This window comes from Bacteroides sp. MSK.20.82, assembly GCF_019052485.1.
In the GTDB taxonomy this organism is placed as follows: Bacteria; Bacteroidota; Bacteroidia; order Bacteroidales; family Bacteroidaceae; genus Bacteroides; species Bacteroides thetaiotaomicron.
The window spans coordinates 1-57,671 of the sequence record NZ_JAHQUN010000016.1; the positions used below are offsets into that span (position 1 = coordinate 1).

The 57,671-nt window shown below is 40.4% G+C and carries 39 protein-coding genes (1 of these 39 running past the window's edge); 13 read left to right on the forward strand and 26 right to left on the reverse strand.

Annotated elements, in window-relative coordinates; translation table 11 throughout:
* Positions 1-123: 123 nt before the first annotated feature.
* The 13 genes from KTR07_RS14610 to KTR07_RS14670 all read right to left on the reverse strand — a co-directional run bounded on the left by KTR07_RS14610 (position 124) and on the right by KTR07_RS14670 (position 24,628).
* Positions 124-876 carry a hypothetical protein gene (locus KTR07_RS14610; protein WP_008766176.1) on the reverse strand — a complete coding sequence of 251 codons (753 nt, stop codon included), beginning with the start codon at positions 874-876 and terminating at the stop codon, positions 124-126.
* A 146-nt stretch (positions 877-1,022) separates the two neighbouring features.
* A complete protein-coding gene (locus KTR07_RS14615) occupies positions 1,023-2,795 on the reverse strand; it encodes an alkaline phosphatase family protein (RefSeq protein ID WP_008766177.1) in 1,773 nt (590 codons plus the stop codon).
* An 11-nt stretch (positions 2,796-2,806) separates the two neighbouring features.
* Positions 2,807-4,924, reverse strand: a complete 2,118-nt coding sequence (locus KTR07_RS14620) for a M60 family peptidase N-terminal accessory domain-containing protein (RefSeq protein ID WP_008766178.1) — start codon at positions 4,922-4,924, stop codon at positions 2,807-2,809.
* 13 nt (positions 4,925-4,937) lie between these two features.
* On the reverse strand, positions 4,938-6,767 hold the full coding sequence (locus KTR07_RS14625; RefSeq protein WP_224200329.1) for a LamG-like jellyroll fold domain-containing protein: 1,830 nt from the start codon (positions 6,765-6,767) through the stop codon (positions 4,938-4,940).
* A 16-nt stretch (positions 6,768-6,783) separates the two neighbouring features.
* Positions 6,784-8,469 carry a DUF5124 domain-containing protein gene (locus tag KTR07_RS14630; protein ID WP_008766180.1) on the reverse strand — a complete coding sequence of 562 codons (1,686 nt, stop codon included), beginning with the start codon at positions 8,467-8,469 and terminating at the stop codon, positions 6,784-6,786.
* Between the two features lie 20 nt (positions 8,470-8,489).
* Positions 8,490-9,212, reverse strand: coding sequence for a fasciclin domain-containing protein (locus KTR07_RS14635; RefSeq protein WP_008766181.1), 723 nt, complete (start codon positions 9,210-9,212; stop codon positions 8,490-8,492).
* A 26-nt stretch (positions 9,213-9,238) separates the two neighbouring features.
* Positions 9,239-10,750, reverse strand: coding sequence for a RagB/SusD family nutrient uptake outer membrane protein (locus tag KTR07_RS14640; RefSeq protein WP_008766182.1), 1,512 nt, complete (start codon positions 10,748-10,750; stop codon positions 9,239-9,241).
* Positions 10,751-10,774: 24 nt separating this feature from the next.
* A complete protein-coding gene (locus tag KTR07_RS14645) occupies positions 10,775-13,945 on the reverse strand; it encodes a TonB-dependent receptor (protein WP_117981211.1) in 3,171 nt (1,056 codons plus the stop codon).
* A gap of 23 nt (positions 13,946-13,968) precedes the next feature.
* Complete coding sequence (locus KTR07_RS14650; protein ID WP_008766184.1) at positions 13,969-15,003, reverse strand: DUF5007 domain-containing protein; 1,035 nt, start codon at positions 15,001-15,003, stop codon at positions 13,969-13,971.
* Positions 14,987-15,781, reverse strand: a complete 795-nt coding sequence (locus KTR07_RS14655; RefSeq protein WP_008766185.1) for a hypothetical protein — start codon at positions 15,779-15,781, stop codon at positions 14,987-14,989. The genes KTR07_RS14650 and KTR07_RS14655 overlap by 17 nt, the downstream gene beginning before the upstream one ends.
* Before the next feature lie 13 nt (positions 15,782-15,794).
* On the reverse strand, positions 15,795-17,333 hold the full coding sequence (locus KTR07_RS14660) for a RagB/SusD family nutrient uptake outer membrane protein (protein ID WP_055217552.1): 1,539 nt from the start codon (positions 17,331-17,333) through the stop codon (positions 15,795-15,797).
* A gap of 33 nt (positions 17,334-17,366) precedes the next feature.
* A complete protein-coding gene (locus KTR07_RS14665; protein WP_117981212.1) occupies positions 17,367-20,300 on the reverse strand; it encodes a SusC/RagA family TonB-linked outer membrane protein in 2,934 nt (977 codons plus the stop codon).
* Between the two features lie 275 nt (positions 20,301-20,575).
* Positions 20,576-24,628 (reverse strand): hybrid sensor histidine kinase/response regulator transcription factor, encoded by a 4,053-nt coding sequence (locus KTR07_RS14670; protein ID WP_181981927.1) that lies wholly within the window; start codon positions 24,626-24,628, stop codon positions 20,576-20,578.
* 348 nt (positions 24,629-24,976) lie between these two features.
* Between KTR07_RS14670 and KTR07_RS14675 the strand changes: the two genes are divergently transcribed.
* The 3 genes from KTR07_RS14675 to KTR07_RS14685 are packed head-to-tail and all read left to right on the forward strand — an operon-like array spanning position 24,977 to position 29,721.
* A complete protein-coding gene (locus tag KTR07_RS14675; RefSeq protein ID WP_008766189.1) occupies positions 24,977-26,437 on the forward strand; it encodes a hypothetical protein in 1,461 nt (486 codons plus the stop codon).
* A gap of 12 nt (positions 26,438-26,449) precedes the next feature.
* A complete protein-coding gene (locus KTR07_RS14680) occupies positions 26,450-27,931 on the forward strand; it encodes a family 43 glycosylhydrolase (RefSeq protein WP_217315451.1) in 1,482 nt (493 codons plus the stop codon).
* Positions 27,932-27,972: 41 nt separating this feature from the next.
* A complete protein-coding gene (locus tag KTR07_RS14685) occupies positions 27,973-29,721 on the forward strand; it encodes a family 43 glycosylhydrolase (protein ID WP_008766191.1) in 1,749 nt (582 codons plus the stop codon).
* Positions 29,722-29,846: 125 nt separating this feature from the next.
* Here the strand turns inward: KTR07_RS14685 and KTR07_RS14690 are convergent, their stop codons facing one another.
* Positions 29,847-31,931: a hypothetical protein gene (locus KTR07_RS14690; RefSeq protein WP_055217361.1), complete on the reverse strand. Its 2,085-nt coding sequence runs from the start codon at positions 31,929-31,931 to the stop codon at positions 29,847-29,849.
* Between the two features lie 417 nt (positions 31,932-32,348).
* Here KTR07_RS14690 and KTR07_RS14695 point away from each other — a divergent pair, with 417 nt between their 5' ends.
* From KTR07_RS14695 to KTR07_RS14730, 8 genes are all read left to right on the forward strand, one after another.
* On the forward strand, positions 32,349-32,618 hold the full coding sequence (locus KTR07_RS14695) for a hypothetical protein (RefSeq protein ID WP_008766192.1): 270 nt from the start codon (positions 32,349-32,351) through the stop codon (positions 32,616-32,618).
* An 8-nt stretch (positions 32,619-32,626) separates the two neighbouring features.
* Complete coding sequence (locus KTR07_RS14700) at positions 32,627-33,181, forward strand: 1-acyl-sn-glycerol-3-phosphate acyltransferase (protein ID WP_008766193.1); 555 nt, start codon at positions 32,627-32,629, stop codon at positions 33,179-33,181.
* 129 nt (positions 33,182-33,310) lie between these two features.
* On the forward strand, positions 33,311-34,096 hold the full coding sequence (locus tag KTR07_RS14705; RefSeq protein WP_113748581.1) for an amidohydrolase: 786 nt from the start codon (positions 33,311-33,313) through the stop codon (positions 34,094-34,096).
* A 139-nt stretch (positions 34,097-34,235) separates the two neighbouring features.
* Positions 34,236-36,227: a glucosamine-6-phosphate deaminase gene (locus KTR07_RS14710; protein ID WP_055217359.1), complete on the forward strand. Its 1,992-nt coding sequence runs from the start codon at positions 34,236-34,238 to the stop codon at positions 36,225-36,227.
* A gap of 228 nt (positions 36,228-36,455) precedes the next feature.
* A complete protein-coding gene (locus KTR07_RS14715; protein ID WP_117981214.1) occupies positions 36,456-39,368 on the forward strand; it encodes a xanthan lyase in 2,913 nt (970 codons plus the stop codon).
* A 124-nt stretch (positions 39,369-39,492) separates the two neighbouring features.
* The gene (locus tag KTR07_RS14720; protein ID WP_008760554.1) at positions 39,493-39,810 is read left to right on the forward strand and encodes a hypothetical protein; all 318 of its coding nucleotides are present in this window, start codon (positions 39,493-39,495) and stop codon (positions 39,808-39,810) included.
* Entirely contained in the window at positions 39,810-40,034 is a 225-nt protein-coding gene (locus tag KTR07_RS14725) for a sulfurtransferase TusA family protein (protein ID WP_008760553.1), read from the forward strand. Before KTR07_RS14720 ends, KTR07_RS14725 begins: the two co-directional genes overlap by 1 nt.
* An 84-nt stretch (positions 40,035-40,118) precedes the next feature.
* The gene (locus KTR07_RS14730) at positions 40,119-41,981 is read left to right on the forward strand and encodes a YgiQ family radical SAM protein (protein WP_117981215.1); all 1,863 of its coding nucleotides are present in this window, start codon (positions 40,119-40,121) and stop codon (positions 41,979-41,981) included.
* A 441-nt stretch (positions 41,982-42,422) separates the two neighbouring features.
* Here KTR07_RS14730 and KTR07_RS14735 read toward each other — a convergent pair whose 3' ends face one another.
* Positions 42,423-43,268: a hypothetical protein gene (locus KTR07_RS14735; RefSeq protein ID WP_016267943.1), complete on the reverse strand. Its 846-nt coding sequence runs from the start codon at positions 43,266-43,268 to the stop codon at positions 42,423-42,425.
* Between the two features lie 113 nt (positions 43,269-43,381).
* Entirely contained in the window at positions 43,382-46,765 is a 3,384-nt protein-coding gene (gene mfd, locus KTR07_RS14740; protein WP_117981216.1) for a transcription-repair coupling factor, read from the reverse strand.
* A gap of 398 nt (positions 46,766-47,163) precedes the next feature.
* Here mfd and KTR07_RS14745 point away from each other — a divergent pair, with 398 nt between their 5' ends.
* The gene (locus KTR07_RS14745) at positions 47,164-48,393 is read left to right on the forward strand and encodes a site-specific integrase (RefSeq protein ID WP_004311878.1); all 1,230 of its coding nucleotides are present in this window, start codon (positions 47,164-47,166) and stop codon (positions 48,391-48,393) included.
* A 65-nt stretch (positions 48,394-48,458) separates the two neighbouring features.
* Here the strand turns inward: KTR07_RS14745 and KTR07_RS14750 are convergent, their stop codons facing one another.
* Entirely contained in the window at positions 48,459-48,770 is a 312-nt protein-coding gene (locus KTR07_RS14750; RefSeq protein ID WP_004311879.1) for a helix-turn-helix domain-containing protein, read from the reverse strand.
* Positions 48,771-48,775: 5 nt separating this feature from the next.
* A complete protein-coding gene (locus KTR07_RS14755) occupies positions 48,776-48,943 on the reverse strand; it encodes a helix-turn-helix domain-containing protein (RefSeq protein ID WP_008771129.1) in 168 nt (55 codons plus the stop codon).
* A gap of 658 nt (positions 48,944-49,601) precedes the next feature.
* Here KTR07_RS14755 and KTR07_RS14760 point away from each other — a divergent pair.
* Entirely contained in the window at positions 49,602-50,009 is a 408-nt protein-coding gene (locus KTR07_RS14760) for a deaminase (RefSeq protein ID WP_004311882.1), read from the forward strand.
* Positions 50,010-50,043: 34 nt separating this feature from the next.
* Here KTR07_RS14760 and KTR07_RS14765 read toward each other — a convergent pair whose 3' ends face one another.
* From KTR07_RS14765 to KTR07_RS14800, 8 genes are all read right to left on the reverse strand, one after another.
* Positions 50,044-50,262: a hypothetical protein gene (locus tag KTR07_RS14765; RefSeq protein WP_004318621.1), complete on the reverse strand. Its 219-nt coding sequence runs from the start codon at positions 50,260-50,262 to the stop codon at positions 50,044-50,046.
* Positions 50,263-50,273: 11 nt separating this feature from the next.
* Positions 50,274-52,166: a type IA DNA topoisomerase gene (locus KTR07_RS14770; protein WP_087306295.1), complete on the reverse strand. Its 1,893-nt coding sequence runs from the start codon at positions 52,164-52,166 to the stop codon at positions 50,274-50,276.
* A gap of 209 nt (positions 52,167-52,375) precedes the next feature.
* Positions 52,376-53,248: a hypothetical protein gene (locus tag KTR07_RS14775; protein WP_004318625.1), complete on the reverse strand. Its 873-nt coding sequence runs from the start codon at positions 53,246-53,248 to the stop codon at positions 52,376-52,378.
* Positions 53,248-54,450, reverse strand: coding sequence for a DUF6047 family protein (locus tag KTR07_RS14780; RefSeq protein WP_087306296.1), 1,203 nt, complete (start codon positions 54,448-54,450; stop codon positions 53,248-53,250). The genes KTR07_RS14775 and KTR07_RS14780 overlap by 1 nt, the downstream gene beginning before the upstream one ends.
* A gap of 11 nt (positions 54,451-54,461) precedes the next feature.
* Positions 54,462-56,228, reverse strand: coding sequence for a DUF6047 family protein (locus KTR07_RS14785; protein ID WP_087306298.1), 1,767 nt, complete (start codon positions 56,226-56,228; stop codon positions 54,462-54,464).
* Positions 56,229-56,248: 20 nt separating this feature from the next.
* Positions 56,249-57,319, reverse strand: coding sequence for a DUF6047 family protein (locus KTR07_RS14790; protein ID WP_004311888.1), 1,071 nt, complete (start codon positions 57,317-57,319; stop codon positions 56,249-56,251).
* A 29-nt stretch (positions 57,320-57,348) separates the two neighbouring features.
* A complete protein-coding gene (locus KTR07_RS14795; RefSeq protein ID WP_087306300.1) occupies positions 57,349-57,660 on the reverse strand; it encodes a transcription-repair coupling factor in 312 nt (103 codons plus the stop codon).
* A 6-nt stretch (positions 57,661-57,666) separates the two neighbouring features.
* Positions 57,667-57,671: the 3' portion of a DUF6047 family protein gene (locus KTR07_RS14800; protein WP_087306302.1), read on the reverse strand. The gene runs 1,444 nt beyond the window's last position; only the last 5 of its 1,449 coding nucleotides appear in the window; the start codon falls outside the window, past its right edge — the gene reads right to left on this strand; the stop codon is at positions 57,667-57,669.

Here is a 57,671-nt window from a genome sequence, read left to right on the forward strand (position 1 = left end):
TTCTATCCATAATACAAAGATAATTGTTTGGGGACAGAGTTCAGATTACGCCCTCCCCATTTGATAAGGGATGTAGAGAGAAGGTGAAGGGCTGATAAATTATACAGAACTATTCCGTATTAACTATGGTTTCAAATAATTTTCCAAAGGTTCCATAGACAATTCATCTTGATTTGCTCCCCAACAATAATAAGGCTTTTTATCCTTAAAGAAACATATATGAGGATAAGTATTTTCTCGAGTTAAAATAAAAAATGTCCCATCATCAGAATGCTCTCTAGCATATTCAAACTTCTTTGTTTCATTTTTCTGCGGTGTAAACGACATAATTTCCCATCTTTCCGCTTCTGTCCTCTTTATACTACTTTCTACCATCTTGTCCGCAGCTTCCTTCCCAAACACTTCAACATATCCTTGATAATAACTTTTCGGATTCGTGTCTTTCATAAAGTTTTCAGCATGATATATAGCATAAAAATATATTGTTTCCCCATTATCATTCTGCCCATAAAAACAAGCAAACTTTTCTGGAATTCTAAATACCTTTTCTGAATCGTTCACTAAATATAATCTTGAAGGCGAATCAATAACCGGTACAAACTTTATAGTGGACTTCATCAAAGTTAAGGACAAGGATGAATCATTCCATCTCCCTGCAATATTCATGTTTAATCGTTCAAGTATGGTATCCTGAACATTTTTATTAATCTCCTCTACAAGCAGTTTGTTTTGGGGTGTAAGTTGACTGATAGCTTGAGTAATCATCTTATCTCTTTTTATAACTTGCTTGGAAGTGCCATCGACATACACTTGTTCGCTACATGAAAGTAATAGTATCTGGACAAGAAATAGGATTGATAATTTAATTGTTTTCATAATATTTCTTACAGATATCTTTTATGATTGATTTAAAATATTAATTACAACTTTATTAATTGAGTGAGAAGAGTACCGACATAAATATTTAATCGATACTCCTCCATTAATTCCAGCATCAAACAAAGTTTTCTTTTTTCGTCAAATTATTCCGTATCCACCTCTTCGCGCCATTCTTCTGAAAGCGCATAGTTATTGATAAACACGTATCCATCTAATGTGGATGGCACCGAGATGCCTAACCAATAGAGAATTTGCGGTACTATCAGCGTATTCTCAACACAGATTCTTTCAGCATTGACATTGGTAGGCAATGTATTTGCAAACATGGCAGAAGCTTTCTGTTCGATATCCGGAGAACTGCTTGTTTTATCTTTAATATAATACATATTGAGTCCACCTTGTATCTGATTTTTAATTACTAATGTATCCTCCTCTAATTTCTCAAGTTGCTCTGTTGGCTTGAATTTCCAATAGCCGAGCATATCACCAGAAGGTTCAATATCAATTTCTCCCGATAGTTGCAAAAATTCTCTTTCAGCAAGATCCTTTTTCCATAGACGTACTTCCGATATATAATAGGAAGTTGGTACAGAATAACCACCTATCGCCAAAAGACTTGAATCCGGAGCCAATCCTTGGGTATCCGTAGTTCCAGATCCCTGCAACTTACCATCTAAAGTAATGAGCCAATTTCTCCTTCCGGAGGCAGCGGAACTTATGCTAACACCATAGTGATGCCATTTAGAATCATTGTATCCGGTAATAGCTTGCTCAAGAGCAGGACCTTCCTTAGGATTTGTTCTCATGGATACAGTTCCTCTCTGCCTATATAGTCCCCAGCCGGCTTTTCCAAGTATGCGATCCCAATTGTTACCATTATATGTACCGTCCTGCCTAGGAACCATACGCATTATGATCTCCATTGAAAATGCATCCATACCTAAAGAATAATATTTACCTATACTATCAAAAACGACAGCCTTGTATTCATTCTGAGAATCAAAATATGCACCGTATAGTCTATTACCATTCAATTGTTTTTCCGTATAATGATTGTAGTAAAACAGACCAAACGTGTTACGCTCCACTTCCGAAGTGCCACCATAACGACCGTCAGCCGATCCACCGTGATTGGAAGTTACAACAATAAGCCAGTCTTCGTAAAATGCATTCTCACGGGCATCAATCGCCGACAAAAATTCACCAATGTATCCGTCTATAGTTTTAAGTGCACTGACATAAGCGGCGTTGTCCGCTTTGAATCCCCCACTCTTCCCAGCCTCCAACATTCCTGAAAAATCGGCCAGAATGAATGTGTAATCTTCATTCGCAATATGATTGAGAACCACATCCCGAGTTTGAACGTCATTTTCTGAAGTAATGGTAGTCTTAGCATTGTTAAGCATATTTTTGTTCAGTTTCGCCCAAGGTGTCACACACAATGAAAGCATATTCACGTCATTATTCGAAATATAGCTAATAATGTTTTGATAGTGAATTACCTTTTCATTCGGATTGTTCGGATTGTACTCCACATTAGCAGTATAAGATTCATCGGTTATACTGTGCTTTTCGGGTATGACCCCAGTGAGCATGGTTGCCCACGTTACAGGGTCTTCGTTCCTCTCGACAGACAGGGTTCGATTGTCACTAACTCCTGTCCACGAATATTTACTATTTTTCAACATCTTAGCAATGGCACCATCGGCAGGAAGGGAGTTCTTCACCACTTCACCAACCGCACCATCTATATTTATCCATAATACTTTACGATGGATTTTGGTAGATATGCCGGTATCTATAGTTCCATCGTCTGCTATTTCAGCAGGTGTATCGTATTCCGTGCAAGCATAGTTAAATGCCAGGACACAAACAACAAGCAAGCTGTATGTGAGAATATTTAATAGTTTATTCATCTGATATAAATTTACGGTTTATAATAAAATGTACCAAACTCGGTAAACGACTGTACTCTGAACCTAAAACGAGACATATCTGTTTCATTCCAGTTATCATTACGATTAGGTTCAGGAAGTTTTATACGCAGATATCTCACTTGTTCTTTTGACGGAAAATCATAGAAACCCTCACTTTTAATATTGGGCAACTCGGGATGTGCAATGGAATCAATCTGCACAATTTCCCTCCAAACTATATTTTCGTCAAGCGGATCATTAATAATATCCTGATTGACAGGAGTCTCGATAATCAGCTTAGTTGCCGCAAAGTCTGAGTTGTTGCCAGCCAGAAATACACCATTAACATCTGTCGTCTCTTTCATATCAATAAACAAATAATACGGAAGTGGCGGAGTACTTGTATCGTTGTTGTAATATGAAGTCCATCCTGTTGATTTGTCGCTGTCCAACAATCGGTCCGGCGACTGCCCTGAATTAAAGTTATCGCTTCCATTTGCATCCAGTGCATAAATCTCCCAGTCAGCTCGATTATGACGGTAGTGATACCCGTTACTTGGGAAATCAACCACACCACTTGATGGATTTTCTGCCAGAGGCGAGTATTTCCATATGGCTTTATCCATCAGCGGATATTTCGATGCATAACTACGGGCTTCGTCTGTCAGCGAATAGCCCCAATGCTCAAAGAATGGTGAAAAATCTTCCTTAAAATAGTCACATAAAGCCTTAAAGAAATAGGTAGAAGTAGAATGATCTATGGAAATTTTATCTTTAATCATACGGTTCAACTCTATATAAAAAGCCCAATCGTCATCTTTGTAGTTAGCTAATTGAACGAGGCTTGCCAATGCGTATGTCGGCCGTACTTCCGACTTTATATCAGATACAAACCAGCGGCTACTATCGGTATCTGCATATGCCAATGCTTTGGGGAATTGCTCCGCAATGCTACTGCCTTCTTCCGGGAAAATCGGTCCCATCGGATACCCATCCTCTCTTAATCCTTTCTCAGCCATGCGATATAGGGGAATTGCTTTTACCGCATCAGATACTTCGCTCCACCAGGGTGATTTTATATCTCTGAAAGAGTAATTTCTATATAACGCATTAAAAATAGCAACAGAATTACCGGATTTCAACGTTTGATAGCTAGCCAGCTCATTCAACAGATAATTTGTATTCAATGCCACTACACCATAATCGGCATTACGAATATACAGATTGTCCAACAACTCCACATCCAGCACCACACGCTCAGGAAAATCGGGAGCACGCATTGAAAAATCCTGTGCCCCAACCTGCAAACTGTAATAGTTATAATAATAGGTCTCGACAGCATTGTCCCATGCTTCCAGTGTGTTCGGCATCTTTTCAGCAATGATAGGATCATCATTTATCATATCCAATAATCGCTCACGCTGAACGGAAAAAGCGACATGCCGGCCACGCAACTCGAGCCACGGTACAGTCGTTGTACGCAACTGCTCAACCCACGCTGTTACATCAGTAGAACCGACAATAAAATCAGGCGAACGATAAGCCCCGTTAATCTCCATAACAAAATCCGCACTACCATTCACATCCTTGCTTTTTTCGATCCATATCATGCCTCCCAAAGGATTACGAATGGTGTTTTTTCCCGGGAACAGTTGCTTCGAAGTAGTAACTACCGGCAAACGCAAGTAGGGAGAAATATCCGTCAAATCATCTAAATGAGAACCGATGATAACCGTCAACCCCATAGTGTTGTCATTAATGGTTATAGTAATCAATTCACCTGCTCCGGCATAAAGCCCGGTGCTGTATATCGGACGAGGAACTTGTTGCACGTCAAGATCGTATGCAGGAATGTATCTCTTGCTTAAATCAAGCGCAAGCAGTGTATTGACAGTATTATCGACTAAAGTATCTACCAAACCCGGAAAAACACGGGCACTTTCATACATACTGACATCGATTCCTTCACCTGTTACTATGGTTACATTGGTAGAATCGGCGGTATCATCCTCTGTCCCGCTTTCGATATCATATTGATAAGCAATGTTGCAGCTTCCCATAAAAAACATACAGGAAATGAATGACAGCAAAACTGCATAGTCGGCTTTTAGTTTATTAAAGCATTTCATATTGCATTCTAATTTAATTATTTAAAGAAACGTAATCTAATGCCCAGCCTTCACCATCGAAATTCCAGGAAGAATCAACCGGCTCTCCAAACCATTGAAAAATCTGATAGGATAAATCGACTGTATTAAGAACCGTTTTATAGTAGGAATCGTCTATAAGTGGGCATACCTTATCCGTTACAATACTCTCCTGCCTGCGCGTTACGTAATCATCGGTAGGCGCAAACGTACCAACCGGCTTATTGAAGTATAATCTTTTATCTTTTGATGTATATTTCGAATAATCTTCCAAATAAGATAATCCGATATCATCTTCGCGATCGTTGGGGTAATAACCCACCAGATTATTCCAATACGGATATAATTCACCCAAAAGGTCCAGTTTTGTAGTACAATGATACTCCGCAATAATATCAGCAGGTAGAGCAACGTTGTAAAACTGGAGATCGTTTATATATAGATTTGCCTGATTAGGTCTGTCCGGAGAAAACGTATGTCCGATGGCAAGAGGCGCATCTGTCCACATATCTTTACTGCCGTCTATCTTACATCCCATCTGATACTTACCGTCAAGATAAAATAAGATGGAGTCACCTTTCTGGGTATCATCAACCTCTTTTATAACTAGCGTATAAGAATGCCATGATCCGTCACGTCTCGTAGATGGTAAGCGGAATACCGAAGAACCCTCTTTAAAATTTGCAGCAAATTCGACTTGAGTATTATTAGAAAACATTAGCTGCCAGCCTGTACCTGCTTTTTGATATCTTTTCGATATTATATTTCTATTACCCCAGGGGTCGCCGTGCTTATCAAACATTTTAAACTGAATGGTATATCCACTTTTATCCACCTCTTCATCCGGATTGGAACTCCATCGTTTACCCATATTAAAAAACTCGGTATTTCCAGTCATAACGGCATTTGTTGTCGCTTTTTGTCCGGGACCGACGAAATAAGGACTATAGAATTTGTATTGTAGTTCATCCGAGCCCGGCCTTTGCAACAATTTGGATGCAAACCGACTGTTATAGAGCATCATGAAAGAATTGAGACGCGGATCATCATACAACGATGCCGGAGTTACATTACCTTCATAAACACCACCATAAGAAGATGTAATAACTACAAGCCAGTTTTCCTGAACGTAACGCGAACGCGCTTCAAGTGCTTTCATTATTTTACCGATGAAAGCATCTACATTGTAAATCGCATCAATAACCTCACTGGTAGGAGTTGTCTCATTGCTCCAGAATCCATATTGCTCACCAGTCTGTTGAACACCGCCGAACTGTGCAACTACGATATCCGAGATTGTTTCACCATTGATTTCAGCAATAAGAGCATCAGCGGTTTCACTGTCGGCCGAAGTCTTTCTTTTAGTATTGGCAACACTCCCGAAAGCTCCGAAAAACTCCGTATCGGAAGAATAAAAGCTGACTTTTAGATTTTCATCCGCCTCTTTCAATCGTTGAAGAAAAGAAGGCGTTTCGAGTTCGTCAATTCCTTGATTGACATCAAGCCCGTTCTTTGTTGTTCCGGTCAGCAAATTTGCCCATCCACGTTCTTTACTTACCCCTTCTTCATTGTCGGCAAGTCCGTAAAAAGTAAACAAAGATTTATCCGTCATGGAGCGGATAACTGGAGCCTTTCGTGTATTATACGCCTCATTAACGGCTATTCCGGATGCACCATCGATAACCACCATCAATACGTGTCCCGTAGTATATTCAGTACCCGACTCCGGATAATCATCAGTCAAAAGCCTTTCCATCTCCTCATTGCACGAGAATGCAAATACAGCAAACAGGCAAAGCATTATATTTTTTATCAACTTTTCCATTGTATTTCATAATAAGTTATTCATAATCAACTTCTATCATTATCGCATTGCGAACCATATTACCATCAAAACGACTAAAATCACCAAGCAGCAGCAATCCGTTTGAATTGGTCGAAGTACGAGTTTCAATTACTTTGTAGAGTTCACCCTGGAAGATGCCCGGTACATTAAATTGTTGCAGCGCCTTTCCATCACGACCCAATATAAGGAAACCACGGCGAGTTACACCATCGTATTTCGTAAACGCACCTGAAACAACAATATTATCATTATCAAGCAGACAGGCAAAATTGGCCAATCCTCCTTCCATTTTTCCGATCTTGAAAATTTCATCACGTGTGCCATCATCATTCAACATAACTACACTCTGTGCAGGAATACCGTTGAACTCAGAAAACTCCCCAGTTATAAGGATTTTCTTTTTGTTTTTATTGTACCGGATTTTAGTAATACTTCCATTTGCGCCCGTACCGATGTTTTTCATAAAAGTTTCATCAAGGGTACCTTCGGCATTCAACTTCACAATATTCTTCACAGACTGTCCATCGAAACTGCTGAATGTCCCTACTATGACAATACCGTCACTTTCGACCATACAAGCATCTAAAATCTGCCCGATAACTCCTTCTGCATCCCTGCGATAGCTATCATCAAGTTCTCCAGTCCTTGACATACGCAATACACTTGCAACCTTCGAATAATCCAAAACCATACTCTCAGCATAGGATTTTTCAGTATTAATACGACAGTAGTTTGTAATATTTCCTACTGCTACCACCTTCTCATTGGAAGTTATAAATGTACGGACAGGCGCTTCAAGAGTTCCCCCGTTGAATACCGGTATCTTACAATTTATGCTTGTATTATTCTTTTTCGAAGGCAGCGCTACAGTTTTATAATACGAGGCTACTTCATTAGTAGCTATCGTGATGTTATTGACCGGCAACTTATCCCAGCCGTATTCTGAAAATTTACCCGAGAGAAGAACCCTGTGGTCACTAGGAAAATAAGTAAATGAATTAAGGTAACATTCAATATCTGTCACTCCCGGATTGGCCAGATCAATGCCGGCTCCCTGACCAGGATCAAGTTTGAAGTCAGTTACCCATTTTCCCGATACAGAGCCGTCTGTCAAAACCATAGATATACAAGAAAAACTCTGCGAGCTATTTTCATTGTAGTAGGCCTGCATATAGTCGCCAACTGGATAATATACCCGTGCTTTTGAATAATGTTCCGCACAATCGTAAATAGGTCCCGAAGTGCCTTTAAAGCCGTATGACTGATCTATCTTAATATTTCCTAATACAGTGAGACGAGGTCCATAGAAAACCTGTTCTTTCAATACAATATAAGCCGTACCCGAACTAAGATTTCCAGGTACTTTCACGGTGATTGTCGTGTCGGTAGCAGTTACAATTTTAGTTTCTTCATCAGAAATATAAAACTTGAAATCGTAACGTCCTGATTGCGGATCACACCAGTTCAACATCCCTTTTGCTTTGAATACAACCGTATCATTGGGATAAGCGCTTTCCGGAGAAGGAGATTCAGCCAGCAAACCGATTCCAAGCGGAGCTTTTCCACCACTGTACGGATCATCTTTAATATTGCTGTTCAGATCACTGTTACAGGATGTTACCAATAACGAAGTGAATACGGAGCAAACAATCATTAACGAATAGATGGTAATATGTTTCATTGTACTATCTTTATTTATAGTTAATTATCCGGTTCTGTTTCTATTGTCGCATTTATAGCTTTGGTAGCGAAAAGATATGGTTCAAAACCAAATGCATGATCGGTTAATCTGAGTACATGTACCACTCCGTTGGTCGGTTGTATATCAGATGTTGCTACATAAGCGTTTTTCATATCTCCTATAGTGAAATCATAGACATAAGAGTATATGATTTGTCTTGCACCGGCATATTTCACATTGTTTGCATCATAATAAACAACACCCATGTTCATAGGCTGCTGACCATAAGATAAAAATGCCTGTCCCGGATAGGCTGCTATGGCAGTCGTATCAATTTGAGGTATATCTTTCAGCAAATATTTATCTTTTACAATGTACATTGACAGCATTTCACGCCAGACTTCCGGTTTTATCTGACTAAAACTCTTGATGCTATCATGCCCCATACGATACCAAATACGGTTCAGATAATTAAAACTACCACGGATTGACCAATCGGTAGGTGCAAAAAAGGTAATTTGTTCGTCTTCAAAAACATCTTCCATACCGGACAGCCGGATGACTTCCACCAAATCTTTAAAATAATCGGGTCTTGATTCCAAATATTGCATCATATTCCCATTATAATAAGGGTTCGCTTTTCCACCATCAATTAAATAACTATCATCGGCACAATTGTACATGAGTACTGCCAAAAGGCAACATCCGACAATTTTCTTCCATAATTTGATATTATTTTTCATATCTATACATTTTAAGTTTATCAGAGTTACTCCCAAAATAAATTCAATCCAATCTGTGTGTTGTTTTTCAACGCATTACGATGAATAGGCCATGTCCATGCCCCCACATTGAAATTAGTACGCGTCATCGGATTCATACAATAGTTTCTGTTATACACCTTTCCTGTACGAACCAAATCATAATAGTAATGTCCTTCACCGATAAGCTCTCTGCAGCGTTCCCAGAAAATAGCATCCATCAGTTCACTACCCGAGGTATTTATTTCGGAAGCATGTGCCCTATTGCGGACCCGGTTGAGTAATTCGCAGGCTTTCGTATCGTTAGTCCCCAAAGCGGCAAGAGCTTCAGCATACAACAAAAGTGCACCTGCATAACGGAATACTATTTGATTGCCGGAATTAGATGTAATTGTTCCGTTTCCATAAGTATCAATATTCCAAAACTTCTTGATTTCTTTAGGAGCAGAACTTGAAACCGATGTAGAATAGATTTTTTCGTCAAACCATAATTCTTTTCTCGCATCATCTTCATACATAGGGAACAGCGTCATAAGATAATCTCCTGAATAACAGAATAGCGGCATTGACTTATTCAAACAGGAATAGGAAACATTATCAGAAAACTTTGCATTCATCATAAATATCTCATTGAAATTTATATTCTGTGCAATCTCAAACAAGCCTTCGTCCGATCCTCCTGCGAAAATCACGGAACTTCTATTTATATCAAGTAATGAATAAGCTCCATTGTTACGTTCCAGTTCCTCGCCTAGCGAAACAACATTCCTATAATATTGCTCTTTATTTTGTGCATCAAACTGTACAAGCCACAAGTTTATATGCATCATCAGCGCAATGACAGAACCTCTGGAGGCTCTAATCCCTTTGCTCGAATAAGATGAATATGACCATGGTAATACTTCCGCTCCCGGATCATCGTCAAGCAAAGGTTGTAAGTCAGCAAGGCAATTTTGCAAAACTATAACCATATTGGTTCTTGGCAAGGGAGCTTCATTATAGGCATTTGTATAATAAGGCACATCTCCAAAAGCCCTTACAATGAAGAAATAAGACAAGCTACGCATGAAAATAGCTTCTGCCTTAAAACGACTCCGTTTCAATTCATCCATACCGGGCACTTTGTCTATCTCAGCAAGCAGAATATTGGCATCCTGAATAGCAGTATAAAACACATCCCATTGCATTATTAAACCGCCCCTAGCATCATCGGGATATGTATTACGCAATTCACCCATATCGTTGTTAGCCAGATAAGCTACATATTTATCCCCAGTGCTGTAGGCTGTTATTGGAGCGCACCGCATATCTCCGCTATACGTAAGGAAAGGACGTTGTGACATTGTTGCATTCCGAAACGAATTGTATATGCTTAACAAAAAAGCTTCCGCATTCGTCTCATTTCCCTGCGCCCAAAAATCATCACCCGATAATTTATCTTCACTCTTATTTGCAAGCGAGTCACAACCGGCAAACAGGCAAGATACTATCAAAGTCATTATTAAAACTATATTTTTCATATTCTTCTATATTTAATCGTTCATCTAAAAATCCATTGAGACACCAAATGTCACAGTACGACCATTGGGATAACCACCGGATGTGTCATATCCCAAATTGTTTACATTTTCGGGATTGATGCCTGAATATTTGGAGAAAGTATAAATATTGTTCATACTAAAATTAAGCTGACATCGGCTGATCCTAAAAAAATCCAGCATTTTCTTTGGAATAGTATAAGCCACAGATATACCGTTAATTTTAAAATAAGAGCCATCTTCCATAAACAATGTCTGGTCGTATCTGAAAGGCTGAATAATACTTGAACGGGTATAATCAAACGGATTAGGATATTGGGCATAGATATTATCTTCTGTCCAGAAATTATATGCCTCAATAGGTGTTAAAGCTCCACTACCTGTAAGGTTCACCTTACCTGCTACAGGTGTTCCATAAGCCCTAAAACGGTCTGCCAGAGCCTTGTTGATAATATCACGTCTCAACGTAAACGAGCAGTTAGTGTTGATAGAAAACGCTTTATAACGAAGATTGATACTAATACCACCGGTCATTCGCGGCTGTGAATTACCTACAATCACCTTGTCTTTTTCATCGATGATATAATCACCATTTACATCCACCCAAATAGGGTCTCCCGCCTTAAAGTATGCTTGAGTAGAAGTATTCCCTCCCATCCGCAAGCGTTCTCCGGTCAGCGGATTAACAGGCACGTCTTCGTCAGTCGCATATACGCCTTTATACACATAGAGATAATTCCCCATCGCGTTAGAACCTAATTTATTCACCACTTCCGCATCACTGTTAATAATCTGCCGCACCTCGTTAGGCAGCTTTGCGATCACGTCTTTATTAATTGCCAGTGAAGTCGCTACATTCAAATCCCAATTACTTTGCCTTGACAACGGACGGACGTTCAACGAAAACTCCAATCCATAGTTAACCAGACTCGTTTTCGTACTTCTTACGGAATTAAAAGCATTGTGGTTAGCCAACTCTATCGAACTTAGCTGATTGTCAATTTGTTTGTAATACGCCTCGGCAACGAACATAATTTTATTATTAAAGAATGATAAGTCTGTTCCGAGATTCCATGATGTTGACGTTACCGGCTTCAAATCCGGATTCGGCATAGCGTTTTTATCAATAGGAATAATAGAAACTCCATTATAAGTATCTTTGCTCAGATTGTAACTTCCCCATATATCATAAATACTAGCTTTATAAGTGGTACTACGTCCCCAAGTTACACGAAGAGCTCCGGCATCCAGAAACTTCCATTTTTTAGCAAAAGATTCACGGCTGAAGTTCCAGCGAAATCCTAATGAAGGATTTATTGCCCATTTCGCCTGCGACCCATAAGATGAATTTATTTCAGGACGAATATTGGGAGTAAATACGTATTTCCCACCAGGCAGCGATAACTGAGGATCTATAATAAGTGCAAACGTATTCTTTTTATCTGAAAAATTCGACCTTCCAGCTGCCATGGACGGCATACCGGACGACCATATATGGTCACTTGCCAATCCATTTAGCATAATAAAGTTACCGCTATACTTTTCGGATGAAAGTTCAAAACCTCCCTGTAAATCAAAATTTACAATTCCCAATTTTACGGTTCTTGACAATAATGAACGAACATACATATTATAACTATATTCACTACCGTTATTCCAAGTAGCCCTATTGGCATTCAAAATACCCGGCGTAAATTTCTCATTCTCCACAGTTCCGTATTTATATCCTAAAGTACTTCTCCATCTTATATCAAATGGCAACAGATACATGATATTCATACTTGCATCATAGACTACATTCTGATTATCTGCCTGGACAGAAAAAACAGACAATGCAGAATTGGAAGCTGTATACATAGACGGTGGAGGCAACAAGGAAGAAGCTGCCGAACCTGCGGCTACGCCGGATTGTGAGAAAGCATTTCCGCTACCATTACTATTTCGGGTTAATGTAGTGGCAAGATTTAGATCCAAATGAAATCTATCATTAGGCTTATATCCTACTGCTGCCCTGATACCGTATCGGTTAAAGTCCGTGTTTTTCACAATTCCTTTTTCCGTATAATAGTTTGCATTGATCTTATAGTCAAATTTCTCATTAGGTTTACCAGAGAAACTAAGATTATGAGTTTGATTGTAAGTCGTCTGATAAAAGACACCCTGCCAATCCGTATTATTATTGTAATAAGGATTCAAGCTATCTGACAGTGCCTGCAATTTATGGATTTCATTATATCCATGATAGGCGGATGTATCATTTCCCAAAATTTGCATAATTCTGAGCGCTCTCTCCGCCCCGCCTGCAAGTACATCTCTCAACCTCGGTGGTGTTTTCACTACAAAGTTAGCCGAATAAGAAACTTTCGGTTTGGCTGTTTCTCCTCTTTTAGTTTCTATAAGAATTACTCCATAAGCACCTTTTGAACCATACAGGGAAGTTGCAGCTGCATCTTTCAATACTTGGATATTCGCAATATCTTCAAGTGGAATCATAGCCAACGGACTGACTGTTGCACCTGACAGCAAACCAGCTGCATCATAGCCCGTTACGTCTTCCTGCGGTATACCGTCAACTACAAACAAAGGAGGAGTCAGCCCCATCATAAACTCGCCATCACCGGAAGATTGAACGGAAATATCCGAGACTCCTCGAATTGAAAAACTTGGAAGACCTCCGGGAGTACCATTATTCATCTGAATATTTAATCCGGGAACACGCCCTTGAAGCAACTCCATCGGATTAGCAACAGGAGTATTGACCAGATCTTCTGCTTTAATAACCGTAACCGATGCTGTTACCGCAGCCTTGCTAACTCTTTTAAATCCGACTACAACTGTTTCATCAAGCATATTCTCTGTCGGACTCAGATATATTTGCATGCGTTCTGAAGGTTTAGTAACTTTGACTGAAAGACTGTCGAACGCCAGGAAAGAGAATACAAGTCGGTAACCACTCTTAACTTTTGTAGAGAATCGTCCGTTATCATCAGTTGTGGTTGAAAGCTGAGGCACCGTTTTTCCACTTTCATTTTTAACAATAACAGAAGCATAAGGCAATGTAGAATTATTGCTTTTATCTTTGACTACACCACTGACAGGAATATCCTGAGCCCGAACACCAACCGAGGTGACAGCAATCGCCATAGCCAACAAGCCATATTTAAATATATTTCTCATATTAGAATCATGGTATTAATTAGTTATTTTCCATCTTCAAACAAGGGGGCTCCTGCTGTAAATACAACTATTATCTCCCAATGAGCTTCCTTGTATATCGCAAATTCAAATGACATAGTGGATGTCATACGATAACCACTTGCTGTAATACGGTCATATAAAAAATTGACATTTATTCTATTACCATCTTTATTGGTATATTTTGATTTCATTTCAACCAATGGCATCGGATAAACTACATCATACTTTACATATTCATCTGTTTTCTCCATATTGAAACCATGAATCAGATTAGCCCAGTCTGTCTGATTAAAAGATGAAGGAGAGATCGGTGTATAATCCGGTCCATAAAAACGAAAAGTCAAACTTTTTACATCATCATCATTATCTTGGTTCTCACGAAAATAAATATGTACATCTTCAGGAAACATATAGTCTCCACTTTCTGTTTGAAAAAGGGTTAACGAATTTGGTGTAACATAGTCCTGTCCCTGCACCAACCCTGTTTCCGGATCGTATATACTCGGTTCGTAATCACTTTCTCTGACAGGTATAAGCTGCATATCAGTAAATGTTTTATATCCTCCCGAGTTTTTCACCAGCACATCAAAAATATAGCCATCACTCGGAGCACACTGCACAAAAGAAGATTCGGCATTGGACCACATCATAAATTCTCCGGAATGCTTTTTAACCTGAAAAAGAGTACGATATTCTATTTCTCTTTTAGCTTCTATTTCTTCTATAGACTTTTCGGTACCCATATATGGAGTTTTCCAAACTTTTACCGGGAAATATTCCGTCAATTCAGGTGCAGGACTTCCGTCGGCCCTCACGATTCGTGATATTTCGAAAGTAAGAGGAAGCGTTGAATTACCCGATGAAAAGTTGTCGGACATCAAAGTATTTTTTCCTAGTTGAGGACGATATAGTTTTGTAGTAAAATTGACGTCTCTGTCGAAAGCATCCAAACTATCCGGCAAATATTTATCGACACACGATATGCTTAATAATACGCAGGAAAACAGCAGCGCAATATTTTTACTTCTTATATTCATTGCCATAATTATTAAATACGTAAATAAATTCATCAAAACCGAAACTGTGTTGGGGAGAAAGGATGTGAATGATACCATTATTTGTATAAACATCATTCCATACCGTAGAAACTCTGTTCCAGTTATCTTTTACCTGAGAGTTTTTCATATCACTGAAAATAAGCTGTTTGACTCCTCCGCCTACAAATCCGGATGCCGGTTTGCGAGAACATTCTATATTCATTTGATAATTGTACTTCAAAGAATTTAAGGAGTTATTTCCTTCATTGGCTAGAATATTATCGGTATCGTAACTACCTTTAATAATGTACTTGCATAACATTCGCTCAAGGTCAGCTCTATAATCATAATGATATTCGTTAATGATCGTATCATTTAAAGTCGGTGTTATAACATTAACGATCGTATCTTTAACAACAAACGGTTCAATTAATAAATCACTCAAATAAATCGCTTCACCCAACTCCTTTTGTTTACGGTACTCGTTAAGTTGCGCCAATGAGGAACGGATACATGCATCCGGTATGGCAAAAACTGTATATTGCACATCCGTCTGTTCCATCTGTTGTATGAAATCGGGAATATTGTTGACAAGAACCATCATAGAATCAAATTTCAAATTCAGCCTTTCATTCCCTGTGGACAAATAATCCAGAACCGTTCCATTAAATACTTCGGTTTCATTTTCCTCAGGATATGAAGCCACTTCGTAATCTGTACAAGACAGCATCCAAAGGGAAGCCGAAGTCAGACATAAAATAAATAGTATCTTATTCATTGTCGTTTTCTTTTTATTTCCAAAACTCATTTTGTTCAATCTGTGAATTAGCAGTAATGATATCTTCCGATACCGGCCAGTAGATTCCACCACTGCTGATCAGTCGCAAGAATGCCTCATTATCTTTCATCAGCTTTTGCCGACGGACAAGGTCATACCACCTCCAGCCTTCTCCCATAAGCTCTCTGCGACGCTCTTCAAATATCTCGGCAATTAAGCTTTCGCGATTATTCCCAAAATCCTTTTTAAAAGATACTTCTCTCAATCCACGATTTGTTCGGATCATATTCAGGTAGGATACAGCTTCTGTGCTTCTATTTAGTGCGCATAATGCTTCAGCCCGTAGCAAGGTGATATCTTCAAGGCGAGTGAAAACAATAGACGAGCCAAAGACTCCGAAATCATTGTCTTTCGCCGATCCATCCTGAATAATCTTTATTTTACTGAACACCGGAGTTTCTTCATTCAAATTCTGAACATAATAGGATGAATATTTGATGGTATCTATGATTCCAAACCGCAAGTCATCAAAATTGGTAAAAATCGAAAATAAGCTGTCCTTTGAAATGTATATTTCAGGATAGGATTTTTGTACCAATGGATAAGCTAAAGTCAACTGTTCAAGATGTCCGCTTTGAGTTGCTTCGTTATCATTGTGAGCAAAATTAAATCCTAAAATCCTTGAACCTTTTACACTCGCATTCGAGTAAAACAGCCCTGTTTCTGAAGTCAAGTCGGCAATAGAAGTATATTTTGCATTAATCTCAGATGCATGATCTATTATAAATGCAGAATATGTCTCGGCTTCTGCATAATTTCCCTGCCAAGCACAGATGTGAGCTAATACAGAGTATGCAGATAACTTATTGAACAGTTTTCCCTGCCATTGGGCCCCATATGAACCATAATATAAATTCGTTTGAGTACCATATTGATAGGGTAAATCCTTTATAGCTGTTAACAGTTCTGCCTTAGCATAACTCAGCACCGTTTGAGCGTCTGTACGGGGCATAGACGGAAAAGTTCCGTTATCATAAGAATAGGTGACTAACGGCACATCTCCCCAGATTCTTACCATATAAAAATAAGCAAATGCCCTCAAAGCGCGTACTTGAGCAATGTCATATTTCAAGTTTTGTTCAGAATACGACCGGTCAAGTTCGACAGTTCGTGGAGCTTTTTCCATAAAAACAGATGCCGCATTGATTACCGCATAAAATCTTCTCCAGTTAGATACTTTCTTCAACAAGTCATATGGCTTGTTCAATTCATTATCAGACACAGCTTGTAAGTCACTACGCTTATAAACGGTAAAATCCCCCTTCCGCAAATCACCACATATCCAATGAGTATTGTTATCGGCTAAGGCTGCGCGTGTCAAGCCATATACTCCCATTAATGCTGATCGAGTATCTTCAAGGGTCTTCCATTGTTGGGTTTCCGAAGCTGCATGTTTGGGATCTACATCCAGAAAGTCATTGCAGGACTGCAAAAATAAACAGGCAAGTGCGGAGAAAAGAGCTAATCGCAATTTTTTCATATTGTTTTTCATATTGTTTTTCATTTTTTATCATCTCCGATATTTTTAGAACTTAAATCTCAGTCCCAAAGAAATGGAACGAGGAATGGGAAGCGAATACCCGTCATAGGTACCATTGAAGTTAACTAATTCCGGATCACCTGCTGAAAAATTACTGAAAGATAACAGATTAGATCCTGTCAGATAGAAATACAAACTTTTAGGTATATTACTACCAACTTTCTTTATAGGAAGTGTGTAACCAACAGTTATATTTCTCAGTTTCAGGTATGACAGCTTTTCAAGGAACAAATCCTGTTCTGCACGGTAAGGATGAACACTGCTTTGCGGATTGTATATAGGATAATCGTCACGCTGATTAGTGTTTTGCCAAAAGAAAATCTCCTTGACAGACTGCAAGGACTGAATATTATCCAAAGTCGCAAAGTCGTAACGTTGCTGATCGCGCAGATTTAAAGCACTATGCCCCAAAGCAAAGAAGAGATTGAAGCTGAAATCGAATCTTTTATAAGCAAACTGGTTAGTCAATCCTCCTGTATAGGGTGGAATGGCATGTCCGGTCAGCACACGGTCATTGTCGTTAATCTGATTATTTCCGTCAACGTCTGTCCAAACAGGATCTCCTGCTTTAAAAGGAACTCCATTTATGTTCAGTGGTTTCCCATTCATAACAGGAACTTCTGAGTCGTTTGTATAAATGCCTTTATTTTGATACACCCAAAAGGCATCAACTGACTGTCCTACTTGTAGTTTATGGTCGCCTATCACAGTTGTCTTCTGGTTTTCGGGAAGTTTCTCTAGTTTGTTCTTATTATAACTTGCATTGAAAGACAAATCCCACTTCAACGGAGTGTTCTTCAAAATGGATGCCGAAAGATTTAATTCCAATCCCTGATTACTGATATCCATTCCACTGGCCAGTTTATACTCATATCCCATTTCTTGAGTGACAGGCAAATATGTCAATAAATTCTTTTCATAATTCTTATACAGACTTATTTCCGCAATAATGCGATTGTCGAAAAAAGAACCTTTCAAAGCAAGCTCCATTTTATCAGAATAGGGAAGCTTTAAATCATAACCAACCCAACCCGATGCATACGGACGAGTGATTGTTGCAAATCCATTAGCTGAGGAAAGTAACGGTTCGCCACTCCATGTGATACTTGTAGCCAAGTATTGAGGACCTAATTCATATCTATCGGACTGGACTGATTTGGCTATTCGTGCATAAGATGCACGCAAAGACAATCCAGACAATGCAGTACTACCTGTAAAAAATTGATTCTTTAAATTCCATTCAGCAGAGGCAGCGGGTGTAAACATCCATCTGTGATCCGACTGGATAGCGGAATTTCCGTCGTATCTTGCCAATAATCCCACATTAAGCAAATTCTTATACTTATAATCTAAAGCTATTGAAGTCGATACCCACCTATTCTCCAAACGATCAACATAACGATACTGCTTGAAGTTCCCGGTACTTGTTGTCGGCTTCATATCATCATCACCATCATAGGCACGAGTATAATTATAGTGATACAAATCGCTGGTTATAGAGCCATTCCACTGAATATTCAACTTATGAATATCAGCTAAAGGCAACAAATAGCTCGCTGAAGTTTCACCTATAATCCGTTGATTGTATCCTGAATAGTTAGATACAAAGTTGACGGACTCCAACAAAGCCATAGGCCAAAAAGCGCGACGAACATTTGTTGTATAATCAAGTTTGATGCTGGCTGTAGCATTGAATCTTTGCTTAGTATAGCTCAAAGCCAACAATCCATTCAGTAAATTGTTATAATTATCATCTTTAGTCAAATCATTGGATATTAAAAAGTCATTATACAAATTGCCGGCAGGTGCAAGCGGAGTTGAAAAATCAACCATATACTCCATCTCAGCAAACCTGTCTCTAAAATTCCGATTCCTGACACGGTCTATCTTAGCGGCATTAATAATTGTACTAACATTCAAGCCATCCAAAGGAACCATATTCAAGGCAAAGCCAATATTATATTTCGTATAAGAGGTATTGTCCGCTGCTCCCGCATCTTTTGTCGTTGCGAGTGTAAATACATAATTCGCTTTCTTTGAACCACCACCGATAGAAGCATTTACATTATATAAGAGTGATGACTGATAATAATCGTCTGCCCAGTCCGGTTTACCAAAATAACGTACATCTCTTGTATCCATAAGATAATCGGGTTGTTTACCCGGTGTAAGAGAATACGTATCATAGAAACGTTGACGGAATGCTTTTTCGTATGATCCATTCGTCATACGAACCGAAGACGGAGCAAAGGCCATTCCTGCCGAAACTCCGATAGAGACGTTCTCCCCACCATAATAACCGTCTTTGGTCGTTATCCAGATGGCGCCATTGGCAGCTAAAGGACCTAATTTGGCAAGCTGAAGCGGATCCTTGATAATTTCTATTGACTCTATGGAAGATATATCCAGTCCCGCCAACATATTGGCAGCAGCTCCTATCGGATTAATATCAAACTGTTTGATATCGTACACATAGCTGTTTTCCAACATCAAAGGAACACCATTCAAATAAATCGTCGGCTGAACACCGGACACATCTTTATTTGAAAAGACAGGTGAAGATAAGCCACGAACCAGCATGCTTTGAATGGTACCAGGCTCTCCATTATTTTCCTGTACATATACACCGGCCACATTCCCTTTCAGTAATTGCTGAATAGATAAAAATTGAGAGCGCTGCAACATCCTGATATCAACAGTATCACTCACCCCAAAGGAGTCTATACTACGATTAGTAACGAAACGAGATCCTACATTCTTCTCAAAAGAGTCTTTTTTCATATAGGTCTCCACAGAATCAATATTCACAGGCGAACTTGATTGAGACGCTATCGCTCCACTAAATCCTAAAAAGCCCATGACAGCCAGTAAACGACAAACAGGCTTCTGCAAAAAGAAATTAGGTAAAATTATCACCATACTATTAGATTTATAAAGTTATTTAGACCAAATAAGTATTAGTTGTGCATCAAATGCATCACAAAAGTGCGAGTTATCCAGTAGAAAGAAGTTCTCTAATCATTCAAAAACCTCCAAAATTGGACCATAATCGCTATTAACTATCATAGGTCTAAAAATCGTTCAATATAAGTTCAGAAATCATTCAAAAGGGATAGATCATTGATATATAGAAAAGTACGCATCTTCCATTAAGATACGTACTTGTGCATTTTAAGTTCATATTATTTTTTATCCTAACAAGATTTTTGATATTCCTTTGGAGTTACACCAAATTCTTCTTTAAAACAAGTTGCAAAATATTTAGGATTAGAAAATCCACATTCATAAGCTACCTCTGCTACAGATATTGATTTATCCTTCAATAACTGACTACCATGTTTTAGTCTTATATTTCGAATAAACTCAATGGGTGACAGTCCTGTTGCTATTTTCATTTTCCTATATAGAGAAGACTTAGACACAGCTAATGCATCCGCTAATTGAACCACATCAAAATCTCCTTCCGACATATTTGATTTTATAACAGAAATCACTTTATCCAAAAACTCTTTATCCATAGAAGAAGGTTCTAAAGAATCAATATTGACTTCTACATTAGATCGAAACTCTTCTTGTTTGTTTTTCTTATGCATTATAAAATTATTAATACGAGCCTCTAATATTTTTAATTCAAATGGCTTGGATATATATCCATCCGCTCCCGCATTATAACATTCAATGCGATCTTCCACGGTATTTTTAGCTGTTAATAATATGATAGGAATGTGACTGGTTTCCAAATTTGACTTTAAAGTGCGACAAAACTCTAGACCATCCATTTCAGGCATCATCACATCACTTATAATAATATCTATTTCATTATCTTTTATAACGTTCAGAGCTTCTAATCCATCTTTTGCAATAAGTACATGATAATGCTTGGATAGAATTTTCTCCATCAAAAACAACAATTCTTCATTATCCTCCACCAATAACAAATGAACGTCAGCTATTTGCATATCTTCGCCTTCGCCAACCTTTGAATCAATCAATTCTTCTTTCTCTAAAATAAGATCCGTATTTATGCCATTTACCGAAATATGTTCTGATATTAATTCATCTTCCTGATAACTATCTTTATTAATGGGAAGATCTACAGTAAAAGTACTTCCCTTACCTAATTCACTTTCAACATTAATAGTGCCATGATGTAACTCCACTAAATCCTTTGTTAAGGATAACCCAATCCCATTAGATTCACTTTCATCTCCTTTATTTATTGTATAAAATCTTTTGAAAACATTCTCCAAATCAGCAGGAGCAATACCTTCTCCGGTATCAACGACCTGTATTCGCAAATGATGATTTTCAGACTCCCAATATGAATCTACTATTAATTTTATATTTCCACCATTAGCTGTATATTTGTAAGCATTAGATAATAAATTAGATACTATCTTATCTAGTTTATCTCTATCAAAATAAGCCATCAAATGTCTATCTTCAGTCAAAAATGTAAAGGTTTGATTTTTCTTTCTCATCAATGGAGTAAAGTGTATCTTACAAACATCATCTATAAATGATATGACATCACTTTTTGATACAGATAATTTCATGTTCCCACTTTCCACCTTACGGAAATCTAAAATTTGCTGTAATAGTCTACGTAATTTATTCACATTAGAACGAATCATAGTTAACTGCGAAATCCGACTACCATTCGTCATTTCCGCATCATCGATCAAACAAGTAATAATAGTTAAGGGAGTTAATAAATCGTGTGATATATTTGTGAAATAACGTAATTTAGTTTGCACCAATTCTTCTGACTTCTCTTTATCTATCTGAGCTATTCTCAGTTCATGCCGCAACTGAATACGACGCTTCATCCTGTGATAGAAAAGATACAGACATAAAAGTGTAAACACAATATAAAATAAATAAGCCCACAATGTTTCATAGAAAGCTGGCTGTTTAAACACCTGAACTTCTGCTATATAATTGCTCCATAAACCATTTACATCAGTTGTCTTTAGATAAAAAGTACGTTTACCTTTAGGTAATTGATTGTAAAATGCAAATTGACGATCGCCTCTGACATACACCCAATCATCATCAACTCCATCCATTTTATATGCATATTTAATTTTGTCAGGAAACGCATAATTTAAAGAAGAAAAATCTATCTCAATATTTTTATCTCCTGCATTTAAAGAAATGATCTGACTTCTTAAATTAAAACGTTGGTTGTTTTTCTCCAAAAGACTAGAAACACCATCTATCTTGACATCTGACACCATCGTTCTAATTCTACGAGGATTATCAGACAAATGATCATAAGGAGTAAATACTGAGATTCCTTTATTTCCTCCATACAGTATTTTCCCAGAACGAGTTTTATAATAAGAATTAGGCATAAAAGAATTTACCATCACATCAGTCATTGTCGAGTAGTCCATGATACCACCATTTTTAGGGTCGTATTCAATTACCCGCTTATTGGTAGAAATCCAAATATGTCCCAACTGATCTGTTATAATATTAAAAATACCTTCTTCAAGCATATCAAACATATCGGATAAGTTTTCCACTTTATTTGTTTGAGGGTCATAAGTGAACACATCTCCATCCTGACTCCCCATCCACACCAAACCATTATCATCCACACAGATTGCTCCAATATTATCACTTATTACTCCTTCTGCATGAGTTTTCAAATTTCTTAAATTCTTTTCTTCTAATGTCAGATCAGAGGATATTTTAGCATTATACACACCTTGCTTTCTTGTACTAATCCATAATGAACCATCTTTACCTTCTCTAATTCCTATTATATCTACAAATGGAAATTTAGTGTCTTGAAGTATCTTTTCCTTTGCCGGTTTAACCAAAATACCTTTAGTTGTTCCCACCCAAAGATTATGATTACTATCAGTATAAAATAAACGCGGAAATCCTGAATTATCTACGTAATCTGTTAATTTCAAAGTTCCCAATAGCTCTACTCCTTTTTTATCCTTCTTCACCTTGTAAATTTCCGGATAATACTCAGAACCCAGCCAAATCTCATTAAGCAATGGAACAGAGGTAATGCAGCTTACATTTTTCAGATTAGCAATGTTTTTTAGAGAAGGGATATCTGTATAAAAGAGAAGTTTATTAGAATCTGGATTATAAATTCCTATTCCCCAACGATTCTGATCTATCCATAAATCTCCTTCTTTATCTTCATATATATTCTTTATATTTGTAACAAACCCCGTCTTTTCCCGAATAACAGGAAAAGAGTAATTCTGCACTAATGGTTTATTTAAATCAATCATTGATACTCCTTCATTAAAAGCAGCAATCCATAAGTTACCTGACTTATCTTTTACTATTTCACTAAAAATATTATTTAACTTAGAAGAAATATGAGATATATCAACAGTATTAATTATATTTCCAGGACGTTTTTGAAGTGCATAAAGTCCCTGTGTAGATACAATCCATATATAACCATACTTATCATCCTGAGTTATGCTAAAACAACCATTCTTATCCCAATGTTCATTACTTTTTATATCTACATGACTATACATCAAATCATCTTTCTCCTCTGGATAAAGTAAAAAGATTCCGCTTTCCCATGTTAAAATCCAATGTTGCTTCTTATTATCTTGAAAAACTTTAAATGGATTATTTAAATCTCCAATCTGAGGCATAGCAATAAATGAATCTGTTTTTGAATTATATCGATGTAATCCCCTTTCCCATAAAGTTACCCAAATATTCTTATCTGCATCTTCATAAATAGAATTCACACTAGTAACAGGCAAAGTAGAATCATATCTTTTGCAATATGAGAAATCGGCAGAACAACGAAAAACAGAAGTTAATGTTCCAACCCATACCCATCCATCACTATCCACTATCATTGTTCGAATCTCTTGATCCTTCAAATCATTGTGTGTAACTGGTATTATCTGATAAGTTCGTTTATCCAGTATATTAATACCTTTTTTAGTTCCTATAAATAGATATCCATTTTTATTTTCCGCAATACAAGTAATTTCATTATTCGTCAAAAGATCCGGTGATTTCAATCCAGAACGGAAAACAAGTAATCGATAGCCATCATACCGACACAAACCGTCTTTAGTTCCTAACCACAAAAAGCCTTCCCGGTCACAATGAACCCGCAAAACAGTACTTGAAGGCAAATAATTATTTAACGGAAGCGTAGATACCGACATTTGTTGCGCAAAGGCACACGGAAATAATTGAATAAAAAACAGTACTATATAAAATTTCAGTTGATGTTTCATAGTAGAATTAATATAAAGACGTATTTCTTGTGCAATATTAAAATAAAGATAGCTATCACTATTCATAAATCACTTAAAATATATTAATTTAAAACTACCACAAACATATGTGGTCTATTTTTAAACCTTTCTGAATGATTTTTATCCCACTATAATCAGATAACTTAAAATTATACGTATTTGAATCATTCCAGCACCTATATATAAATATGATTCAGCAATTTTGCAAACAGGAAACAAGCTATTGATATTTCGAATCAATTTTGGTTATACTATTCAGTAAGCAAGAAATAAACACAGATTATTAGTTCAATCATAAATAATTAATTTATAAAACATTTCTGTATCATGAAAAAAAAATATGTGAAGATTATGTTTTTATCATTGACATTGCTGACAATTAGCACAACAGCTACTTATGCAGTTCAACCCAAAGATGATAAAAAAGAAAATGAAGCCTTACAAACCTCAACAGAGGAACATCTACCATTACTAACGATTAATGGTACAAACGCATCATCATCCTTCATTGTCAATTCCGAGGCTTTACTCGGCAAAGAAATAACAATTACAGCTCCAAACGGTTTCACCGTAACTCCGACTGTTATAGCAGCCAACTCTGGAAAACAAAAAGTGAAAGTGACCTTAAACAGTACTAAAAGACTGACTGAAGGGAAAATTATTCTGCGAAGTGGAGACGTCCGTTCATATTTAAAAGTAAAAGGATATGGAACCGCTCTTCCTGTGAAAGACATTGCAGCATCTCCTGCTTACAAGAAAGGAAATGATAAGGAATTTACCAAAGCATTCACTCCAAATTCAAAAGGATATACTATCGAATTCAAAATAAAAACAGATGACTCGGAGAAAAGCTTTTATCCTTATTTTGTAAACGAAAAAGGTTATGGATTCAAAGCATATATTACCTCTAATGAAATCGGATTATTCAATGCCTACAAAAAAGAAATTACCAATCCTGCAACAAATGGAAAAGCAGGAGGAAAAGGTAAGTTCTATAATAATGATGGACAAGCACATATTTATCGTTTTGCCATAACACCAGATAACCGTGCCTTCATTTACAGAGATGGAATTCCTGTAGATTCCGTTAGAATTATAGACTACGCTCCCCAGCCAAACTTTGCAGAGAAAGTTGGCAAACCAGTAGAAAATCTTTTAAAGAACCCAAACTTCGAAGGAGAATTTGATATAAATCCAGAAACGAAGTTAGTTAGTAGAGTGGAAGGATGGGATGTTGTTATTAGCGACCGTTGGAATTCAGAACAACAAATTCTTCCTGAAGAAATTGATAATAATCAGGACCTGGACAATCATGTTTTTGAAATTAGACCCTATAAATGGGCAGCTGGCTGGAGTGATGGTATCCTAATGCAAGTGGTAGATGTTGTACCGAATGAAAATTACACACTATCTGCTCTATTAAAAGGAGGAATAGCAAAAAAAGAAGGAAAACTCACCGGTAAAATGATTATAGAAGAAGTGCAAGACCCTGAAAAAAAAGTCATAACAGAAATTGCCAGTGACAACTGGGAAACTTATTCAATGGACTATACTACTTCTGCCGAATGTAACCAAATTCGCGTATCCTTTACAGTAGGACGTGGAGGATGGGGAAATGATATCGGAGCTGTCCGTGTAGACAACGCTAAACTGACCGGCACATCACGTACATACTCGCCCAAATTCGGTTTTATAGATAATACTGCTGATGTGGAATATTTCACAATTGACGAATCTGGAGCCTATGCCCCTGCACAGCCCGAAATAACTATTAATATTGAAGACTAAAATAACGAAAACATGAGAATAACTCTATTTATCTGCTTTATGTTCTCATTCACCTCTATTTTTTCACAAAACACCCAGATCAGTCCGGGTGTTTTGTGGAATGACATAGATGGGGAGCAAATTAACGCACACGGTGGATGTGTCGTTTACGAAAAAGGAACTTATTATTGGTTTGGAGAAGATCGTACAGGTTTTAAATCAAATGGGGTAAGTTGTTATCAATCTAAAGACTTATACAACTGGAAACGGCTGGGGTTGTCGATGAAAACGACAGGTGAAGCCAGAGAAGACATGAATGATATATCGCAGGGACGTTTGTTCGAACGTCCCAAAGTAATTTATAATCCCCAAACTAAGAAATGGGTAATGTGGAGCCATTGGGAAAGTGGAGATGGATATGGAGCTGCACGTGTTTGTGTAGCAACAAGCGATAAAATAATAGGGCCTTATGTACTTTACAAAACATTTCGCCCTAATAAAAACGAGTCCCGTGATCAGACGTTATTCGTAGATACAGACGGAAAAGCATATCATTTCTGTTCTACGGATATGAATACCAACATGAATATTGCATTACTTAGAGACGATTATCTGGAGCCGACTCCAACAGAAACTAAAATTTTAAAGGGACTTAAATATGAGGCACCCGCTATTTTTAAGGTTGGGGATATGTATTTTGGATTGTTTTCCGGTTGCACAGGCTGGGAACCCAATCCCGGGAGAAGTGCCTACAGTACTGATATACTGGGGAACTGGACAACAGGGAACAATTTTGCTGTAGATAAACTCAAACAAGTTACTTACAACTCACAAAGCTGTTATGTATTTAAAGTGGAGGGTAAAGAAAAAGCTTATATATACATGGGTGACCGTTGGAACTCTAAGGATGTAGGAAAGTCTCATCATGTGTGGTTGCCCATTAGTATGCGCTCAGGCTATCCTGTCGTAAAATGGTATGATCAATGGGATTTAACCGTGTTTAATAGTATGTATCGCTATAAAAGAGCTGCAGAAATCATACCCGGTAATATATACTCATTATTAGAAAAGACCTCTGATCGTTTAGTGTCTAAACCTGCCAATGGTTTCAGTATAGCGGATGATGATGATGACATCAATCTAAGTCTGGAGTTTATAAAGACTAATATACCCAACGTATATAAAATAAAAGATACCAAAACCGGAAAGTTTTTGGAATCACTGTTCGGAACTTTACGCCTGAATCCCGAGAAGAAAGATGATGCTCAATGCTGGGTGTTCAACCTACAGGAAGATGGTTATTATCAGATACAAAATCTGAAAGATAAGAAGTATGTTACAGTTTCCGGTTCAAATACATTTGCCGGAAGTAATTTATATCTTACTGAACTATCCAAGAAGTTAATGCAAGATTTTGCAGTATATTTCGATTCCAATAAATATAAATATAAGGAAGCAGATATATTCTCTGATGCCTACAAGGCTAATAATCTAAAACAGATGAAAGCCCAATAAATTTCTCATATGTAATTCTGATAAATTAAATTTGTTACATTATGAACATAAAAAGCCAACAGGCAAAAAATAGTTTTTTATTCATATTTATATATCTATGTAGTCTGTCTTTGCAACCAGCTTTCGCAACTCAATCGAAAGAAGTTATAACAACAGATATCTGGGCAGCCACTGCCACTGTATTCAAACTTGTCGGTGAAAAAGCTGTCAACAATGTAAAACTGAATTGGATGCAACGAGAGGACGCTGACCTTTATAGAATCTACCGGGATGGAAATTGTATTGGAGAAGCTAAAGGAAATACATACGATGATTATAATCTGAAAGCAGATAAAACTTTTACCTACCATGTAGAAGCATTTAAAGAGGGGAAGAAAATAGCCACGTCCGCTTCTCAACAAGCAACAACCTTCACCCCTAACGGCGAAACTAAAGTTTATGATAATCTAAACGGAAAATATATCACCAAAGAATCTGCCCAAAAACCTCAGGGTATGAAAATTGGGGAGCTTTATTTCTCTTATAAAATGGAAAACGTTGAAAAGGAAGTAGATGGACAAACACTCAAAGGATGGCTAGCTACAGAAAGCTTTTCTCCGACAGGGCTCAATGGTAGTTGGAGTACTTCCCGTGAACTGGCTTTTTACCCAAATGTAAAATTTGAGGGTATTGCTTTCCGATATAACGCAAAAACCGGTAAGGTAGTACTTTCAGCACATTATGAAGATCAAAGTGGATATGTTGCAGCTAAAATCTATCTGGCACAAATAACTCCCAAAGGCGAGCTCGAAGTAGGCACTATGGAACGACCATTGGGCTATGACTCTAGAGATCAATCTCTTTTCATTGATGATGACGGTACAGCTTATCTCCTTTCAGCTACAAATATGAACAGAGATATAAACATCTATAAGCTAGACCCTTCATGGACTAAGCCTGTTTTATTAGTTAATACAATATGTAAAGGACTACATCGGGAAACTCCTGCAATCATCAAAAAAGACGGAGAATATTATTTCTTCAGTTCAAAGGCTTCCGGATGGTATCCGAGTCAAACCATGTATACATCTGCCGCTGATTTAGGAGGCGAATGGACACCTATGAGAGAAATTGGCAATAATTCTACTTTTGATGCACAGTTTAACAGAATCAGTACAGTTGGAAAAACCTGCGGAGTATGGAGTTACCACTGGGGAGCGCAACGAAAATATAAAACTCCGGCTGGCAATTTCCCGAGAATTTCAATAGCCGCATTTAACAAAGGATATGCTTCGATGGATTATTACAGATACCTGGAATTTAGTGACAAATATGGTATTATCCCTGTTCAGAACGGTAAAAACCTGACATTAAATGTACCGGTGACAGCCGCTGTCCCAGGAGCGAGAGGAATTAAAGCTGATTGTATCACGGATGGAGCTTGTACTGAATCTTCTACTTATTTCCAGAAAAGTTCAAATGCTGCTACAGGTTCTCCTTATATGTTTACCATAGATATGCAGAAAGAAGCCGTGATTTCTGAGATTAATCTTTCGACAAGATTGGTTAACGGTTCCGAGGCTGCCTACAAATATACCATTGAAGGAAGCCGGGATGGAAAAAGTTATAAAATGCTCGTAGACGGCAAATTAAACTGGCAGGTAGGATTTCTAATTCTGAATATTGAAGATCCGTCGCTCTACAGATATTTACGGCTCCGCGTATACGGTGTTGTCAATGTACATAAAAACAATTCTGCAATGTGGGCAGATGGCATTTATGAATTTGCTGCTTACGGAAAACCACAATAAATAAGAAAGCAAAGTGTATTAGAAAAAGCCAGTTAACTATTTAAATGTTGACTGGCTTTTCATTTTGCATCGATCACAAAAAGTTACCCTATTAAGCTTTCTGTATTTAACGATTCCATTATTCGTTAATATATACCATTTTGTACAAGCAAATAATAAACTAAAGCCCAATCCTGATCATTTGCATATGGATCGTAGAATCCGCCCTTTACTCCGTTAACCTTATTTGGATAAATATAGGCGCAAGAAGCTTTTCCATCTTCAAAGAATAAACACAGATTATTTCTCACAATATTCTCTGCACGCTCTTTATATGAATGATCTCCCGTACATTGCGAATAAAGATAAAAAGCAGCTCCTGACAATGTACTCCAATAGTGTGGAAAAGTATCTCCCCACATTTCCCGCTTACCAAACCAATAACCATCCCAATGACGAACAGCTATTTCATTCAAATGATAACTGGGTTGTTTGCCATTGAAAGCTTCCAATACAGGCATTTGAATCTTTGCCCCATCCAAATATTTCTGCCTTCCGGTTTCCATATAAAGTTGAAGCAAGAACATGACTGATGGAGCTACAATGGCTTGTTCGTAGTTTACTTCACTAGCCGGATAATTCAAACCATTTTTCAAAAAAGTATCACCAACCGCAATATAATCATTCTCCAACTCTTGATATTCTCTTTGCATATCAGCATTTTTTAAAGTTTGCAGTCCTAAGCGAACCGGTATACCTATGGCATAAAAACCATGTCCGAACTGTTTGAACATAGACCGCAAAGTCATATAACCATGTTTAGCATATTGTTTGTCATTGGTTATTTTATACATCTGGAAATAAAAATCCGCTACCCATACATAATTGTACGCCCTGTTACGTCCCTTCTGATCGACTGAAGAGAAAGTCTTATAGTCAGCATCTTGCAATCTATTACGCAAAAAACTTGCATATCGCAATAAAGATGCCTTTACTTCAGCAACAGGATGCAATTGATAATACTTTGCTAAAAGTACCCCCATACCGACTCTTTCAGCACCTTCATCCCTGTCAACCGGATTACAGTTATGCGTATTATTCAGATATATTTCATTCTTTTCATTATCATAAACCATATAAGCATCTCTACGCGTATTCGAACTTTTCATCTGTTGATTTGCAACTATAAACTCTACTCGTTTTTTAATCAAATCATCCACACTACTAATCACCAAACAATTTGCATGAGTTTTTTTCCCTGTGCCATATAGTATATCAAAACGCACTTCTCCTAACTGATCCATTACTACTTCAGCATACCATGCTGTTCCTTGTTTTTTCATAGGAATAGTGACATCATTCTTTTTAAGCATACAGCCTTTTACCATCTGCCCACCTGATATTTTCACAAGGGCAGTTTCTCCTTTCTCAAATACATACTTGTTGCAAGATACCCAAACACTCTCTCTTTCCAATAACTTTTGACGAAAATCATCTTCACCTTTATGCGAAAAGATATACCACGAAAATACTTGTTCATCACCCGGCATCAATTTCATATCCGGAAGATTCAAAGAAATAATTCCCCTTGTATGAGAGTTACCCTTATTTCTATCACGCTCTGATATTTCATAACTTTTAATTTCGCCTTCCCTCAAAACCAGTCCCAAATGTGGAGCATATCCCCCCATACGTATCGCGTTTACATAAGCTGCATTATCACCCTCCCATATATGAGCATTAGCCCGCATATTTATACAAGTTTGTGCCCCTGGATAGTTATCATTGAATGGAGTATAGATGCCTATATCCGATAAAAGTATTTCCTCTGTTCCATCATTTTGGAAAGTATACTCTTCTATTAAATCTTCTCCTCTCATACTCCTTTCTACAAGGATACATATATCTCCAACTCGATAAGTAACTTCTCTCCCATCCTGCTTTATACTGGCAGGAAGATTCCAAAACAACTTGTTTTTCTGATTTCTTCTCACCTCAGTGAAATAGCCAAGTCCCCAACCATAATTCTCCTTTATCCAAGGATATTGGCTACCATCTGTTGCTATCAGCCAATTCATATTCTGTTTATCATTATCAATATTCATTGATTGTATGGCTCCAGTTTTCGAATTCACTGTAAAGTTTACTTTTTGGGCTTTAACAGAAATACATATTACTGTCAACAACCCAATACCACAAAGCTTTAAAAAAGGATTCTTTACTTTTCCCATTGACATCATCCTATTTTTCTTAAAACAGGGCTTACTTCTTTTAGATAAATCTAAATCCATTGTTTTTCATTTAATTAATTATAGCTATTAAAAATCTTATTTCCAAGTAATTATTCAAAGATAATTCTTTTCAAAAGGGAAAAAGTACTATAATCATTCAAAAGGGAACAGTAATAAATAAAATACCTCATCCTTGTCGAGGCAATTCCCCGTTTGACTAAATTTCATTCAAATCTGTTCAATTTTAATTCAATATTTCAAAATCCGGTTGATTAATCAATTGTATATCCAAGCAGGATACACTTAGAGAGCAAATAGTAAAAAGAAAAAATTCAATCCATTTATTCGCTAGAATCAAAGAAAGTCCCTATCTTTACCCCAAGTAATTTTTATTATTCACCATTAAATGTAAATATTATGGCAAGTAGAAGAGAACTTAAAAAGAACGTAAACTATATCGCAGGAGAATTATTCACCGAGTGCTTAATCAATAGTATGTTTATCCCTGGTACTGACAAGGCTAAAGCTGATGAACTGATGGCTGAAGTTTTAAGAATGCAGGATGAATTTGTCAGCCGCATCAGCCATACAGAGCCGGGCAATGTGAAAGGCTTTTATAAGAAATTCCGAGTAGATTTCAATGCAAAAGTTAACGAGATTATTGAGGCCATCGGGAAATTGAATTAAAGATCAGAATGAAGAAAGCAATTTATAGCTTTATCTATTACCGCCTGTTAGGGTGGAAGACAAACGTTACGGTACCTAATTATGATAAATGCGTGATATGTGCCGCACCACACACAACGAACCTTGATTTATTTATTGGAAAACTGTTTTATGGAGCATTAGGCCGTAAAACAAGTTTCATGATGAAAAAAGACTGGTTCTTTTTTCCGTTAGGAATTATTTTTAAAGCTGTAGGCGGAATTCCCGTAGACCGTAGTCGGAAAACTTCGCTGGTCGACCAGATGGTTCATCATTTTGCTGAATGCAAAAAGTTTCATCTGGCTATCACACCCGAAGGAACCCGCAAGGCGAACCCGAACTGGAAAAAAGGGTTTTATTACATCGCCCTTAAGGCTCAAGTGCCTATCGTTCTGATCGGTATTGACTACAGTACAAAGACCATAACGTCCACTAAAGCAATTATGCCGACGGGAGATCTTAATAAAGATATGCGGGAAATCAAACTGTACTTCAAGGATTTCAAAGGAAAACATCCTGAGAATTTTGCACTTGGAGAACTTTAAGAATAAAGTAATAAGTAATAGGTATTAAGTATTAATCGTAGCTGCTGAAATGCTGCTCCGTATGGTATATTACCTATTACTTATTCCTTATTACCTATTACTTATTCCCTATTACTTAAAACAGGCATCATGGATTCGATTCGTATTTCCATAGTACAAACCGATATCGTTTGGGAAAACAAACAAGAAAATCTCCGTTTGCTCCACGAGAAGCTGCAAAGTCTCCGTGGAACAACGGAGATTGTTGTTTTACCGGAGATGTTTTCTACAGGATTCAGTATGCAGAGTGATATGCTGGCGGAAGCAAATTCCGGTGAGACGATTGCAACACTGAAACAATGGGCTTCTTTGTTTCAAGTGGCCATCTGCGGGAGTTATATCACTGTAGACAACGGAAGATATTACAATCGCGCTTTCTTCCTGACACCGGAAGGAAAAGAATTCTATTATGATAAACGCCATCTGTTCCGCATGGGACGTGAGGCAGAACATTTCTCGGCAGGCGATGAACGTCTGATTATCCCTTACCGTGGCTGGAATATCTGTCTGCTTGTATGCTACGATCTTCGTTTTCCGGTGTGGAGCCGGAACGTAGCCAATCAATATGACCTATTAATATATGTAGCAAACTGGCCTATCCCCCGCCGCCTGGCATGGGATACGCTGCTTCGTGCCCGTGCCCTTGAAAATCAGTGTTACGTGTGCGGGGTTAACAGAGTAGGTATAGACGGATATCGGCTGAAATACAACGGAGGAAGCAAAATCTATTCAGCGCTCGGAGAAGAAGCGGCTTCCGTGCCCGACGAAACGGAGGGCATAGCAACCGCTACGCTTCATCTGACCGCACTTCATCAGTTCAGAGAAAAGTTTCCGGTATGGAAAGATGCAGACGAATTCCAACTCCGCCATTCGTGATAAAACAAATGTTAAAAACGATTTGAAGGTGCAACAATACCTAGAAGTTAGTAGTTAATTATATAGACTTCTTTTGTATCTTTGTCGTGAAAATACAGTCGTAAGGACTCTAATCTTACATAACTTAATTAACAACTTTATGAAAACAAATCTTAGTTCTCAAATCACTCTCCACAGGGTCTCCCCCAGATACTACAGACCGGAGAATGCATTTGAAAAATCAGTCTTGACAAGACTCGAGAAAATACCTACAGACATTTATGAGTCTGTAGAAGAAGGGGCTAACTACATTGCTTGCGAAATAGCACAAACCATCCGCGAAAAACAGAAAGCAGGACGCTTTTGCGTACTAGCACTCCCCGGAGGTAACTCACCCAGCCATGTCTATTCGGAACTGATCCGCATGCATAAGGAAGAAGGACTGAGCTTCCGTAACGTGATCGTATTTAATATGTATGAATACTATCCGTTGACTGCCGATGCTATCAACAGTAACTTCAATGCTTTGAAGGAAATGTTGCTGGATCATGTCGATATTGACAAACAGAATATATTCACTCCCGACGGAACCATCGCCAAAGATACCATCTTTGAATATTGCCGTCTGTACGAACAGCGCATCGAAAGTTTCGGAGGCATTGACATTGCCCTGCTGGGTATCGGTCGTGTAGGTAATATCGCATTCAACGAACCGGGTTCACGTCTGAACTCTACCACACGTCTGATCTTATTGGACAATGCATCACGCAACGAAGCATCCAAGATTTTCGGAACGATAGAAAATACTCCGATCAGCTCTATCACAATGGGAGTATCTACCATTCTTGGCGCTAAAAAGGTATATTTGCTGGCATGGGGGGAAAATAAGGCTGCAATGATCAAAGAATGTGTGGAAGGTCCGATTAGTGACACAATTCCTGCATCTTATCTGCAAACTCACAACAATGCTCATGTAGCGATCGACCTTTCGGCTTCCATGAACTTAACACGCATTCAACGTCCATGGCTGGTAACATCCTGCGAGTGGAATGATAAACTGATCCGCAGCGCTATCGTATGGCTGTGCCAGTTGACAGGCAAACCGATTCTGAAGCTGACCAACAAGGACTACAACGAAAACGGTCTGAGCGAACTTCTGGCATTGTTTGGTTCTGCCTACAATGTAAATATCAAGATTTTCAATGACTTGCAGCATACCATCACCGGATGGCCGGGTGGCAAACCTAATGCTGATGATACCTACCGTCCGGAACGTGCCAAACCGTATCCGAAACGTGTGGTTATCTTCTCTCCACATCCGGATGACGACGTTATCTCCATGGGAGGAACCCTCCGCCGCCTGGTAGAACAGAAACATGAGGTACACGTAGCTTACGAAACTTCCGGTAACATTGCCGTAGGTGATGAGGAAGTGGTTCGTTTCATGCATTTCATCAACGGATTCAATCAGATTTTCAATAACAGCGAAGACTTGGTAATCAGCGAGAAATATGCAGAAATACGCAAGTTCCTGAAAGAAAAGAAAGACGGTGATATGGACAGCCGTGACATTCTGACTATCAAAGGTTTGATTCGTCGTGGTGAAGCCCGTACTGCTTCTTCATACAATAATATTCCGTTAGATCGGGTACATTTCCTTGACTTGCCGTTCTATGAAACCGGTAAGATTCAGAAAAATCCGATTAGCGAGGCTGACGTAGAGATCGTACGCAACCTGCTTCGTGAAGTGAAGCCTCATCAGATTTTCGTAGCCGGAGACTTGGCTGACCCGCATGGCACACACCGTGTATGTACGGATGCAGTATTCGCTGCTGTCGATCTTGAAAAAGAAGAAGGAGCCAAATGGTTGAAAGACTGTCGTATCTGGATGTATCGTGGTGCGTGGGCTGAATGGGAAATTGAGAACATCGAAATGGCTGTGCCTATCAGTCCGGAAGAGCTTCGTGCAAAACGTAATTCTATCCTGAAGCATCAGTCGCAGATGGAAAGCGCTCCGTTCTTAGGCAATGACGAACGTCTGTTCTGGCAACGCAGCGAAGACCGTAACCGTGGCACAGCAACGTTGTATGATCAGTTAGGACTGGCATCGTATGAAGCAATGGAGGCATTTGTAGAATACATTCCTCTATAAGAAAGAAAATTCTTAATTAATAGAATATAAAACAATCAAAGAAGAGTGGGCAGTTCGATACTTCCCACTCTTTTTTTGTTTATTTTTGCAGGAGATTTTGCCACAGAATGCAATGGACTTACATGAATGCGAGATTCATTTCGTATTCTCCTTCCAAAAGGGGAAATGCCATCAAGGGGAAAGTGGCGGACATAGATAATCATAGGATGCAACCTAAAGAGTGGAACGATGAAAAAAATAATAGTCTTTCTTCTGTGCCTGACAATGGGCACCAGTCTTCTCTTCGCTCAGGATATTGAGAGAAATATAAAAGAGCGGTTAACGGATTACTTTGCCAAATACACAGCGACAGCTAAAATCAGTACACCGAAGCTGAACAGTTTCGATATTGATTATGACCGCAGAACCATTCAGATTTATGCTTCGGAAAGCTTCGCCTACCAGCCATTTCTGCCGGAAACGGTAGAAACCATCTACAATCAGATGAAAGAACTGCTCCCCGGTCCGGTAAACTATTATCAGATCACCATTTATGCAGATGGAAAGCCCATTGAAGAATTAATTCCCAACTTATACAGAAGCAAGAAAAAAGATAAAGAACGAATGGCGCTGAACACCGAATACAAAGGTGCTCCATGGGTGAAAAACACTTCCCGCCCCAATGAGATATCCCGAGGATTGCAGGACCGGCATATTGCCCTCTGGCAAAGTCACGGTAATTACTATAAGAATGACAAAGGCGAATGGGGATGGCAACGCCCCCGATTATTCTGCACTACAGAAGATATGTTCACTCAGTCTTTCATTCTTCCATATGTCATTCCGATGTTGGAAAATGCCGGTGCCATAGTGTATACTCCTCGCGAACGGGATACACAAAAGAATGAAATCATCGTTGACAATGATACTCCGAATGCTTCCCTTTATTTGGAAGCAGGCAGTAAGAAAGCACGCTGGACGACTACTTCCGTGAAAGGATTCGCCCAGAAAAAAGCCATTTACAAAGATGGGGAAAATCCTTTCACTGACGGTACCAGCCGGTATATTCAAACAGAAAAGAAGAAAAAAAAGAATAAGGATCAGGCTTTTGCCGAATGGGTACCTACCCTGCCGGCAACCGGAAAATATGCGGTTTATGTTTCATATCAGACACTACCCAATAGCGTGAGTGATGCCAAATACCTCGTCTTTCATAATGGGGGTGTCACGGAATTTAAGGTCAATCAGAAAATAGGCAGCGGTACTTGGGTGTATCTCGGAACTTTTGAGTTTGACAAAGGAAATAATGACTACGGTATGGTTGTGCTTAGTAATGAAAGTAGCGAGCATGGCGTAGTGTGTGCAGATGCCGTACGCTTCGGAGGCGGAATGGGTAATATCTCACGAGGAGGAAAAATAAGCGGACTTCCCCGTTATCTGGAAGGAGCACGATATTCATCCCAGTGGGCCGGTATGCCATACGATGTATATGCCGGACGCAAAGGAGAAAACGATTATACAGACGATATCAATACACGTTCCAATACAATCAACTATCTGTCGGGAGGCTCTGTCTATAATCCGGGACAAGCGGGTTTAGGTGTACCTCTGGAAATGACTATGGCACTTCATAGTGACGCAGGATGCAGTAAAGACGATGAAATCATCGGTTCGCTCGGCATCTATACCACCGATTTCAATAATGGCAAACTAAATTCGGGAATGGACAGATATGCTTCACGTGATCTTGCGGATATCCTGCTGACTCAAATTCAGAAAGATATTCGTACGAACTACAATCTACCATGGACACGCCGCAGCATGTGGAACCGGAATTACAGTGAAACACGACTTCCTGCTACTCCTTCCACGATTATCGAATTGCTCTCTCATCAGAACTTTGCAGATATGCAGCTCGGTCATAATCCGAATTTCAAGTTTACCGTAGGACGTGCTATCTACAAAGGTATCCTGCAATTTATAAACAGTCAACATGGCAAAGACTATGTAGTACAACCTCTTCCGGTCAGCAACTTCGCTATCCATTTCGGAAAAAAGAAAAACACACTGGAACTTACCTGGAAAGGGGAAGACGATCCACTGGAACCGACAGCCCGTCCACGGGAATATATGGTATATACACGCATCGGATACGGAGGATTCGACAACGGAACTCTGGTCAGCAAACCCTATTACAGTGTCAAAGTAGAACCGGGACTTGTCTATTCATTCAAAGTGACAGCCGTAAACCGGGGAGGAGAAAGTTTTCCTTCTGAAATCCTTTCGGCTTATAAGGCAAAACGTGAGCGAGAGAGAATCTTGATTATCAATGGATTCGACAGAATCAGCGGTCCGGCTGTCATTAACACACCGGACAAAGCCGGATTTGATCTGGAACAGGATCCGGGAGTACCTTATTTGTCCAATATCTCTTTTTGCGGGACACAAAGCGGATTCAACCGTTCACAAGCTGGAAAAGAAGGAGAAGGCAGCCTGGGACACAGCGGCAGCGAACTGGAGGGCATGGAGATAGCAGGAAATACGTTTGATTATCCTTTCATTCATGGAAAAGCCATTCAGGCAGCAGGGAAATACAGTTTTGTTTCATGCAGCGACGAAGCGGTAGAGAATGGAATCGTCACTTTAGAAGATTACCCGATCGTAGACTATATACTCGGACTTGAAAAGGAAGACCCGATAGCCAAAGCATATTACAAAACATTCTCTTCACCGATGCAAAGACTGATTACAAGCTATTGCCAGTCAGGAGGTCATTTGTTCGTCAGCGGTGCGTATGTGGGAAGTGACATGAGCGGAACACAAGGGAACCGGGAGTTTACAGAGAAAGTTTTGAAATACGGTTATCAGAACAGTCTGACAGATAAAAGCTCCGGTCAAATCAATGGATTAGGACGCAGCATCACGATCCCCCGCCTGCCCAATGAAAACAGTTATGCTGTTACGGCACCGGACTGCATCGTTCCGGTAGCTCCCGCATTTCCAGTATTTACATATGCACGTGGCAATCAGTCGGCAGGTATTGCTTACAAAGGAGCAGACTATCGTACCTTTGTACTCGGCTTTCCTTTCGAAAGCATTCAGTCGGAAACAGATCGCGCCAGCATTATGGCCGGGATACTAGGTTTCTTTACTCAGAAATAAAGTACTCACGGATATAAGATTTATTTTCTGAAAGCCCGGATAAAAATATCCGGGCTTTTTTAATCCGTTTTTCATTTTAAATTCTATCTTTGCTCCTAGTAATAACCCTTAAAACTAAAAAACGATGTATACTATACAAGCAAACCCTAGCGGTACACGCAGCATAGAGGTGTCCAGCGAAAATCTGAAAACAATCGAGAAATACGCCTTATTCCGCCATCTCATCGATAGTACCGGAATTGTAGACGAACCCGTACTGGATAAACTGAAACTAAATATTCGTTCCCTGATTGCCAGTCAGGAAGAGGACAGTAAAGAATTGCTGGATCTTTGCATAGATGTTATTTATCACAATAACATGAAAGCATTCGGCCTGCAACAACTCATCAAGCTCTATCTCACCTGGCTTTCCACTCAGGATGCGGAAGAGGAGGAAGAATAATGATTACGGTAGATACCTGCGGAACAACAGCTTACAGTCCTTTGATTCCTGCAATCAAAGCTATATGCGAGGCTCCTTTCGGTGAAACGCTCGAAATTATCATGAATCATGCAGATGCTTTCCAGGACTTAAAGGAATATCTTTCCGAGCAAAGCATCGGTTTTCGTGAGATCTATGACGGAGAGCAAATGACATTGCAATTTACAATCAATGAGAAGTTTTAAAAAAACATCTTAATGATTGAAGTTAAACATCCCAATGAATAAAAAAATCATTGGGATGTTTTTTATTATCCGTATCTTTGCGGCATGAAAGAATATCGATTGACCGATTGGTTACCTACCACCAAGAAAGAAGTGGAACTCCGCGGATGGGATGAACTGGATGTCATTCTTTTCAGCGGTGATGCTTACGTAGACCATCCCTCATTTGGCGCTGCCGTCATCGGACGTATCCTCGAAGCGGAAGGTTTGAAAGTTGCGATCATCCCCCAGCCCAACTGGCGTGATGACCTGCGTGACTTCAGAAAGCTGGGTCGTCCCCGATTATTCTTCGGCATCTCTGCCGGAAGTATGGACTCGATGGTTAACAAATACACTGCCAACAAGCGTCTGCGCAGTGAGGATGCGTACACTCCGGACGGTCGTCCGGATATGCGTCCGGAGTATCCTTCCATCGTATACAGTCAGATTCTAAAAAAACTCTATCCGGACGTTCCCGTTATATTAGGAAGCATTGAAGCGAGTTTGCGCCGTCTGAGTCATTATGATTACTGGCAGGATAAAGTTCAGAAAAGTATCTTATGCGATAGTGGCGCAGACTTGCTGATCTATGGTATGGGAGAAAAGCCGATTGTAGAACTAACCCGGAAAATGAAGGAACTGCTTCCTGCGGAGGATGCTTCATTGACAGCCGGTGAACTCAAGAAAATAGCGGGAACTATCCCTCAGACAGCCTATCTCTGTCGTGCGACAGAGTGGACTCCTGCCGCAGACGATATTCAGCTTTACTCACATGAAGAGTGTCTGGCTGACAAAAAGAAACAGGCCAGCAATTTCCGGCACATCGAAGAAGAATCCAATAAATATGCGGCTTCCCGTATCACACAAGAGGTAGATAATAAAGTGGTCGTTGTCAATCCTCCTTATCCTCCGATGAGCCAGGAAGAGCTTGATCATTCGTACGATCTGCCCTATACCCGCCTTCCCCATCCTAAATACAAAGGAAAGCGGATTCCCGCATATGACATGATAAAGTTCTCCGTCAACATCCATCGGGGATGCTTCGGCGGTTGTGCATTCTGCACCATTTCCGCACATCAGGGGAAGTTTATCGTCAGCCGCAGCAAGGAGTCTATCTTGAAGGAAGTAAAGGAGGTGATGCAGTTGCCCGACTTCAAAGGGTATTTAAGTGACCTTGGAGGCCCTTCCGCCAATATGTATCAGATGAAGGGTAAAGATGAAGCAATATGCAAAAAGTGCAAACGCCCGTCATGTATTCATCCCAAAGTGTGCCCGAATCTTAATTCGGACCACCGCCCGTTATTGGATATATATAAAGCGGTAAATGCCATCCCCGGCATAAAAAAATCATTTATCGGCAGTGGAGTGCGCTACGACTTATTGCTCCATCAGAGTAAAGACGCCGCCGCCAATCGCAGCACGGCTGAATACACACGCGAGTTGATTGTCAATCATGTGAGCGGACGATTGAAAGTAGCTCCGGAGCATACCAGCGACCGGGTGTTATCCATCATGCGCAAACCTTCATTCGAGCAGTTTGAAACTTTCAAAAAAATATTCGACCGTATCAACCGGGAAGAGAATCTACGTCAGCAACTTATACCGTACTTTATCTCTTCGCACCCCGGCTGCAAGGAAGAAGACATGGCGGAACTGGCTGTTATCACCAAACGGCTGGACTTTCATCTGGAGCAAGTACAGGACTTTACCCCTACTCCGATGACTGTAGCCACCGAAGCATGGTACAGCGGATTTCATCCCTATACACTGGAACCTGTATTCAGTGCCAAAACACAACGGGAGAAACTGGCGCAACGACAATTCTTCTTCTGGTATAAGCCGGAAGAACGAAAGAATATTCTGAATGAGTTAAGACGTATCGGCCGACAGGATCTGATAGACAAGTTATACGGAAAGAGAAACAAATGAAACCATTAAAACGGCTTCCCTATTGACTTTGCCTTTTAAATTTCGTATATTTGTGGAAACAAATCCGGAATTAAAAGCATGAAACGTACAAATATAAAGACATAAAGATATAATTTACATGTATAAGAGTACATTGTAAGGAGTAAGAATGGGGTGAAGTCCGCAAGGATTTCACCCCATTTTGTTTAATTAATTCCTCTCATTCCGAAGAATTTAGCAAAATATAGTTTATAATAAACTTGGGACCCGTTTATTATAAACGTCCTCACTATTTATTATAAACGTGATGTGAGTTTATGAAGTAACTTGTATAAGAAAGAGAAAACAAAAATCACAGATGACAGAGAAAAGGCATCAGACGAAAATATATTCATACATTTATAATGAACAATATACTTTTACTAATACCTTCCTGTTCTCTTTCCAATCATGATAAATAAATCATGGAGCAGCCTTTTCAGAAAGAGGTGTCGAATTAAAATTTATATCCTTTGTCGGAGTGATGGTATTGGTAGCTAACTCATAGACGAAATATATAGAAAGAGCCGGTGAATATACAGCAAATTTTGTACTCCCAGTCTGATTATAGTAAAGCCTGAATGTGCAAATATCAGTAGCGGAAATGAATGGTTCCTTTTTCAGATGTGAATGGATAGGAAAAACAATCATTGGCATTTGATCCGTAACTTCTACCGGAAGAAGACCGGAATGAAATTTCCTCCATGATTGGATTTCTCCTTCTTTATCAGCAATAAACAAGTAGTCATTGCCGAAAGGTATAACCCCTCCTTTGGATGTCCCAGAAATAGCATAGAATTTATAACCATCTTTAAAAGGAATGAGAATCCAGTTTAAAGGAAAGTCTTTGTAGCCATAAATCGGATATTCCTTTTCATCAGCAAATGCACTCCGTATTTTCTCTCTAACTTTAATTAAATGCATTTCATATTCGGACAGGCCTCTATGAGTCGTCACTTCCGAACAAGGTGTCGTCTCGTTAAGGAAGGAGACTTCATATGTACATTGAGACTGGTTATCAATCACAAGGCATTTAATCGTATCTCCCTGTTGATAAGTAAGAATACCTTGTATTGTTTCCATCAGTTCCGGTTTAGGCAAAAACATATCAGTGAAATTCCAGGCAGCCGTTTCATATCTGTACAAAGTATTAGCTTCTTCTACAATAGAATCACATTTCTGTTTTAGTTCAGCTTCCGTATAACTCTCTTGCGAATACACCGTTAACCACGATGATAATAGGACGATCAATGTCAGCATGTTTTTCATATTCATTATTTTTTAGATTTTAAATGGCTCTTACTTGTTCTTATCTGTGTCTTTAGATCAAAGATAAGCATTTTTGAATATAAAAAACAAACATTGCTCCTATTATTTATCAATTAATGATCATCCAGTTCTTTCACCGGCAACGCTACAATCTCCTGCAACACACTAACGGCAGTTTCCACATTAGTCACATCCTTTATCAGCATACTCCGTCGGCCGTTCTGCTCACGCAGGTCACAACGCCGGGTATATTTCATCATGTAATCTATCATTTTGCCAAACGCCTGACTCTGATAGAACGGACTATCCGCATTGGAGACAAAGAATAGCGTCATACGTCCGCCCTTCAAGAAGACTTTCTCCACTCCCAATCGCGCCGCCAAGCGACGGAGGGGAACGATGCGAAGCAATTCCTGCGTTTCCGGCGGAACAGGTCCGAAGCGGTCTTCCAGGCGGAAACGGAAGGCATCCACGTCTTTATCCAGCGTCAGTCCGTCCAGTTCGCGGTAAAGCAACATACGCTCGCTGCTGCCCGTCACATAGGTGGCCGGCAACAGAAGTTCAAGATCGCTTTCTATCTGACATTCGTCTACAAATTCTTCTCCACTGATCTGACCTTCTCCCTTTATTTCATCTGCATACAATTCTGCAAACTCATCATTCCTCAGTTCATGAACTGCTTCGGCAAGAATTTTCTGATACGTTTCGTACCCCAGATCGGCAATGAAGCCACTCTGCTCTGCTCCGAGCAGGTTACCGGCTCCACGTATATCCAAATCCTGCATAGCGATATGGATGCCACTTCCCAAATCACTGAAGTTCTCAATCGCCTGCAAGCGTCGTTTTCCTTCTGCCGTCAGACTGCTCAACGGAGGCGCCAGCAGATAACAGAAAGCCTTTTTGTTACTGCGCCCTACACGTCCACGCATCTGATGGAGGTCACTCAGACCAAAGTTCTGCGCTTGGTTGATGATGATCGTATTGGCATTCGGAATATCGATACCGCTCTCTATGATAGTAGTCGCCAAAAGCACATCATAGTCATAATTGACAAAGTCAAAAATGATCTGTTCCAGCTGTGTGGGCTCCATCTGTCCATGCCCGATGGCAACACGGCAATCGGGAATATGACGTTCGATCATCGCTTTCAGTTCCGGAAGGTTCGCAATCCGGTTGTTGACAAAGAAAACCTGACCGTTGCGGCTCATCTCAAAATTAATCGCGTCCGTAATCACTTCCTCATTAAAGGTATGTACTTCTGTCTGAATCGGATAGCGGTTAGGCGGAGGCGTAGAGATTACACTCAGGTCGCGGGCTCCCATCAGCGAGAACTGAAGCGTACGTGGAATCGGTGTGGCAGTCATGGTCAATGTATCCACATTCACCTTTAGCTGTCGCAGCTTCTCCTTCACAGAGACTCCGAATTTCTGCTCTTCATCAATGATCAGCAAGCCTAAATCTTTAAACTGAACATCTTTTCCTAAAATACGGTGGGTGCCGATAAGAATACTGACTTCTCCTTCCTTCAGTCCTTTCAATACGGCTTTGGACTGAGCTGCCGTACGGGCACGGCTCAAATATTCTACCCGGCAGGGCAGATCCTTCAAACGTTCGCGGAATGTCTGGAAATGCTGATAGGCAAGAACAGTCGTCGGCACAAGGACCGCCACCTGTTTATTATCGGCTACGGCTTTAAACGCTGCACGGATTGCTACTTCTGTCTTTCCAAAACCCACATCTCCGCACACCAAGCGATCCATCGGACGGTCACTTTCCATATCGGCCTTCACCTCCATCGTTGCCTTACTTTGGTCGGGCGTATCTTCATAGATAAAGGAAGCTTCCAGTTCACGCTGCAAGAAGCTGTCGGGGCTGTAAGAGAAACCCTTTTCCTGACGGCGCTGCGAATATAGTTTAATGAGGTCACGGGCAATATCTTTAATTTTCGCTTTCGTACGGTCTTTCAGTTTCTCCCAGGCACCGGTACCCAGTTTGTTCAGTCGCGGAGCTTCTCCGTCCTTACCTTTATATTTGGAAACTTTATGAAGGGAATGAATGGAAACGAACACGACATCCTCATTCTGAAAGACAAGTTTCAGCACTTCCTGCGTAGTATCTCCATTCGGAATGCGTACCAAACCGGAGAAACGACCGATACCATGATCCGTGTGAACCACATAATCACCCGGAGTAAACTGATTTAATTCTTTGAGGGACAGAGCGACCTTGCCCGAACGGGCCTTGTCACTTTTCAAGTTGTACTTATGGAAACGGTCGAATAGCTGATGATCCGTAAAAATACACAGATGCAGCGTATGGTCCACAAAGCCTTCATGTATCGTACGTACTACAGGAGTAAACTGAATCTTATCTCCCCGGTCTTCAAAGATGGCTCTGATACGGTCGGTCTGCTTGCTACTGTCGCTACAGATATAAAGTGAATATCCCTGTTCAAGGTAGTCCTTGAAAGAACCGGCCACCAGATCAAAGTTCTTATGAAAAATAGGTTGTACGGAAGTATGGAAAGAGATCTTTGCATCCGGCGTACCGGTCGGCTTATTTCCAAATTCCATCCGGCGGAAATCAAGGGCACGTACCGTAAATTCACTGCCGTCAATCAGCTTGCCTTCCAGCGTGATACTTCCATTTTCTTCGGCTTCCTGCACGGCAATAGCCTGCGGCGTCAAAGCCTCATCGTGCACTACCTGGATACGCTCGCGCAACCAAAGGAAGTCACGCATCGCCAAAACGGTTTCTTTAGGTATGAAATCAAGAAAAGAAGTTGTCACATCTCCCGTCACTGCCAGGTCGGGGACTATAGCCACTCCCTCTTTCCTCTCACGGGACAACTGCGACTCTACTTCAAATGTACGGATACTCTCTACTTCGTCTCCGAAAAAGTCAATACGATAAGGATATTCCGAAGCAAACGAAAAGACGTCAATAATACTACCCCGAACGGCATATTGTCCCGGCTCGTACACATAATCCACATATTCGAAACCGTAGCTATGCAGCATGTCTGTGATAAAGGTCGTGTCCAGCTTCTCTCCCACATTCAGTTTCAAGGTCTTATCGCTCAACTCCTTGCGGGATACCACTTTCTCTGCCAGCGCATCCGGATAGGTAACGATGCACAAGCCTTCTTCTCCTTTCTGCAACCGGCTCAGTACTTCTGTACGCAGAATCTCGTTGGCCGCATCCTTTTGTCCGTACTTGATGGAACGGCGGAATGAAGACGGGAAGAACAACACTTTCTCTGTTCCCAGCACTTGTGTCAGGTCATGATAAAAATAGCCCGCCTCTTCCAGATCGCCCAGTACAAAGACAAACGGACACACATCTTGTTTCACCAATACAGAAGAGAAAAGAGAAGCGGAAGAAGCACATAAGCCCCCGCAAAAAATAGTTTGAACGGACGCATCCTTCAGCAGTCGTTCCATGACTGCTGTATTAGGATGAGCGGCATATTGTTGTTGCAACTCAGTTATTGTCATAGCTATAAAATTTCACCGCAAAAGTACGAAAAAAGAACCGGGATTGATATAGTCACACCGAAGTTTTCTTCTTCAAGATTGTTTCAAGCCTTGAAACTATTGGTTTCAAACAATGAAACTAAAAGTTTCAAGGCATGAAACAAAGTGTTTTTTCAAGATGCGCAAATATAGTGCAAACCTATTAAAATTCAAATAGTTATAAAACTAATATTTTAATCGGATGTGGTGAATAAAGCTAAATAGAGCATATTTGGGAGTGAGTTATGTTACTTATCTGTTACCTCTTCCAATTTGCCTACTAATCGGATATAAGGCATTAGTTTTCAATATATTGCATTATTCTTCATAACTTCAAATACCTCAACAGTAATTAAATTTGTAACTAAAAAAGTTGAGTTATGAGAAGTACATTCAGAGTGTTGTTTTACACTAAAAATCAATCGATTAAGAATGGTAAAGTACCTGTAATGGGACGTATTACCATCAACAAGACCACAGCTTGCTTTAGCTGTAAGAAGGAGGTGTCTATTTCTTTATGGGACGCCAAAGCTAATAGGGCTAAAGGGAAATCCGAAGAAGCTAGAATGTTAAACCAGGAACTTGATAATGCCAAAGCCCAAATTGCCAAGCATTACCAATACATATGCGATCATGACAGTTTTGTCACAGCCAAGAAAGTCTATAGCCGCTATGTCGGTTTTAAAGAAGATTCCCACACCCTTATGGAGCTTTTCAGGGAACAGCTTGAGTCATACAAGGAGAAAGTAGGCAAGGAAAAGGCAAAAAGCACCTATCTTGGTTTAGTAGCCGATTATAAGAGCGCATTGCTTTTTTTGAAAGACAAAAAGAATGTTGAGGACATTGCACTTGATGAACTTGACAAAGATTTTATTGAAGACTATTATAATTGGATGTTGGGCACATGCGGCTCGGCCAGTTCTACAGCATTCGGACGTGTTAATACCATGAAATGGCTAATGCATATCGCTCAAGAGAAAGGTTTAATAAAAGTTCATCCCTTCACGGGTTTTGGATGTAAGCCGGGATATAAAAGACGTTCATTTCTCTCTGAAGAAGAACTGCAGAGGCTTATACATGTAGAATTGAGGTATAAACGTCAGCAGGCTATGCGTGACATGCTACTTTTCATGTGCTTCACAGGCCTCGCCTTCGCAGATCTGAAAGCAATTACTTATAAGAATATCCATACAGATTCTGATGGTGGCACATGGCTCATGGGAAACCGTATAAAAACAGGCGTAGCATACGTCGTGAAATTATTACCTATAGCAATTGAACTTGTAGAAAAGTATAAGGGTGATAACAAAAAGAAAGATTCTCCTGATTGCGTTTTCCCCGTCGGTGATTATGAAACCATGAAAAGTAGTTTTAAGGTTTTAGGGAAAAAGTGTGATTGTAATGTAAATATCACCCCTCATATCGGGAGACATACCTTTGCAGTTTTGGCTATATTGAAAGGCATGCCGTTAGAAACTTTGCAAAAAGTATTAGGACACAAATCGATTCTTTCCACACAAGTCTATGCTGAACTGATCAATCCGAAGGTTGGGGAAGATACGGATAGGATGTGCGACAAGATTGGTTCCGTGTATCGCTTGGCCAATTAGAATAAGTATGAAAAAACACCCTTCAGCAAATGTTGAAGGGTGTTTTTCGTATTCAGGCAGGTTGCTTATTTCAAGTAACGCCTGAAATCTTTATAGTTCTTTTTTAGTACCTCGTATAGCCCGCTTTCCGGATAGAGCAGTTTACCCCCGACGGAGGTAATTGAGGTATAAGGTATTGCCTTTTCATCCCGTAGTGTTTGTAATGTACGCTTGGAAACATGAAGCATCCGGCATACCTCATCTCCACTCAGATAATGTTCGTCTGCAATCGTCGGACGTATCCGTGCCGCAGCAGCCTCCAGATTTTTTCCTGTCCGTTTGATCCATCCGGTAAGTTCCTTGAACTCTTCCGAATCTTTAGTGATAATGTCTGCCATACTCTTTATTTTCTTTTTTTGATTAGTCCTTCCTCCAGAATTTGCTGGATGTCCACTTCTTTATAAAAGAATTTTCCACCGATATTAGAATAAGGAATCAGCCCGTTATCCCGGTAAGTCTGCAGTGCCCTTTTGGAAATATTGAGAGCCAGGCACACATCCTGCGCATCCAGTCACTTGTCCGGTGTTACGGGGGCTATTTTCTTTTGAAAGTCCATCATTTGCACGGACAGCATACTTAGTTGTTTCTTCAAGTCCTGATAAGCACTTGTTTCGATAATTGTCAGTTCCATGATTTATAAATTAAATTGTGAATAATGAAATTGGGTGCAAGATAAAGGGAATATTACTATAAATCAATCGTTTAGTTTCCAGTGTCGTTAATAGTCATTAATAGTCATTTTTTGTCAGCGTAGCTTTTCTTATACTTTTTATTTAACGGGGGAGTCGTGAAATCCGACATCCCTTATACAAATGGTAACTCTTTCATCTTTTTTCCTTTTTTGCCCTGCCACATTTCTTTATGATATGGATTTCTTCGGAGAAATCAGAAATATGAGTATCTTTGGAACGAAATATAGATTTAAATGGCAGGCAATAGCCTTCCAATTAGATATAGACATAACATTCGCAGAATGTCTCAAGACGGAAATCTGGTAAATTTCAATGAATAGAGGCTTTTTGTGTATTGCTTATGCTATGCTTTGTCATAGCGTGGCTTACACAGCTACTATTCATAGGTTTACCAGAACCTCCGTCTTGGAGTTGGGTAAGGCCACGCTTTCTCAAATACTTCTGCCGAATAATATTTATAGGTTAAATATTATACTTATGGCAAAACTCCAATTACTTGCAATCACTACTCTTGACGGATACCTCTTCGACAGGACTGTTTCTTCCCCTTTGTGGGATAATCCGAACAAATATGGCCTCACCAAAATACGGGAACGTGCTACACAGACTCTCGGGCCGGATGTATCTTTCATCTCATTGACACAATGGAAAAAGAAAAATGAAGGTATTTATTTCATAGAAGCGGCTCCGGATACAATTTCCGTTATAAGCAGCATGTTCAGATACTGGTTGGTGGATGAAATCATCCTTTTTGTCGCACCGTATATCCAAGGGGACGGCATACGTCTGTTTACAGAAATTCCCGGTCCTTCCTCATGGGAAATGACCGGGAACAAATGTTTCAGATCCGGTATTTGCAGGCTGGCCTACAAACGGATTGAATAACCTGCAATTATCTTCTTATCCTGACTGACTTGGTTTAGACAGGCATCTTATATTTCTCCCAATATTTTCTTGCCTTGTCCGGTCCTATCCAGTTCCGTTGGTCATCGATTCCCCTGTCCGAGAGTTGTTTCCTGACCAGCTTCTGGATATCAATCTCCCCTTTGGCTATCTTGATCAGCAGTTCGGAAGCAATCGTATTCAGCATTAAGTCCGGATTCAGTTCATCCGGTATCTCTTCCATTTCTTTTTTCATAAGTCGCTTCTTTATTTTTTAGGTTTATTATCCTTGAAAGTCATCTCAATCCTGTAATTGTCATCCAGCTCGAGTGATGCCTCATACTTCTTTCCTTTCTTGCTGGTAAACTTCAGATATCCGGTACGTTTCCCCGATAGCAGCAGGAGCATCTGATTATCCGTCAGTTCCCTGCCGTTGAACGTTCTAAATAACAGGAACCCACAATTGGGATCGCTGCATTTGGCGACCTTGTTAAAGACGATAATCGTTTCTGCTCCGCATTTGGGGCAGTTACAATGTGGCAAGTCCGGATGGTTAAGTTTCAGGGCAAGCAGTTCCGAGGTGATTTGTTGGGTATAGGAATTGATGCTCTGAGTAAATGTTTCCGTGGAAACTTTGCCGGTTTCGATTTCATGCAAGGCGCATTCCCACCCTCCGGTCATGCTCACGTTGGCGATCATCTTCTCTTTTACAATATCATATACTTCCAGTCCTTTGGGAGTGGGAATCAGTGACCGTCCGTTTCTTTCCACGTAGTGTCTGGCAATGAGCAGTTCGATGATTCCGGCACGTGTAGCCGGTGTACCCAAGCCGGAATCCTCCATTGCCTCTTTTTCCTTTTCATCGTCCAATGTTCTGCCACAACCTTCCATCGCAGCAAGCAGGCTTGCCTCAGTGAATATGGGCTGCGGTTTGGTTTTCTTGACCAATGTATCAATACCGAGCACGGGCAATATTTCGTCTTCCTGAAATTCGGGCAGAAGACTTCCTTCTTCTTTCTCACTGGGTTCGTTATAGATGCCTCTCCACCCCGGAACTTTGATTTGGCTTCCTTTTATCCCGAAAAGAACGCCGTTACAGTCCGCTTGTACGGATACCGTTTCTTTCAGGCATTTGCCGGAGAAAGCCTCCAACATGCGTCCCGCGATCATGGAATAGATATTCTGCTCGTCAAGGGAAAGCCTCTGGGGATAGTTCTCCGTAATGATTAACGCATGATGGTCCGTCATCTTGCTATCGTCCACACAGTGCCGGTTTAAAGGCTGGTTACAGAGGTTTTCCGCATGCCATGTGAAACGGGGATGTTGCTTAAGCAGGCCGATGAGGGAAGGGACTTGTTCGAAGATGTCTTCTGTGATATAGCTACATCCGGTACGGGGATACGAAATGTAGCCTCCTTCATATAATTTTTGAGCAATGTTCAGCGTCTGTTCTGCGGTCAGTCCGAGTTTGGTATTGGCACTTCGTTGCAGGGCGGTCAGGTCATAAAGTAGCGGAGCTTCTTCTGGAACCTCTTTCTTCTCCACTTGCACCACTTTGGCTGTCGTCTCTTCATACACTTTTTTACGGTCCACATCGAGTTTTTCCGGTGTATCATATTTCCCGGTACAGGTTAAGACGAGTTCTTTCCCTGCTTTCGTTGTCCGTAGCTGTAGCAGATAATAGGGTTTGGCTATAAAATCCCTGTTGTCCAGATATCGACGGCAAATCATGCCAAGTGCCGGTGTCTGTACTCTTCCCAGAGAATAGTTACTCTTGCCTGCAGCCATGCTCAAAGACAGGCTGGCATTCATACCGACGACCCAATCTGATTCTCTCCTGGCTTTAGCGGCACGGTACAGGTTGTCAAACTCCTTACTTGATTTGAGGCTATCAAATCCTTCCCGTATCGATTTTTCTGTCATGGAAGATATCCACAAGCGTTTGGTTTCCTTATGATATCCCAGATATTCAAGCACATATCTCATAATTAACTCTCCTTCCCGCCCTGCATCAGTACAGGATATCACTTGATTAGCCTGACCCAACAGTTTACGGATTACTTCCAATTGTTTCAGAGCCGTCGGATCAGCCTTGTATCCATCTTCGGTTTTAATCTGACGGACAACCAGTTTGAACGGGTCGGGAATAATAGGCAGCATCTCCTTTTCCACATGGACAATGCCGTAGTCTTGAGGCAGGGCCAATGCCAACAGATGGCCGTAAGTTCATGTGACGGCATATCCGTTCCCACTCAAGTATCCTTCCTGTTTCTCCGTTACGCCCAGGACCCGGGCAATGCTGCGTGCCACCGAGGGCTTCTCACAAATACAAATTGTTTTCATGTTACTTTCTTTTTTAATATGAATGACTATTTAATTTTTACACTCTTGACCTTTGATTTTTCTTTCCGTACCCTTTTCTTCGGTTCTTTGGGAATGGAGAGCTTCTCTTTCTTTTCCGATACTTGTATGCTTTCCGTCAGATTCGGCAGGGGTATTTCCTTTGCCGGAAAACGGCTGATTAAATCCATTGAGATTCCTGACATTCCCGCATTCAGTTTCACCTGATCTGCCGGTTGGAGGTATTTCTCCCCGTTCTTTCCGGTTGCCAGTTCGTACATGACTGTTTCACGGCCCTGGAGGATTCCTTCGTAATTTTGGTAAGGAAGGTTTGATTCAGACAGTCCGTTCTGCTGAAGCATCCCACAAATCTCATCGGGTGGCAATCCTCCGAACTTCCGGTCAAAAGGAGAAGAAAGAATGTACTTGTATGTTGCCAGAAGCTGCTTTTCATGGCTCATATCGGGACATCCTTCATATTCCTGCAGTTGTTTGATTTTCTTTTCAATGCTGTTCAGAGCTTTGAAAGTATGTCTGTCCTTATTCTGAATAGGCATACTACCCATTCGGACCAGTTCCATCTGGATACGGTTCAGGCTGGACGTTTCCCATTTATTCAACAGATTACTGCGATTGCTCCGGTAATCATCCCGGAGGATAGCGATTGGATTTTTGGTACGAAAGAATAATCCGATCCGTTTTCCCCATGAGGGTTCGTGGAGGTTGGACGCGCTCCAGCGGATCGTGTTGAAACGGTAAGTATCCATGAATCTCCTGAAATGATTCCGGCTGGTAAACAGGTTTCTGAAAGTTTGCAGGAATGCTTTCCTTCCGGCAGCCCTGCGGCTACGTGGTATCTCTTTTTCGGGAATGAATGTATTATTTATCAGTTCCATATGCATTATAATTTGGGCTTCGCCTGCTTTTTAACGGAAGCGGTTTTTGTCTTGACCTTTTTCTTTTCATTGCCACAGGACAGTCCGGGCTTGTCTTGCGGTTTTTCGGCTGTTTGAGCTTCTCCTTTCTTAGAAACAACAACAGGCGGGCTTACCCGATGATAGTTCTTCCGGACTCCATCCCTGTTTAACAGTGTTTGCGCCAATGACCTGGCAGCATTTTGTAATTCATCCATCTTCTGCCGGAAAGGATAATCCCGGTACAATTCCTTTTGCCGGGTAATCTCACGGATACCTTTCTCCACAAACAAGAAATCCTTTTTATAGGCAAACGATTCGTCTGCCGGTAAATGGGCGTATCCTCTGGCTGCTATGTCCTGAAGTGTCATAATGTTCCGGTTACGGATAGAGAGTTCCAATGCGCTGGCTGTGACAAACCGGTTGAGATTTTCTCCCGTAGGATGCATGTCGAAAGTGACGGACGGCTTGTAATTCGCCAGAATTTCCATCCCGGCCTGCGGCATGGTGGTCTGATTCCTGTTGGAGAGTTCCAGCATCCGGCGGGAGACGGTTTCTATCCGGTAAATATTCAATGACTCCACATCCTGCAAAGAGCTTGAGTAGAAATTGTCCGCTGTCGATTGCAGGTAATCCCGAAACTTTATAGTCCCGGAAAGTCCGTCATTGAATACGCGGACACCTTGTTCCGTTTCAGCTATGGTGTAGAACTGTTTGGCTTGCTTTCCTGCCGCAATCTTCTCCATCGCATCTTCGTGTGCAATAAAGCACTTATAAGCTGGTGAGTAGTCCAGATCCCGGATATTCTCTGCCGTCAGTTCCCTTTGGCATGCTCTCAAATAAGCCGCTTTCCGTAAAGGTACGGAGTTGTTTTCAGTGATGCCTCCGTAAGAGGCGATGAAACTGAGGGCTTTCTCACTGTCTTTCGCCGGTAGTTCGCTGGTGAAAGGAATATCTTTAGCAGGTATTCCCTCAAAATGCAGCAATAAGTTATCCGGTATGGTTTTCTGATCCATAGCAATCCGGGCGGTCAGATCCATAAATACCTGAAAAGAGTCCTTATCCGTCGGAACATACGACACGACCATGACAGTCGAGACTTGATTATCCGGCTGTAACACAATAAACAGGCTCTTTAAATCCGCTTTAGCGGTGAATGTATCTTTTATTTTTTCCATCCATGCAGGCATGATAATCAGTTTTAGATGCGGGGATTATGTGACTTGTTCTGACGGGAAGCCGTCTTTCTCTTTTCCGAAGCCGCCGGTCCGGTCAGTTGCAACGGAGGACAGGTCAGTCTGTATCTCAGGCCAAGTATCTTGTCCGCGAGTTGCTGCTGCCTGTTTTGAATATTGTAGAATGCCTTTTCACTATATCCCTTTTTGGATTGCAGTTCGGACATTTCTTGATCCAGCGGTTTAAAATTTCCTTTGTGGGTGAACTCCTTATAGCTTTCATTAGTATTGAAATCAGCCGGTAATCCGTATTCCCGTATAAAGAGCAGGGTGAATATCTCGGCATTCTCCGGCGTTACCGAAAGCCGGTAATCTTCCGTAAACTGTTTGAATGCATGGTATGTCGGCTCTATGGGATAGCCGCCTTTCTTCAACAGCTCGGATTGCTCTATCGGATACAATGGCATTTTCGCCAGCTGCCCGTAGAAAGGATTGGACCGGAAAAGGTCCAGATGCTTCTGCATGTAATGCTCCGTGCTATGGTTCGGGCAGGAAATATAGAATTCTCTGATTCGTCCCAGAGCCTGTACTTCCGGAGTGAAGAAACGGTCAGCCAGATATTGCAGGTAACACTGTTTATAGATGGCTCCTTCATCCGTGGCGGGCAGGTAGACGGCTCCTTTGGGAGTCTGGAGGGAAATGATGGGGTCTATCTCTTTGTTTTGCAGGCTGTCCGGGATAAGCCCGTAATCACGTTTCAGGATATAGGCCGCCTGATCCCGGATCTGTGATTTGACCTTCTCCTGTCCGCCTTTATTTTCAGCCGGAATATTCTGCAGCGCATTGAACTGGGAGTTGAAAGAATTCTTGTGTATGAACGGAATCCTTCTGGTTGTATAGTCTATCCCATAGATTCCTGCGGTTTCCTGTAAGGATAGTAACCGGAGTATCTGGGCATTGGCAATACTGGGGAGCACGTTATAGGAGGAAGCAAACTTGTCATAGGCATCGAATGTCGGTTCTATGCGGTGGCTCCTGTCCAGCCGGGCATTCCGCAGGATAGTCGCATCCAGATATTGTGCTTTCTCCGGCAGAAAAGAGTTTGTATATAAGGAGAAGGCATTGGGAGATGCTTGGAATGCCTTTACCACTTCTGCGTCCGGACGGGTCAGCTTGTACAGGTTGACAAACTCCGGTTTCTCTTCGTCCGTAATGAAGAAACGGTCGGCCAGATGTTGCATATAGGCATGGCAGCATGTCTTTCCAAAGCCGGAATATTCGAACAGAAGCACTCCTTTGGCGGTTTCCACGGCGGTCAGGGTTTCCGACGGATCGTCGTGGAGAGTATCCTGTGCCAGCGCGAACCGTTTGGCTTCCGGCTGTACAAGCAGGTGGTCGGCAAGTCCGCTGGCTACCAGCATGGGCAGGCTTTTTTCTTCATCGTGAAAATGCAGGTATTCCAGTCCGCGCAATGAGACATTGCCCTGCATGCTTCCTCCGTTCCGGGTGATGAATTTTTGTACCAAGCTGTTATCCTTGTCAAAGAGCCGGATATCCGGGTAGCTTACTCCTGCCGGAAACTGGTAGCGGCACAGATAAAGATCCGGCAAGTGGCTTTGGACAAGGGACGGCTTGTACATTTCCCTTTGCCGCTGGAGGTATTCGGTGAATCGTTGATTCATCATCGATACTTCTTTCTCCGGCATCAGGTGCATCTCCAGTTGTCGGGGTTGCCCTTCCAAGTCCTGGGTAACAAAGAAAATCATAATGTTTGAAATCTCTTGCTTTTGCATACGATTGAAATTTAAAATAGTTACATGGTGATACTTCTACTCTTTTTCTTTTCCTGTTTGGGCGGTTCATAGCCCCGTACCGCATAGTCCGTCTGTAGGATTCTCTTTGCCGTATCCTTGATGGTCCGTTCAAGTGCATTTTTCAGCAGTGTGCCATCCTGCTTCCCCACATAAGACAGCCTGATCCGTTCATCCAGGGAGACAAAGCTGTTTTGATGGTTGAACCGGCTGTCTTTTTCCAAATTCCCGATTTGCCCGGTCTTGCAGATCCGGTCGAGTACGCCTATGTTATAATTCTTCTGGCTCTTGCCCAGATTCAACTTTTCGGCCAGTTGGTTATAACATTCCAAAGAGGGAGCCATGCTGCATTCTACCGCCGGGGTATAGTTGGCTATCATATTTGAATCCAGGAAATGAGCCTTTTGGGGAAGGTATATCTTTTTTAAGCCATGTTCAAACATGTTCGAACACTTTGACGCCTCTTTGATCAGATTGATATTGGAAGTGCTGAAATAATATATTTGCAGTTTATCCGCATCCCTGTAAACCGGCGAGAAGAAATTATCGCCAATATGCTGCAGGTATTTCTGCGCACACTGTATCCCCCTGCCGGTATCATTGAACATCAGGACTCCCTGGTTCGTATTTATTGCAGTAATCACCCTGTTGTAGATATCTTTTTCCTTTTCTTGATGGAATGCGCGGTAAGCGTTCAGTTGTTTTTTCAGCAGGGGATTGTCTTTGGCCTTTTGAAGCATTCTCTGGATGCTATCCACATTATGGATGCCATAAGGAGATGTATTCTCGTAAACGAAGGCGATATCCCGCAATGGGAAATGAGTTGCACAAGACAGTCCTCCGTTATGGGTCATGTCCTTGATGAACCTTTCAATGTTCCCCGGTTGTACAGCACCCTGATATGGTATTAAATAGACTTCTTCCTTAGGAATGTAGGAGCCTTTCAAGGCCAGTTCTGCCTGCCCGAAAAGAAATTTGCCGCCATCTGAATTGATGCCATAACGATTCTCTATGGTCTGGAAATGTTCAATCTGCCTGTTGCTGTTCAAATTGAAACCAATGTATGTACTCATATTATTTTATGGTTTAGATGAATGGTTGATTAAGATAGTCTATGCCGTTTCGACGGGTCGGGAACTTTTTTATTCTTCATTTTCTGCTCCATTTTCTGTTTTTCTTCCAGGTCTATAGTCCATGGAAAACAGGTCATGATCTTGTCCGGGCAGCAAAGGGAGATTCTTTTTTGTTTCATGGACTCATCATCCAGCCGGATATAGACAAAGTAATCCAGTTCCCCTTTTCCGGTTTCTTCAATGGCTGTTACTGGTCCTTTATAGGGAACAACGGGAGTTTCCTCTTCCGGATCGTTCTCTACAATCCGCGCTCCGAGGTACATCTGACTTTTAGGTATCATATCGCTTTATT

Bases quoted from the DNA above. Each gene is read 5' to 3' on its own strand.
- KTR07_RS14760 (WP_004311882.1), top strand. From the start codon at position 49,602: ATGGCAAAACTCCAATTACTTGCAATCACTACTCTTGACGGATACCTC.
- KTR07_RS14655 (WP_008766185.1), bottom strand. From the start codon at position 15,781: ATGAATAAGATACTATTTATTTTATGTCTGACTTCGGCTTCCCTTTGG.
- KTR07_RS14625 (WP_224200329.1), bottom strand. From the start codon at position 6,767: ATGGAAAAGTTGATAAAAAATATAATGCTTTGCCTGTTTGCTGTATTT.
- KTR07_RS14665 (WP_117981212.1), bottom strand. From the start codon at position 20,300: ATGGTGATAATTTTACCTAATTTCTTTTTGCAGAAGCCTGTTTGTCGT.
- KTR07_RS14735 (WP_016267943.1), bottom strand. From the start codon at position 43,268: ATGAAAAACATGCTGACATTGATCGTCCTATTATCATCGTGGTTAACG.
- KTR07_RS14675 (WP_008766189.1), top strand. From the start codon at position 24,977: ATGAAAAAAAAATATGTGAAGATTATGTTTTTATCATTGACATTGCTG.
- KTR07_RS14710 (WP_055217359.1), top strand. From the start codon at position 34,236: ATGAAAACAAATCTTAGTTCTCAAATCACTCTCCACAGGGTCTCCCCC.
- KTR07_RS14690 (WP_055217361.1), bottom strand. From the start codon at position 31,931: ATGGGAAAAGTAAAGAATCCTTTTTTAAAGCTTTGTGGTATTGGGTTG.
- KTR07_RS14795 (WP_087306300.1), bottom strand. From the start codon at position 57,660: ATGATACCTAAAAGTCAGATGTACCTCGGAGCGCGGATTGTAGAGAAC.
- KTR07_RS14765 (WP_004318621.1), bottom strand. From the start codon at position 50,262: ATGAAAAAAGAAATGGAAGAGATACCGGATGAACTGAATCCGGACTTA.
- KTR07_RS14770 (WP_087306295.1), bottom strand. From the start codon at position 52,166: ATGCTGCCTATTATTCCCGACCCGTTCAAACTGGTTGTCCGTCAGATT.
- KTR07_RS14660 (WP_055217552.1), bottom strand. From the start codon at position 17,333: ATGAAAAACAATATGAAAAAATTGCGATTAGCTCTTTTCTCCGCACTT.
- KTR07_RS14705 (WP_113748581.1), top strand. From the start codon at position 33,311: ATGGATTCGATTCGTATTTCCATAGTACAAACCGATATCGTTTGGGAA.
- KTR07_RS14720 (WP_008760554.1), top strand. From the start codon at position 39,493: ATGTATACTATACAAGCAAACCCTAGCGGTACACGCAGCATAGAGGTG.
- KTR07_RS14730 (WP_117981215.1), top strand. From the start codon at position 40,119: ATGAAAGAATATCGATTGACCGATTGGTTACCTACCACCAAGAAAGAA.
- KTR07_RS14780 (WP_087306296.1), bottom strand. From the start codon at position 54,450: ATGCCTGCATGGATGGAAAAAATAAAAGATACATTCACCGCTAAAGCG.
- mfd (WP_117981216.1), bottom strand. From the start codon at position 46,765: ATGACAATAACTGAGTTGCAACAACAATATGCCGCTCATCCTAATACA.
- KTR07_RS14685 (WP_008766191.1), top strand. From the start codon at position 27,973: ATGAACATAAAAAGCCAACAGGCAAAAAATAGTTTTTTATTCATATTT.
- KTR07_RS14645 (WP_117981211.1), bottom strand. From the start codon at position 13,945: ATGAGAAATATATTTAAATATGGCTTGTTGGCTATGGCGATTGCTGTC.
- KTR07_RS14635 (WP_008766181.1), bottom strand. From the start codon at position 9,212: ATGAAAAATAATATCAAATTATGGAAGAAAATTGTCGGATGTTGCCTT.
- KTR07_RS14670 (WP_181981927.1), bottom strand. From the start codon at position 24,628: ATGAAACATCAACTGAAATTTTATATAGTACTGTTTTTTATTCAATTA.
- KTR07_RS14610 (WP_008766176.1), bottom strand. From the start codon at position 876: ATGAAAACAATTAAATTATCAATCCTATTTCTTGTCCAGATACTATTA.
- KTR07_RS14790 (WP_004311888.1), bottom strand. From the start codon at position 57,319: ATGAGTACATACATTGGTTTCAATTTGAACAGCAACAGGCAGATTGAA.
- KTR07_RS14615 (WP_008766177.1), bottom strand. From the start codon at position 2,795: ATGAATAAACTATTAAATATTCTCACATACAGCTTGCTTGTTGTTTGT.
- KTR07_RS14695 (WP_008766192.1), top strand. From the start codon at position 32,349: ATGGCAAGTAGAAGAGAACTTAAAAAGAACGTAAACTATATCGCAGGA.
- KTR07_RS14650 (WP_008766184.1), bottom strand. From the start codon at position 15,003: ATGAATATAAGAAGTAAAAATATTGCGCTGCTGTTTTCCTGCGTATTA.
- KTR07_RS14725 (WP_008760553.1), top strand. From the start codon at position 39,810: ATGATTACGGTAGATACCTGCGGAACAACAGCTTACAGTCCTTTGATT.
- KTR07_RS14680 (WP_217315451.1), top strand. From the start codon at position 26,450: ATGAGAATAACTCTATTTATCTGCTTTATGTTCTCATTCACCTCTATT.
- KTR07_RS14750 (WP_004311879.1), bottom strand. From the start codon at position 48,770: ATGGCAGACATTATCACTAAAGATTCGGAAGAGTTCAAGGAACTTACC.
- KTR07_RS14700 (WP_008766193.1), top strand. From the start codon at position 32,627: ATGAAGAAAGCAATTTATAGCTTTATCTATTACCGCCTGTTAGGGTGG.
- KTR07_RS14745 (WP_004311878.1), top strand. From the start codon at position 47,164: ATGAGAAGTACATTCAGAGTGTTGTTTTACACTAAAAATCAATCGATT.
- KTR07_RS14785 (WP_087306298.1), bottom strand. From the start codon at position 56,228: ATGCAAAAGCAAGAGATTTCAAACATTATGATTTTCTTTGTTACCCAG.
- KTR07_RS14640 (WP_008766182.1), bottom strand. From the start codon at position 10,750: ATGAAAAATATAGTTTTAATAATGACTTTGATAGTATCTTGCCTGTTT.
- KTR07_RS14620 (WP_008766178.1), bottom strand. From the start codon at position 4,924: ATGAAATGCTTTAATAAACTAAAAGCCGACTATGCAGTTTTGCTGTCA.
- KTR07_RS14630 (WP_008766180.1), bottom strand. From the start codon at position 8,469: ATGAAACATATTACCATCTATTCGTTAATGATTGTTTGCTCCGTATTC.
- KTR07_RS14715 (WP_117981214.1), top strand. From the start codon at position 36,456: ATGAAAAAAATAATAGTCTTTCTTCTGTGCCTGACAATGGGCACCAGT.
- KTR07_RS14775 (WP_004318625.1), bottom strand. From the start codon at position 53,248: ATGCATATGGAACTGATAAATAATACATTCATTCCCGAAAAAGAGATA.